The sequence below is a fragment of the Limnohabitans sp. Jir72 genome, assembly GCF_003063575.1.
Lineage (GTDB): Bacteria > Pseudomonadota > Gammaproteobacteria > Burkholderiales > Burkholderiaceae_C > Limnohabitans_A.
On record NZ_NESC01000013.1, the window covers coordinates 1 to 57,671 of the forward strand.

Annotated in this window: 49 protein-coding genes and 1 pseudogene (1 of these 50 running past the window's edge); 19 read left to right on the plus strand and 31 right to left on the minus strand. The window is 58.5% G+C overall.

Annotated elements, in window-relative coordinates; translation table 11 throughout:
* The 22 genes from B9Z52_RS18165 to B9Z52_RS15525 all read right to left on the minus strand — a co-directional run.
* On the minus strand, positions 1-215 hold a 215-nt coding region (locus B9Z52_RS18165), incomplete at its 3' end, for a hypothetical protein (protein ID WP_233251988.1).
* A gap of 306 nt (positions 216-521) precedes the next feature.
* Positions 522-680, minus strand: a complete 159-nt coding sequence (locus tag B9Z52_RS17910; RefSeq protein WP_158270573.1) for a hypothetical protein — start codon at positions 678-680, stop codon at positions 522-524.
* 148 nt (positions 681-828) lie between these two features.
* Entirely contained in the window at positions 829-1,788 is a 960-nt protein-coding gene (locus tag B9Z52_RS15430) for an NAD-dependent epimerase/dehydratase family protein (RefSeq protein ID WP_108414747.1), read from the minus strand.
* The gene (locus tag B9Z52_RS15435; RefSeq protein ID WP_108414748.1) at positions 1,785-2,747 is read right to left on the minus strand and encodes a glycosyltransferase family 2 protein; all 963 of its coding nucleotides are present in this window, start codon (positions 2,745-2,747) and stop codon (positions 1,785-1,787) included. Before B9Z52_RS15435 ends, B9Z52_RS15430 begins: the two co-directional genes overlap by 4 nt.
* Before the next feature lie 45 nt (positions 2,748-2,792).
* Positions 2,793-3,887, minus strand: coding sequence for an acyltransferase (locus B9Z52_RS15440; protein WP_108414749.1), 1,095 nt, complete (start codon positions 3,885-3,887; stop codon positions 2,793-2,795).
* 5 nt (positions 3,888-3,892) lie between these two features.
* Positions 3,893-4,951 (minus strand): acyltransferase family protein, encoded by a 1,059-nt coding sequence (locus tag B9Z52_RS15445; RefSeq protein ID WP_108414750.1) that lies wholly within the window; start codon positions 4,949-4,951, stop codon positions 3,893-3,895.
* 38 nt (positions 4,952-4,989) lie between these two features.
* A complete protein-coding gene (locus B9Z52_RS15450) occupies positions 4,990-6,144 on the minus strand; it encodes a glycosyltransferase family 4 protein (RefSeq protein WP_108414751.1) in 1,155 nt (384 codons plus the stop codon).
* Positions 6,144-6,956, minus strand: a complete 813-nt coding sequence (locus B9Z52_RS15455; protein ID WP_108414752.1) for a glycosyltransferase — start codon at positions 6,954-6,956, stop codon at positions 6,144-6,146. The genes B9Z52_RS15450 and B9Z52_RS15455 overlap by 1 nt, the downstream gene beginning before the upstream one ends.
* Complete coding sequence (locus B9Z52_RS15460; protein ID WP_146182872.1) at positions 6,953-8,185, minus strand: hypothetical protein; 1,233 nt, start codon at positions 8,183-8,185, stop codon at positions 6,953-6,955. Before B9Z52_RS15460 ends, B9Z52_RS15455 begins: the two co-directional genes overlap by 4 nt.
* 32 nt (positions 8,186-8,217) lie before the next feature.
* Positions 8,218-9,423: a glycosyltransferase family 4 protein gene (locus B9Z52_RS15465; RefSeq protein WP_108414754.1), complete on the minus strand. Its 1,206-nt coding sequence runs from the start codon at positions 9,421-9,423 to the stop codon at positions 8,218-8,220.
* A gap of 170 nt (positions 9,424-9,593) precedes the next feature.
* Positions 9,594-10,457: an alpha-1,2-fucosyltransferase gene (locus tag B9Z52_RS15470; protein ID WP_108414755.1), complete on the minus strand. Its 864-nt coding sequence runs from the start codon at positions 10,455-10,457 to the stop codon at positions 9,594-9,596.
* Positions 10,458-10,511: 54 nt separating this feature from the next.
* A complete protein-coding gene (locus tag B9Z52_RS15475) occupies positions 10,512-11,834 on the minus strand; it encodes an oligosaccharide flippase family protein (RefSeq protein ID WP_158270574.1) in 1,323 nt (440 codons plus the stop codon).
* Between the two features lie 180 nt (positions 11,835-12,014).
* Complete coding sequence (gene gmd, locus B9Z52_RS15480; RefSeq protein WP_108414757.1) at positions 12,015-13,145, minus strand: GDP-mannose 4,6-dehydratase; 1,131 nt, start codon at positions 13,143-13,145, stop codon at positions 12,015-12,017.
* A 67-nt stretch (positions 13,146-13,212) separates the two neighbouring features.
* Positions 13,213-14,181: a GDP-L-fucose synthase gene (locus B9Z52_RS15485; protein WP_108414758.1), complete on the minus strand. Its 969-nt coding sequence runs from the start codon at positions 14,179-14,181 to the stop codon at positions 13,213-13,215.
* Positions 14,178-15,635 carry a mannose-1-phosphate guanylyltransferase/mannose-6-phosphate isomerase gene (locus B9Z52_RS15490; RefSeq protein ID WP_108414759.1) on the minus strand — a complete coding sequence of 486 codons (1,458 nt, stop codon included), beginning with the start codon at positions 15,633-15,635 and terminating at the stop codon, positions 14,178-14,180. The genes B9Z52_RS15485 and B9Z52_RS15490 overlap by 4 nt, the downstream gene beginning before the upstream one ends.
* 24 nt (positions 15,636-15,659) lie before the next feature.
* Positions 15,660-16,805: a glycosyltransferase gene (locus B9Z52_RS15495; protein WP_108414760.1), complete on the minus strand. Its 1,146-nt coding sequence runs from the start codon at positions 16,803-16,805 to the stop codon at positions 15,660-15,662.
* 53 nt (positions 16,806-16,858) lie between these two features.
* On the minus strand, positions 16,859-18,031 hold the full coding sequence (locus B9Z52_RS15500; RefSeq protein WP_108414761.1) for a Wzz/FepE/Etk N-terminal domain-containing protein: 1,173 nt from the start codon (positions 18,029-18,031) through the stop codon (positions 16,859-16,861).
* Positions 18,032-18,145: 114 nt separating this feature from the next.
* Positions 18,146-19,567, minus strand: coding sequence for an RNA-binding domain-containing protein (locus B9Z52_RS15505; RefSeq protein ID WP_108414762.1), 1,422 nt, complete (start codon positions 19,565-19,567; stop codon positions 18,146-18,148).
* An 82-nt stretch (positions 19,568-19,649) separates the two neighbouring features.
* Positions 19,650-21,989, minus strand: coding sequence for an SLBB domain-containing protein (locus B9Z52_RS15510; RefSeq protein WP_233251989.1), 2,340 nt, complete (start codon positions 21,987-21,989; stop codon positions 19,650-19,652).
* Positions 21,990-22,550: 561 nt separating this feature from the next.
* Positions 22,551-23,762, minus strand: a complete 1,212-nt coding sequence (locus B9Z52_RS15515; RefSeq protein WP_233251990.1) for an HlyD family type I secretion periplasmic adaptor subunit — start codon at positions 23,760-23,762, stop codon at positions 22,551-22,553.
* Positions 23,759-25,975, minus strand: a complete 2,217-nt coding sequence (locus tag B9Z52_RS15520) for a type I secretion system permease/ATPase (RefSeq protein ID WP_199222118.1) — start codon at positions 25,973-25,975, stop codon at positions 23,759-23,761. The genes B9Z52_RS15515 and B9Z52_RS15520 overlap by 4 nt, the downstream gene beginning before the upstream one ends.
* A 13-nt stretch (positions 25,976-25,988) precedes the next feature.
* On the minus strand, positions 25,989-27,278 hold the full coding sequence (locus B9Z52_RS15525; RefSeq protein WP_108414764.1) for a TolC family protein: 1,290 nt from the start codon (positions 27,276-27,278) through the stop codon (positions 25,989-25,991).
* A gap of 262 nt (positions 27,279-27,540) precedes the next feature.
* Here B9Z52_RS15525 and icmF point away from each other — a divergent pair, with 262 nt between their 5' ends.
* Positions 27,541-30,831, plus strand: a complete 3,291-nt coding sequence (gene icmF, locus B9Z52_RS15530) for a fused isobutyryl-CoA mutase/GTPase IcmF (protein WP_108414765.1) — start codon at positions 27,541-27,543, stop codon at positions 30,829-30,831.
* A 154-nt stretch (positions 30,832-30,985) separates the two neighbouring features.
* On the plus strand, positions 30,986-31,972 hold the full coding sequence (locus B9Z52_RS15535; protein ID WP_108414766.1) for a tripartite tricarboxylate transporter substrate-binding protein: 987 nt from the start codon (positions 30,986-30,988) through the stop codon (positions 31,970-31,972).
* A gap of 25 nt (positions 31,973-31,997) precedes the next feature.
* On the opposite strand, the gene B9Z52_RS15540 is transcribed toward B9Z52_RS15535, so the two are convergent.
* Entirely contained in the window at positions 31,998-32,390 is a 393-nt protein-coding gene (locus tag B9Z52_RS15540; RefSeq protein WP_108414767.1) for a VOC family protein, read from the minus strand.
* A gap of 175 nt (positions 32,391-32,565) precedes the next feature.
* Here B9Z52_RS15540 and grxD point away from each other — a divergent pair, with 175 nt between their 5' ends.
* A complete protein-coding gene (grxD, locus tag B9Z52_RS15545; RefSeq protein WP_108414768.1) occupies positions 32,566-32,889 on the plus strand; it encodes a Grx4 family monothiol glutaredoxin in 324 nt (107 codons plus the stop codon).
* A 48-nt stretch (positions 32,890-32,937) separates the two neighbouring features.
* Here the strand turns inward: grxD and B9Z52_RS15550 are convergent, their stop codons facing one another.
* Together B9Z52_RS15550 and B9Z52_RS15555 are read right to left on the minus strand one after the other, a co-directional pair.
* Positions 32,938-33,576, minus strand: coding sequence for a lytic transglycosylase domain-containing protein (locus B9Z52_RS15550; RefSeq protein ID WP_108414812.1), 639 nt, complete (start codon positions 33,574-33,576; stop codon positions 32,938-32,940).
* A 23-nt stretch (positions 33,577-33,599) separates the two neighbouring features.
* Positions 33,600-35,345 carry a proline--tRNA ligase gene (locus B9Z52_RS15555; RefSeq protein ID WP_108414769.1) on the minus strand — a complete coding sequence of 582 codons (1,746 nt, stop codon included), beginning with the start codon at positions 35,343-35,345 and terminating at the stop codon, positions 33,600-33,602.
* 99 nt (positions 35,346-35,444) lie between these two features.
* Between B9Z52_RS15555 and B9Z52_RS15560 the strand changes: the two genes are divergently transcribed.
* Positions 35,445-36,062 (plus strand): RNA pyrophosphohydrolase, encoded by a 618-nt coding sequence (locus B9Z52_RS15560; RefSeq protein WP_108414770.1) that lies wholly within the window; start codon positions 35,445-35,447, stop codon positions 36,060-36,062.
* Between the two features lie 65 nt (positions 36,063-36,127).
* Here the strand turns inward: B9Z52_RS15560 and proB are convergent, their stop codons facing one another.
* From proB to rplU, 4 genes are all read right to left on the minus strand, one after another.
* Positions 36,128-37,264 (minus strand): glutamate 5-kinase, encoded by a 1,137-nt coding sequence (proB, locus tag B9Z52_RS15565; RefSeq protein ID WP_108414771.1) that lies wholly within the window; start codon positions 37,262-37,264, stop codon positions 36,128-36,130.
* 60 nt (positions 37,265-37,324) lie between these two features.
* Entirely contained in the window at positions 37,325-38,443 is a 1,119-nt protein-coding gene (gene cgtA / locus B9Z52_RS15570) for an Obg family GTPase CgtA (protein WP_108414772.1), read from the minus strand.
* 104 nt (positions 38,444-38,547) lie between these two features.
* Positions 38,548-38,808, minus strand: a complete 261-nt coding sequence (gene rpmA, locus B9Z52_RS15575; protein ID WP_019426391.1) for a 50S ribosomal protein L27 — start codon at positions 38,806-38,808, stop codon at positions 38,548-38,550.
* A gap of 12 nt (positions 38,809-38,820) precedes the next feature.
* The gene (gene rplU / locus B9Z52_RS15580) at positions 38,821-39,132 is read right to left on the minus strand and encodes a 50S ribosomal protein L21 (protein ID WP_108414773.1); all 312 of its coding nucleotides are present in this window, start codon (positions 39,130-39,132) and stop codon (positions 38,821-38,823) included.
* Positions 39,133-39,340: 208 nt separating this feature from the next.
* On the opposite strand from rplU, the gene B9Z52_RS15585 reads away from it, so the two are divergent.
* The 7 genes and pseudogenes from B9Z52_RS15585 to B9Z52_RS15615 all read left to right on the plus strand — a co-directional run bounded on the left by B9Z52_RS15585 (position 39,341) and on the right by B9Z52_RS15615 (position 45,318).
* On the plus strand, positions 39,341-40,324 hold the full coding sequence (locus B9Z52_RS15585) for a polyprenyl synthetase family protein (RefSeq protein WP_108414774.1): 984 nt from the start codon (positions 39,341-39,343) through the stop codon (positions 40,322-40,324).
* A 170-nt stretch (positions 40,325-40,494) separates the two neighbouring features.
* A pseudogene (locus tag B9Z52_RS15590) lies at positions 40,495-41,670 on the plus strand (GspE/PulE family protein); the annotation flags it as partial.
* Positions 41,667-42,872, plus strand: a complete 1,206-nt coding sequence (locus B9Z52_RS15595; protein ID WP_108414775.1) for a type II secretion system F family protein — start codon at positions 41,667-41,669, stop codon at positions 42,870-42,872. The pseudogene B9Z52_RS15590 and the gene B9Z52_RS15595, both read left to right, overlap by 4 nt.
* Position 42,873: 1 nt before the next feature.
* Entirely contained in the window at positions 42,874-43,707 is an 834-nt protein-coding gene (locus tag B9Z52_RS15600; RefSeq protein ID WP_108414776.1) for an A24 family peptidase, read from the plus strand.
* A gap of 3 nt (positions 43,708-43,710) precedes the next feature.
* Complete coding sequence (gene coaE, locus B9Z52_RS15605) at positions 43,711-44,328, plus strand: dephospho-CoA kinase (protein ID WP_108414777.1); 618 nt, start codon at positions 43,711-43,713, stop codon at positions 44,326-44,328.
* Between the two features lie 22 nt (positions 44,329-44,350).
* Positions 44,351-45,106 (plus strand): cell division protein ZapD, encoded by a 756-nt coding sequence (zapD, locus tag B9Z52_RS15610; protein WP_108414778.1) that lies wholly within the window; start codon positions 44,351-44,353, stop codon positions 45,104-45,106.
* Entirely contained in the window at positions 45,103-45,318 is a 216-nt protein-coding gene (locus tag B9Z52_RS15615) for a DNA gyrase inhibitor YacG (RefSeq protein ID WP_108414779.1), read from the plus strand. Before zapD ends, B9Z52_RS15615 begins: the two co-directional genes overlap by 4 nt.
* Before the next feature lie 83 nt (positions 45,319-45,401).
* Here the strand turns inward: B9Z52_RS15615 and B9Z52_RS15620 are convergent, their stop codons facing one another.
* The gene (locus B9Z52_RS15620) at positions 45,402-46,061 is read right to left on the minus strand and encodes a cytochrome c (RefSeq protein WP_108414780.1); all 660 of its coding nucleotides are present in this window, start codon (positions 46,059-46,061) and stop codon (positions 45,402-45,404) included.
* 107 nt (positions 46,062-46,168) lie between these two features.
* Here B9Z52_RS15620 and B9Z52_RS15625 point away from each other — a divergent pair, with 107 nt between their 5' ends.
* The 8 genes from B9Z52_RS15625 to B9Z52_RS15665 all read left to right on the plus strand — a co-directional run bounded on the left by B9Z52_RS15625 (position 46,169) and on the right by B9Z52_RS15665 (position 55,794).
* Positions 46,169-47,011: a MoxR family ATPase gene (locus B9Z52_RS15625; protein ID WP_108414781.1), complete on the plus strand. Its 843-nt coding sequence runs from the start codon at positions 46,169-46,171 to the stop codon at positions 47,009-47,011.
* A gap of 11 nt (positions 47,012-47,022) precedes the next feature.
* Complete coding sequence (locus B9Z52_RS15630) at positions 47,023-47,268, plus strand: hypothetical protein (RefSeq protein ID WP_108414782.1); 246 nt, start codon at positions 47,023-47,025, stop codon at positions 47,266-47,268.
* The gene (locus B9Z52_RS15635) at positions 47,265-47,888 is read left to right on the plus strand and encodes a GNAT family N-acetyltransferase (protein WP_108414783.1); all 624 of its coding nucleotides are present in this window, start codon (positions 47,265-47,267) and stop codon (positions 47,886-47,888) included. The genes B9Z52_RS15630 and B9Z52_RS15635 overlap by 4 nt, the downstream gene beginning before the upstream one ends.
* Before the next feature lie 15 nt (positions 47,889-47,903).
* The gene (locus tag B9Z52_RS15640) at positions 47,904-48,125 is read left to right on the plus strand and encodes an addiction module protein (protein WP_108414784.1); all 222 of its coding nucleotides are present in this window, start codon (positions 47,904-47,906) and stop codon (positions 48,123-48,125) included.
* A gap of 295 nt (positions 48,126-48,420) precedes the next feature.
* The gene (locus B9Z52_RS15650; protein ID WP_108414786.1) at positions 48,421-48,984 is read left to right on the plus strand and encodes a hypothetical protein; all 564 of its coding nucleotides are present in this window, start codon (positions 48,421-48,423) and stop codon (positions 48,982-48,984) included.
* Complete coding sequence (locus tag B9Z52_RS15655) at positions 48,978-50,162, plus strand: VWA domain-containing protein (RefSeq protein ID WP_108414787.1); 1,185 nt, start codon at positions 48,978-48,980, stop codon at positions 50,160-50,162. The genes B9Z52_RS15650 and B9Z52_RS15655 overlap by 7 nt, the downstream gene beginning before the upstream one ends.
* Positions 50,159-51,958, plus strand: coding sequence for an autotransporter assembly complex family protein (locus B9Z52_RS15660; protein WP_108414788.1), 1,800 nt, complete (start codon positions 50,159-50,161; stop codon positions 51,956-51,958). Before B9Z52_RS15655 ends, B9Z52_RS15660 begins: the two co-directional genes overlap by 4 nt.
* Complete coding sequence (locus B9Z52_RS15665; protein ID WP_108414789.1) at positions 51,958-55,794, plus strand: translocation/assembly module TamB domain-containing protein; 3,837 nt, start codon at positions 51,958-51,960, stop codon at positions 55,792-55,794. Before B9Z52_RS15660 ends, B9Z52_RS15665 begins: the two co-directional genes overlap by 1 nt.
* Here the strand turns inward: B9Z52_RS15665 and B9Z52_RS15670 are convergent, their stop codons facing one another.
* Positions 55,795-57,671 carry the 3' portion of a PAS domain-containing hybrid sensor histidine kinase/response regulator gene (locus tag B9Z52_RS15670; RefSeq protein ID WP_146182873.1) on the minus strand. Its footprint extends 109 nt past the window's final position, so 1,877 of the gene's 1,986 nt are visible here — the last part of the coding sequence; its start codon lies beyond the right edge, outside the window; the stop codon is at positions 55,795-55,797.

A 57,671-nucleotide genomic window follows, 5' to 3' on the forward strand; every position in this document is an offset into this window, starting at 1 on the left:
GCCAGATCGATGCCTACTGTTGTAACCTTCATGTCGGACGCTCCTGTCTGTTCAAGTGGTTGATTTGCATCTCCACTTTGGCACATTTCGATGCCGTGTAGGTGGGAGCGTCCATCCCATTGCTTACCAAAAACAAGCCAAAAGCTGATCCCCCGATCTTGCGGACACACCCCGTGCGCGATCGCTTGCAGACGCCCATGCAAAACATCGCCCACAGGGGTGGGCTCCTACAAAAACGCATCTCTGCGTAGGAGCGCACCACGTGCGCGATGTCTTGCAAGCCGAGATGACATTGGCGGTACTGACCTGCCCCCTCTGGCCGCACCAAAGAAAAAGCCGCCCAAAGGCGGCTCTGACAAAACAATTGAGGTCAGCCCCCAGAGCTAGATCACGTCCTCGTCGCTCTCGTTGAACGCATACTTGAGGTACAACAGCGCCACCGTCAGCCGGGTCGGGATACACGGACGGACGACGGTAAAGACGCCGCCGTCGACAACAAAAGAGATCGGGCCAAACAAGTCCTATTTTTCAATCTTCTTGCCGGCCTTGACCTGAAGAGCCCAGAGTTTTGCAGGGGAAGCTTCGATTTCTTGCCAGGGTAGTCGGTTGGCCAGAACCGCCAGCGGGTGGTGCAAGTCGATCATCTGATCCAGACGGTTTGGCAAAAAGTCATCTGTCATGGCGCCGCTTTCAAAAACTCCAAGAAAACAGCCGTCATTGAATTTCTATTTGAGAGTACTGACCATCCGTATTCATCTCAACTCACCTGCATTCATGAGGCTTGCAAGGGTTTTGCAGGGACGAAAATACATTAGCAAGTCCAGCCACTCATGCAGTGAAGGGCAAGGGCGCATTGCTGTTCAGATAATCCTTAGCCCACGCCCAGGTTTTCGCCAAGCCTTCATCAAAGTTCGTTGCAGGACGCCATTCCGATCGATATGTCAGTCGAGCGGAGCTCAACACGTTGGCTGCTACATCAAATGGCCTTGGTTGCTCAATCTGGACTATGAGCTTCCGGCCGTCAGCTGCCGCCAAGGCACCAATGTGATCTAACACCGTTCGATTGTCGAGACCAATACCGGTACCAATGTTGTAGATCTCGCCCGGCTCGCCAGCGTCCAGAGCAGCCGCAATTCCTGAAACCAAGTCGTCTATATAGATGTAGTCCCGAATCGTGCCTCGATCACCAAATATCTTAATTGACTTGCCGGCCAGGGCAGCAAACAAGGCTGTAGCCACGAAGCCCTGACCCTGTCCACCAATCTGGTCGGGCCCATAAGGATTGCCGGGCCGCACGGCGACGAATGGCAGCTCACGCAGGCGGCTGTACATCAAACCGTATTTTTCAATGGACAGTTTGGTAATGCCATAAGGAGATACTGGATTTGTAGGATGCGATTCGTCGATGGGCAGGTATCCCGGGTTGCCGTAAACAGTGCCGCCCGAGGACACGAACACCACCTTGCGCATCGGTCGCTCACTGGCCATCTTGATCAAAGCAACGTTGAAAGGCAAGTTGGCGAGAACGTCGAAGACCGGATCTTCGAAGGAAGTTTTTGGCACAGTCGAATAGGCAAGATCGATGATCTCGTCACACTCATCCATCAGGAATTGCAGCGCATTGAGGTCATTAGGGTCGAGCTGGACATAACGCACGTTGTCGGGTGGCGGGAAACGTGCTTTCGGGCTTCGCCCAGCAACGATGATCTGCCGTCCTTTCCTGGCTAAGAAGCGAACCAGATGCGATCCTACAAAACCGCCGCCGCCAACTACAAGACATGCTCTCATGCCAAGATCCTTTTGAGCTTGCGCGCCGTGTTTAGCAGGGCGCTGGGTAGATGTCTTTGCAGGCAGCGGGAACTCACGAATGATGCTAGGCGAGCATGCTCATCTGCGAATTCTTCGGTCCAGCTTGTCGGTTCGCCAGCTATGGCGACGGCGAGATCTTGCAGCATATCGAGGGCCTTTCTACACGACAACGAAGGGCCACCGTCGACCCCGTGATAAAGCATGCTCAATGCTTTGCATTGGTCTCCGGTATAAGCTGAACCTAGTGCGCGCGTCATGTTTTCGATGGATATCCGCAGCACATTGCGCTGGAATGGGCTCACACCTGTGCGCGACATGCTGCCGGCAACTTCGCGGTAAGCCGTCAAAACCTCCGCGATATTGCCAACTTCGAAATAGGCGGCCAAGTTTGACCACAGTGCGTAGTCCTCCGGCGGCTGCAAGGACTTGTCCTCGCAATAGCCGCCAACCTGTAACACGGCTGCCCTGCGCAGCATCATCGATGAGTGTACGAAAGGGTTGTCGAACATCAGATTCAGGCCCAAGGCCGCGTTTCCGAGCGCGTGTTTGTGATGCCGACCCGTGAAGACATCGTCTTCACGAATCTCCGCCCAGGTTCCAACAGCTGCGCAGCCAGGGTTCGCATCCATATAGAGAACCTGTCGAGCCAGCCTCTCCGGGTGCATCCAGTCATCTTGATCCTGGCGTGCAACAAGCGGTGCAACAGCGAGTTTGAGACCGATATTCAGCGTGGCCGCCAATCCGTGGTTGGCCTGGCGATGTGCCTTGATACGGGGATCGGAAAATCGAGTTATGAGATCCCAAGAATTATCCTTCGAGCCATCGTCAATCACGACCAGTTCGAAGTCCGTATAGCTTTGGTCAAGCACGCAGCTGATCGCCCCCTCCAGCCATGGTGCACCGTTGTAGACGGGGAGTACGACGCTTATGGTTGGCATATTGCTCTGTATTGGATGCTTTTCGTCCGCATGTTGATTGGGTTTTCAGGGGCGGACCCGGATTGGCAGACGACCATCACGCATCTTGTCCCTGATTTGTTCCACCCGCCGCTCTAGCAGCTTATTTAGGATCATCGCGAATCCGGTCGATAGCAGCAGGTTCAACATTGTCTGAATCAGGGCTCCGGGCTCCCAGTGCAACATGCGCAGGACAACGCCGACAAGAAGGATCATCAAGATGTGACCGATGTAGATGGGATAACTCAGGTCGCCGAGTCGCTTGTCAAACTCCGATCGCGATTGGTAAAGAAAAGCCAGCGGAACTAGCGCGACAAATAAGGCCATCAATGCAACAGTCTTGACGGCGTCGTGCAAGGGCAGAAACGAATACATGCAGATCAGTATCGCAAGAGTGCTGACAGCCAGCTTGTTCGCGCGCGCTTGCTGCGCAGGAGCTGCCAGCCGACGCTGCCATGTCGACAGCCCCCAACGGTTGGCAAGTGCACCTAAGAGAAAAAGCGACAGTTCAGCGGGAAAGAACCGGTAGGACCAGGGGTCTACCTCGCTCAGCCCCAGATAGAACAAAATGCCCCTAACCATGAGTGACAGCAGCAATGCGGCGATGAGGATTCGATCGCTTCTCAGGAGGAACGGAGCCAGCAGATAGAAGCTAAGTTCGACCCCCAAGGTCCAAGCTTGGGGAATGAGGAGCCCAGTGTACAGCGGTGGTTGCGACTGATTGAAGTTGACAGCGAATGAGAGGGCTCCGTCATGTATAGCACCGAACATCACCCAGTCCTGGCCGAAGATAGTGGTGTTGACTAACGCCATCAGCCCGCCTGCCCACGGACCGGCTTGTCGGTAGAACTCAAGGAAAGCCGAGTGCGTTAGCAGAGCTGGAACCAACGACAACAAGGCTACCACGACGTAGGTCGGATAGATTCGCAGTGCACGGTTGATGTAGAACCGCCCCGGTTGCTGGTAGTTTGTATTTGTACGGAGGACGTGAGCGATCAGGAAGCCCGAGATCACATAAAACAATTGAACTGCGTTGCGCCCACCGACCAATGCAACGCCATTGTTCCATGGCGAATGCGCGAAGACGACGCTAAATGCGAGTAGTGTTCGAATCAGACCCATACGGTTCAGCCCTCTCTCTGGGCCAGTCTACGGGATGCGGCGTGTCTGCTGCCAAACATCAGGCTTGCCAGGGTCGAGTTGAGCTTGATTGCCCACGTGCAGCAAAGCGCTCCGGCTAAACTGGTGATGAAGACCAGGGCTACGCGTGCCTGATCAGGCAACGGTGGTGAGGCCAGGATGGCCACCGCCGCCGCCAGGAAGTAGATATGCGTGGCATAGATCTCCAGGGAAATCCGGCCCAGCCGGCTGAGAGTCTGCAATCGGATCCTGTGCGCAAACGAGTTGAACAAGCTGAATGTGGCCAGGATGGCTAGAAAAGCTGTCAGGTAACTGAAGGCACGAAGCGCGATCATCGCTCCTACGCTTGGTAACGATGCGAGATACGGTGAAAGCGGACTGGAACCAGTCCTCACCCATAGCGGAAGCGCCGTTAAGAACAGCAGTCCGCACGCTAGGGCGAAGGTCGGGCGCAAACGCTCGGCGCCATTTGCTTTGCGAAAGGCGATGCCGACCAAAAAGAATGGAAGGTGCCAGCACAGTAACTTCAGTCCAAGCAGGTTCCAATCAGGTCTAACGATCGCTAATGCGCTGAGGATTAACCAAAGCCCCCAGGCTGTAGCCATTGCTGACTTTGGGGCAAAACTCCTGCTGATCAGCACGACCAAATTGATTAGATACAGCACCCAGAGGAACCATAGACCACCCGCATCGGGAGCGGAGAGCACACGGACCACGAAAGCTTGAGCTGTTACGGGCATTGGCCCAAGCGATACCCAGACAAACGTGACGGGTAGCCAACAGATAAAAGGCAAGAGCAGTGATCGTGACTTGAGACGTAGCTCCTCGTAGGCAGACCGTTTCGCGCCGGAATAGACAAAGCCGCTGATGAACATGAACAGCGGCATGTGGAACGAGTAGATCAACCGGTACAGGGGGGCATCATCCGGTGCAGCCAGCGTGTATTGCAGCGCGTGCCCGAGCACTACGATGGCGATCGCGAAGCCCCGCAGGGCATCAATGAAATCAAGACGGGGGGCAGCGCTCGGGTGGGGTAAAAGGTTCATTTGGGACAATTGTCTGGTGGCCGGGCCACCGGGGGATCTCAGAACAAGGACAGGTAACTTTGAGCGACGATGCCGTTCGAATATTCATCAAGAACCATCCTTCGGGCATTGATTCCCAATTGCTTGATTTCAGCAGAAGGCATCTGCAGCACTCTTGCCATGCAATCCGCGAGCGAATGTGTGCTTCTGGGGGCGAAGGTGAATCCGGTCCGATCGTTTCGCACGATCTCGCGGCAGCCTGGGACGTCGGACGCAATCATCGGACACTCCATTGCAGCTGCCTCCAGTAGGATTCTTGACAGCCCCTCCCGATAGCTGGGCAAAACAATGCAGTCCGCATCAGCAATCCAGGGGCGCACATCATTAGAAGGTCCATGGAAGAAAATTAATCCTTCGGCCGCCCATTCATCTAACTGCTGCCTGCGGATGGCGGACGGATTGTCCCAATCGGCGAAACCAACCACATGCATCTCGAATGCTAATCCCGAACGGAACAGGCTTCTCGTTGCTTCGATCAACTCCAGAAATCCCTTTTCCGCAAGTATCCTGCCGCAGTAGAGGAATCGGAACGGGCGCGTCGAGTTGCCGACGGCTGCAGGACGGGGCGCGAAATGCTGCACATCGATACCCTCCCCCGGAATAATCCTTGCCCTGTCGGCGTCGACGATGCCAGATTCAACGAAGAAGTCGAGGTCGCTCTCGTTCAGGAAGAATACTGTGCGAGCCCGCACGCAGGCGATCTTGTAAAGCGCAATCGCCACATTAGTCACCCATGACTTATTGATGAATACGCTTCCCATCCCCGTGATTGTGGGCACGTGGGTGATGTTGAGCAGCCTGCAGGCGATGCCGCAGTAGATGACGCTCTTGATCGTGAAGGAGAAGACGAATGCGGGGCGGAGTGCTTTGAGAACGGTATGGATCTCTCGTGCGCACTGCGCTTCGACCAGTGGGTTTGTGCCCTTGCTGTTGATCGGTATCTCAATAAATTTTGCCCCCAAGGCTTCGAGTCCTTCCGACTCGGGCGCTGGAGGGGCTAGAACAGTGACTGCGTGCCCATGTCTGAGCAGCGCCAGGATTAAGTCCTTTCGAAAGTTCAACATTCCCCAAGCGGTATTGCCGCAGAGGACGAGTTTGCGCTGGCCTGCATGGTTCTTTTCCCCGAAGGTTTCGTTTTGTGTGGAACCGTGCATTACGACGAGGTCTTTCTATTGAGCCGGTTACGCAGAGGCATAACGATGGCCTTGGTGCTGGCGATCAACCAACCGAGTGCGCCATACATCGACGGCGCGAGCAGCAGCTCGCGATGCCAGTGCGCCGCCGCCTCGGCATAGCCGAGACGCGAGCGGCTGACCTGGCCTTCATGCATGCGGTAGCGCAGGAGCGGTTCTCGGATGTTGGTGAGGCGTGCTCCAGAACGGATCGCCCGCATCCACAGGTCGAGGTCTTCTGACACATAGCCGCCGAGGTACCCGCGCATCTTCAGCAGGAAACTGCGGCTAAACGCCACCGTCGGATGCGCGATCGGGTTCGAGAAAAGCAACATCCGGCGGATACCTGCGGGGTCGCTGGGCGGAGTGAACTGGCCGATGACGTGGTTCTGCGCGTCGATCAACGTGGCCCACGAGCCGATGACGTCGTGCTCGCCGATTGCGATGACCTCCATCAGGCGTTCGAAGCGGTGCGGCTCGCACACGTCGTCCGCATCCATGCGAATGAACCAGTCACCGCGTGCCTGTTCAGTCAGGTAGTTCAGTGTGAAGGCTAACTGCGGCATTTGCGTGCGGAAGATCCGCACGCGTGGGTCTTGTGCAATTCCACATAGTTCTTCGTGAAATTCGTCACTGCAGGCATTTGCCCCGATCAGGAACTCAAAATTGGAGTACGTCTGTTTGAGAACACTATCGATGGCTTCTCGCAGGTGCGGATTTGTGCGATTGACGCAAAAGATCACGCTTATTGCTACCGTGCCGGACCGAGGGGTGCTGGCAGGATGGGAGGTCATGGCTGCAGAACGTAACTTGGGCTAGTGAAACTGTCCGGCTCTGCGAGCGGTGGCGCGCGATCAATCATCCTGTATCCTACTACGATGATCACGGTGAACATGAGGGCAACCCGCAGGCAGTTCTTGCGAATCCGTGTAGGGCTGCTGGAGAACACGGCCACGGCATAGGGAAACACGGGCATCAGGTAGCGCGGTTGAACGAACAGGGACACGCTGACCATGAACCAGGCCGAGACTGCCAAGGCAGCGCAAAGCAGCAATGGTGACCTTGCAGATTTGCTGGTGAGAAGGACCGCTATGCAGGCAGGAATGCAGACCAGCGAAATTAGTCCGGCGATCCAGTACGCCCAGCCTATCCAATAGGTGCCACCCGTCGTCTCGTAGATCGGAAATAGCGCCAAGGAAGTGAGGTTGTAGACTAGGCGCAGACCGAACATCGCTAGGCCACCGATCGGTGAAAAGGGATCGAGACCTAGTAAATCCGCCAATGCGCCAACCGCCAGGTTCCCCGTCTCCAACAACTGGAATCCTTCGTTGTTACGACTCAAGATGGGTACAAGATTCGCAAGGATACCGAACAGCGCAGCGACCAATGCACAGACAATGCAGGCGATCAATGCGTAGGATTTGGACCGGAATTGCAGGATCAGCAGCAGCAATGTGCTGCCCATGAGGAACGCCCCATAGCCATCCCGGAACATGAACACAGCGACACCGGTCAAGGCGGCGGCTAATGGCCAACTCGCTCGCCTTTCAGAAACGATCTTGAAATAAATCAAGGTCAGCAGCAACAGCGGTATCTCCTTATTCGGTCCGACCATGGCGAGCGCGAGATAAGGATTGCCGAGCACGCCCACGATGGACCACACTGGCAATTGAAACTTGTCGATGAACTGTTGGGTATAGATTTTGGTAGCCCATGCCATCAGCGCCGCGTTCACGAGAAAGCACAAACTCGGATGCACGAGCCATGTCCAGCCGAAGAGCAGGCTGAGGCCGAGAAATTGGTTGTCGTCCTGATCAAGTCCGCCTGTTAGAGACAGGTTGTCGAAAGTGCGGGTGATGTTGATGACATCCGGAATCGGAATGCCGTTGTCGAGGCTGCCGGCGAAATTAATCTGCTGATAAAGCCAAGCGACAAGGCTGAGGGCCATGAAGGCGGCGAACCACGCCAGGGGCAGCTGACGCGAGCGAGGCGCGGGCTGTCCGACTGAGGGCACGGGAGGCATGGGCGACGTCCCCTGATGCCGAGCGGTTGTTGTCATGCTAGTCCCAATACCTTGGCGTAGTCGTCGACAATTCGTGCCCAGGTAAAGCCGTCATGGAGCATCGCACGGCGAGCCGCCACTCCCTGCGCCCGCAGGGCCACCCGGTCGCTCAGCGCCGATTCAATGGCCTTAGCGAAGGACTTTGCGTCCGGGGTCCGGCCATCGGCAGCTGTGTCTTGCACAACGGTACCGCCGCCGGTCCAGGTAGCGATCTCTTTGCTGTTCCCGGCGTTTGATGCGATGAACGGGGTACCAGACGCTGCAGCCTCGAACAGCACGAGCGGCGAGTACTCGACATGCGATGCGAAGACAAAAAGATCGGCTGCCTTGAACAACTGGAGCAGTCGGATCCTGGGCAAATCAGTGAGCAACACCCGCTTGCCGGGATGTCGGTTGACACTGGCGGAAAGCGTGCTTAGCGGCCAGCGCCCGCTAAGTGCATGCTTGACGGCTCGCTTCAGCAGGGCTGCAGTGCCTCCGTGAGGCACGTTCCCGTTGAGTACCAAGGTTGTCGGGCGCTCGAGTCGGGCAGCCCTGAATGCTTCCAGCGTTTCCCAATGGCCCTTGGCCATGATCATGCTGCCAACGCTCAGCAGCAGGTCATCATCCGGCGCAATGCCCATCTCTGCGCGGATGCCTTGTTCGCCAGTGTCGAGGAACTCGCGCTCGTCGACTCCGTTGGGAATCAAGTGCAAGGCTGACAAGCCATGCTTTCGCGCAAACTCGATATCCTTATAGGTGTCCGAATAGAAGATCAGAGCGTCGAACTGCCGCAACCAGGACGGCATCTGATCGAAATAGTCTGAATAGCGGGCATCGCCAAGCCCGGAAAAGCCGCAGGGAATGAACACCTTTCGTGCAGAGAGCTGATCCACAACATCGACCGCAGCGTCGAATGTCCATTGCTGGGCAGCCTTGATGAGCACCGCATCAAAATGGCCGTCCTTCAGGAATTGCTGGTAATCTGCCACCGGGCCTGCTATTCCCTTGACGCGGTTGCCGGTGATGGCAAAGGACACCACCTGCACGCCGTTCATCACCGCGTTTGGCGGGCGCTGGGGATGCGTCCCTGTCGCAACGACTACGTCGAAGCCGCGTTGGGCAAGTCGTTCAGCTATTTGACGCATGACCTCCTGAACGCCCCCAACGCTGGGCGAATACTGTTCACAGCAAAGAAGAACGCGTTTGCGATGGGTCATTCAGGCCTCACGTAATCACCCCACGCGGTGACTTCGCAATCGCAGCCCCCTTCTGAAGGGATATGATCAATAACAGACGGTGCAACGTAATTCGCGGACATCCAGACCAAACTGGTGGGTTCAATGCGAACGCGCGATTTATCCTAGTGCTATTGCAGCCAGTACTCATGTCAAAGGCGCTTCCATTTAGGAGGCAATAGATCTGGCGTCGGGCGACTGACGGAGAACCATTTTTCCGGCGCTACCACTATCTGCTCGGGTGACGTCGACAACCATGCTCCCCACCAACTGAAACTGCTATTGGCAATCACGTGATGCTTGCAATAGCTCATCAAACGAAGGTCTTGAAAAGCGTCGGTAGATGAGTTGTGGGTAACGTAGTGGCTTGGATACTCAGTATGAAGATGTTCCCGCGTCCAGTCCGGATCATCAGAGAAAATGAACAGAGACGGCGAGCGGACTTGGCTGGCCACGTGTTTGATTGCGCGCTCGTAGTAGTCCAACGAGCACACTCCGTGATATGCGGATGCGCTGTTGGAGCTGACATAGTCGCCACGGCGCACATGCACACAGATCGCGTCGCAAGCTTGCATTGCCTGAAGCAGTTCGGTATCTTGAATCGATGGTGGCTGAATGGGCGTGAGTTCACCAAGCAAGATCTCACGGATCTCTCGGAAGTAACGCTCGCTCTGCCAAGCGCCAACCAAATAGCTGTCGTCAGCAGTTCGATTGAATGAATCGTTGTATGCAAAACCCCGTTCCCTGACAACTTGTATGGGCAGCAACGGTCCGAGGTAACGAGCCCAGCGAGTGCGAAGCAATTTCCAGCGGCGTTGCTCATCGGTATTAGCGATGCGCAATTTCACGTGGTAATTCGTCAGCTCGAGCGGGCGGACAGTCTCACCAGGACGAGGGTGCTTGAACCAGTAAGGGTCCAAGACCAGGTCTATATGGAGGCGATGTGCCAAGCTACGAGCGGCGGCGTACTGAAACAGTTGGTTACCTAGGCCACCTTGACCATAAAAAGCAATCATGTCGTAAATGTTGGAAAAGCCGCGACACGGGCGAGATGTGTTGTATTCATTGATTCACGCCTTTCCATTTTTAGTACCGAGCAACCTATCTTTAACCGACTTGCCCTGTGTCACCATCCAATACCAAGACAAGCCGAGCACAAGTTGAGTGAATGTCGTCGTCACCCAGATGGCGCCGCCGACCCACAGGCTTGTGATGTCGTGAAGGATGGCTACAGTTACGATACCTATGACCAGACAGGCGAGATTGATCTTTACGATAATGTGAGCAAATCCCTGGGCTAAGATAACTTGGTACAAACAGCTATAAATTGCGTTCAAGCACATAGCGATGAGAAGTAAGCGCAGCGGTGCGGTACCCAGTTGCACAAAGTGTTCATTTTGCAACCACAAGCGCAACACCCAATCTGCACCGATGCACATGGCGAGGGCAGGCAGGACGCAAACAACCGTGCTTCCCAGTATCAGCCGTCTGATCGTGGCAGGATTTGCATGGCCGTTTTGCTTGATGTCCTGAACGAGTACCGGGAAGTACGCTCGAGTTAGTGGCGCTTGCAGGGAAAGGAAGGCCAGGGCCAGATTGGCGACGACGACGTACACGCCAAAACTGTCCACCGGGACAGAACGACTCAGTACGATCCTGTCCATCTGGCTAACCGCCAGCCCGACCATGATTCCTATTGATAAGACGGCCGCCTCGCTGATGAAGGGCCTGACTGCGACGGCGGAGCCAGATGAACGCGCCATCAGACCCTTTCGCTGTGTGGCGACCGCGCTGGTTACCAGTTCTGCCAGCGCGACGATTCCGAATGCTGCGGCATAGGTTACAGGACTAGGGGCAAGCCAGAGCAATGCAGCCATCGCGGCCGCATGTTTCAGGGTGCCAAAAAGTGAGGCCCGTAAGTTGGCTTGGACTTGCAACTGCAGCCCCTGCCAGATACCGACATACAGACTGTTTGCAAACTGGAACAGCAGTTGAAAAGCTATGAGCCGGATGCACAACTCCAACTGAGCGGACTGCTCGGCCGGTACGTTGAACCAATAATAGGCTAATGCATAGGCACCCGCTTGCAAGGCGAAAAATCCGCTCAATGCCAAGCCGGCATATATCTTGTGGAAGACGGAGATGTACTTACGCAATAGCTCCAGGTCATTCGCCTCCCGGGCGATCCAGCGCGGCACAATCTGACCAAATCCGAGATCAATTAGGTTGAACAGAAGTTGCAGACTGCTGCACGCAGCGACAATACCCCAAGAACCCGCACCCAGTAGTTTCACGTAGATCGTAATGGAGAGGACCGAAAGAATATTTAGCCACACCATTGAGACAAAACTCGACAGGGTATTTTTGGCAACGACTGAATTCAGACGGCGCAAAAGCCCAGTGCTAACAACACTCATTTCGAGGCGCCCGCCCAAGCAGGAAACGAAGTTAAAAACTCCACTAATTCGCTTTTGGTAATTGTGAGCGAGTTGTACAGCGCGTATCCATCAAGGACATACAGAGGATGCATTAACTTAATATTTAATTCCTAAGTCGAGTTCCAATTAGAGGCATTATTCGACACTCACGTTCACGTTGTATCCGTTGGCCTTGAGCAGTGCGTGCTGTTTGGCTTGCGCCAAGTCAGCAGCCACCATCTCTGCGCACATTTGCTGTGCAGTGATCTCCGGCACCCAACCGAGTTTTTGTTTGGCTTTACTAGGGTCACCCAGCAGTGTTTCCACTTCTGTGGGCCGGAAGTAGCGGGGGTCTATACGAACGATGGGCTTATCGGTGGCACACAGCGGCACAGATTGGTGTGCGTTGTTCGCTATGACGGCATAAGCGACCTCGTTGACGCCCTCACCTTCCCAGCGCAGTTGCATGCCCAGCTCTGCAGCGGTCCAGTTGATGAATTGGCGCACGCTGTATTGCACGCCTGTAGCAATGACGAAGTCTTCAGCTTCGGTCTGTTGCAGCATCATCCACTGCATGCGCACGTAGTCTTTGGCGTGGCCCCAGTCGCGCAGGGCGTCGATGTTGCCCATGTACAAGCAGTCTTCCAGGCCTTGGCTGATGTTGGCCATGCCGCGGGTGATTTTGCGGGTGACGAAGGTTTCGCCACGGCGTGGGCTTTCATGGTTGAACAAGATGCCGTTGCAGGCATAGATGCCATAGGCTTCGCGGTAGTTGACCGTGATCCAGTAGGCGTACATCTTGGCCACGGCGTAGGGGCTGCGGGGGTAGAAGGGGGTGGTTTCCTTTTGGGGGATTTCTTGCACTTGTCCGTACAGCTCACTGGTGCTGGCTTGGTAAAAGCGGGTTTTCTTTTCCAAGCCCAGGATACGGATGGCTTCCAACAAGCGCAGGGTGCCCATGGCATCCACGTCTGCGGTGTATTCGGGAGACTCGAATGACACGGCCACGTGGCTTTGTGCGCCAAGGTTGTAGATTTCATCGGGTTGCGTTTCTTGCACGATGCGAATCAGGTTGCTGGTGTCGCTCAGGTCGCCGTAGTGCAGTTTGAAGTTAGCGTGCTCGATGTGCGGGTCTTGGTAGACGTGGTCAATGCGCTGGGTGTTGAAGGAGCTTGCGCGGCGCTTGATGCCGTGAACGATGTAACCTTTTTCAAGCAAGAATTCAGCGAGGTATGAGCCGTCTTGGCCTGTGATGCCGGTGATGAGGGCGACTTTTTGTTGGGTCATGTGATGCAGCTTTAACTTGCAGGTTTTGAAATTTTTTGAGTTTCATGTCGGGGCTGAAGCCATCGACCTACTTTGATGGGTAAGCCAAGAAATCTTGGTATGCGCGGGCCAGGCCTTCAAGCAAGTTGACTTGGGCCTGCCAGCCCAATTTGTTCAGGCGGCTGCTGTCCATCCACTTGCGTGGCGGGCCGTCTGGTTTGGTGGTATCAAATTCAATGTGGCCGGTGTAGCACACTGTTTGTGCAATGGCTTGTGCCACTTCTGCAATGGTCACATCCGATCCGCTGCCCACGTTGATGTGGCTTTGCATCGGGGTGGTGTGCTGGTCATAAATGGCCTTGGGCAGTTGCATGACGTACACGCTAGCTGCGGCCATATCATCTACATATAAAAACTCTCGGCGCGGCGTGCCTGTGCCCCAGATGGCCACACTGGGCGCCTTGGCCAATTTGGCTTCGTGAAAGCGGCGAATCAATGCAGGAATGACGTGGCTGTTTTCCGGGTGGTAGTTGTCACCTGGGCCATACAGGTTGGTGGGCATGACACTGCGGTAGTCCACGCCGTGACTTGAGCCGTATTGGCGGTTGTAGCTTTCGCATAGTTTGATGCCCGCAATTTTGGCAATGGCATAAGGTTCGTTGGTGGGTTCGAGCGTGCCGGTCAACAAGGCATCTTCGCGCATGGGTTGCGGGGCCATGCGGGGGTAGATGCAGCTGGAGCCAAGGAACAACAGTTTTTGCACACCATTGCGAAATGCGGCTTCGATCACGTTGGCCTGCATCATCAGGTTTTGATAGATGAAGTCAGCCGGATAAGTGTTGTTGGCATGAATGCCGCCCACCTTGGCTGCGGCCAGATAGACGTGATCTGGTTTTTCTTGGGCAAAAAAGGCTTGTACTGCGGCTTGGTTGGTCAGGTCAAGTTCAGCATGGGTACGGGTGACAATACGGGCATTAACCTGCTTCAACTGACGAATGATGGCACTGCCCACCATACCTCGGTGGCCCGCCACATAAATCTTAGATTCTTCAATCATGAATTGACTCGCCCATACGTATCTTCAAATCGGACGATGTCATCTTCCCCCAGATAACTTCCAGATTGAACTTCGATGATTTCGAGTGGAATACTGCCGGGGTTGGCCAAGCGGTGTACCTCCCCAAGTGGAATGTAGGTGGACTGATTTTCAGTCAAAGTCAGCACCTTGTCGCCATTGGTGATTTCAGCTGTGCCAGTCACTACGATCCAGTGCTCGGCACGGTGGTGGTGTTTTTGAAGGCTCAGGCTCGCCTTTGGCTTGACTTGAATGCGTTTGACCTTAAAACGACCGCCTTCGTCGATGCTGTCGTACCATCCCCAAGGGCGTTGTACTTTGCGATGCAATAAATGCTCTTCTCGGTTTTTACTGCCCAGTGAGGCCACAATCTGCTTTACATCTTGGCTACACGACTTGCTGGCCACCAGCACGGCATCTGCAGTTTCGATAACAACCAAGTCTCTGACACCGACCAGGCTAACCAGTCTACTGCTCGCGTGAACCAAGGTGTTATGGCTATCAGCGGACAACACATCACCCCTGTGTGCATTGCCTTGGGCGTCTTTGGGCAGCACGTTCCACACGGCGTCCCATGCGCCCAAGTCGCTCCAACCAGCACTGAGCGGCACCATCTGGATAGGGAATGCGCTGTTGGGGCAGTGCTCCATGACGGCGTAGTCCACCGACTCTGACGGGATCGCAGCAAACTCTGTTTTGCCTGGGCGCACAAACTGCGCATCTGTGCTACGTTGCGCCCACGCACCTTGGGTTGCCTGCAAAATGCTCGGGGCAAACTTGCCCAATGCAGCCAACCAGACGGATGCTTTGAGCACGAACATGCCAGCGTTCCAAAAATAGTTACCTTCGGCGACGTATTGCTGAGCGGTTTCAAGTTTTGGTTTTTCCACAAAAGCCTGAACTGTCAGCACCTTGGGAGTTGCAGCGTTGTTGCCTGACAAGTCTGTCTTGATGTAACCGTATCCTGTTTCGGGTTTGTCAGGGGTGACGCCCAGAATAACGATGCTGCCCTTGTCGGCCTGTGCAATAGCCTGTTGCACCGCCGCGGTAAACGCCGCTGTATCACCGACAGTTTGATCAGACGGCGTTACCACCATCACGGGATCTTGCCCGTGCTGCACGGCAGCCAGGGCTGCCAATGTCAATGCCGGGGCGGTATTACGGCCAACAGGCTCGAGCAGCGCTGTACCCAGCGCAATACCGATTTCGCGCAGTTGTTCTGCCGCTAAGAACCGATGGTCTTCACCGCTGACGATGACAGGATCAGCCACAGCGATGTATTCGTTGCCCAAGCCGGCAAGGCGCTGCGCGGCTTGCTGAAAGAGACTCTCTGCGCCCGTGAGGCACAAAAACTGTTTTGGAAAACCCGTTCGAGACAATGGCCACAAACGTGTGCCAGAGCCTCCGCACAGGATGACAGGTGTGACTTGGATCATAAAGACATTAAATGTTAAATTGAATCAAGCAATATGACTTGGTGCCTGGGTGGGCTTGACTAATAAAAATTCAATTGGCGAACACCAACGATGCCGCACCATACGGGCATAAATGCCGATATAGCCCAAACACAAACACACAAATGTCAGCGCAGACAAGCTCACAGAAGCGTGCACAATATTAGCCAGCACAATGGCACTGACGGTCATCAGGCCAATCAGTGCACCCGTGATGGAGTTACGTACACCGTTGCTATAACCTCCAAACCAACGGCGCACATAACGCTGCTTGACCAGGCTGTGAAAATGCAACCGGTCAGGGTGGCCGGGGTGCAGCTGTTTTATCTTTCGGCGATAGATGGAAAACAATACTTCCGTCACAGGATGCACGCACACAACCAGAGCTGCAAAGGAAGACACACTGGGATTGCGCTCGATAAGCAGGACTGCCACCCAGGCCAGCGCAAAGCCAGTGAAGTAAGAACCACCATCGCCCAAAAACAATTTTCCAAACGGCCAGTTGACCCAGAAAAAGCCCCAAACACATGCTGCAAGCAGCAATACAGAGCCGGCAAGCACGGTGTCACCTACTTGCCACGCTATCATGCTATAGCCAATGAAAGCCAAGGTCGACATCGTGCCGGCCAGCCCATTGAAACCGTCGATGATGTTGATGGCGTTGGCAACACCACCGACGGCAAATGCGGTGAAGATGACCGATACAAGGGTGTAGTGCAAGAGCCAGTCCACACCCCAAATGTCAACACGGCTGAGTGAGTAGTCGGTGAACCACCATGCCAACAGGCCAGAGGCCATGGTGGCCAGCAGCCGTTGCATGACGCCCACGCGTTTGGTGATGTCTTCGGCCAAACCAAATATGAAGGCGGGCATGCCAGCGATCATCAGGGGTTTAACCATGTCCTGTATCTCTGCCGGCGCTTTGGACCATGCCACAAGCAGGCCCAACACGATGGGCACGCCACCTATGCGCGGGGTGGGTGCAGTGTGAAACTTTTGCACGCCGTCGGTGAAGTCCATTGTCAGCGCGCCATGCCATCGCTTGGTGATAACCAGAAACACGCACAGCGCAAAGCTGGAGGCAAAACCCCAGATTGCAGCATAGAGTGCAGGCGATTGGAAAACGCCAGAGATGGCGTTGAGTAGAGTCATAGTTTTAGAGACTTTGTCGGGGCTGAGGCCGACGACCTACAAGCGCGTAGGATTTATTTGCCCAGGGCTTTGCGCCAGCTGGCTTGCAGGGTTGCGAGTTTTAGGGCAGTGCCGCTGTTGCTGCCTGCGTTGCGCAGGGCTTGGCGAATGAAGATGAAAAGCAAAAGTGCAAAGCCAGTGGCCAGGGTGGCAATGATGGCGATCAAAGCTTTCTTGGGTTTGGCCTTGCGCTCAGGTGGCTGGGCAGCGTCCAGCACCTGCACCACGGCGCCTTCACGCGCCTCATCGATCCTGGCCAACTCGTACTGCTTGGCAAAGAGTTCAAACAGGGTTTCGTGGTATTTGAATTCGCGATACTTGGTGACGTAGTCACCCTGCCCGGCGGCAGCGCCACCAGCTGGCGCGTCTTTTTCTTGTTTGGCCAGTTGAGCGCGCAGGTTGGCCAGCTCTGTCATGGCTTGTTTGAAGTCGGCGGCGGTCTCGGCCAAGTAGCCGCGCATGGCACCCACTTTGACTTCTTGCGCTGTGGCTTGGGCCTGCAAAGCAGCCACAGCGGCCACGGCCGATGCGGGGTTGGACTTGAGCACGCTGCCCGAGACGCCGGTGGCTTTGAGCTCGATCTCGGCCTGGGTGAGTTTGTCTTTGGCTTGGGTGAGTTGCTTTTCAAAGAACAGGCGGCGCTGCTGGGCTTCGGTCACGGCCAGTTTGCTGAGCAGTTTGCGCAATTCGTCCACATGTGCGTTGGCCAGGTCGGCAGCAAATTGGGGATCTTTGTCGTCGACTTCGACCGAGATGAGTCCGTCTTTGCCGCCCACACCGCGAACGTTGGAGGTCAGGGCAGTGCGGGTATCGACTTTGGTTTTGGTGTCGTAACGGTCTTGGAGTTTGAAGCGCTCAATCAGGGCGTCTTGCAGGGTGACGCTTTTCATGTAGGCCAAGAATTGGTCTGCGGGGTTCTTGAGGCCTGCAGCGGCACCGGCCAGTCCGCCCAAACCACCCAGGCTGGCGAGCATGCTGGCGGCAGCGCTTTGTTGTTGCTGGGGTGGCAAGAACTGGGTTTTGGCGGTGTAGGTGGGGGGGATGAGGAAGCTGATGCCCAGAGCCAAGATGCCGACGGCCAAAGGACCCAGGACGAGCAGGCGCAGGTTGTCAACGATGACTTGGAGCAGATCGAGGAGACTGATTTCGTCTTTTGGCTGGCCGTGTGGGTCGGGGGCGGTGGTCATGGTGGGTGTTGGGGTTTGCGGGGCATCGCGCACGGGGTGCGCTCCTACGGGAGTGGTGGCTATGGCCAGGGTTGGGGTGAGGCCATCGCGCACGGGGTGCGCTCCTACGGGGGGTTATGTTTTGGTGGTGGGGTGGTAGCCGCCGGTTTTGGGGGCGCCGCGGAATTCGATGTGGCCTTGGTCTTTGAGTTGTTTGAGCCAACGTTCGACGGTTCTGCGCGTCACAGAAAATGCGATGGACATCTCACCGGCACGTTGCCCGGGCTTGTCCTTGATGTACTGAAGCAAGGCGTTTACTCCGACATTTACTCCGACATTTACTCCGACATTTACTCCGACATTTACTCCCTCACTGACTCCCTCATCTATGCCAACGGGCGATGCTTCTGGGGATGGTTGCGGCTTGAGTGAGAACGTGGCCATGACGCCGCCGAACTTCTCGGCGATGTCGAACTGGACTTCGGGGTAGTCCTGCAGCGCTTTGCGGATGCGGATGAAGCCGCTGCCGTATTTTTCGATGGCGTTGACGAGGTAAAAACCTTCGGCCACCAGTTTGTTGCGCAGACTAGAGCGGTAGCTGTCGGCTTGGACTTCGGCCACGGTCAGGCCGCCATAAAAGGTGCCGGGGCTGAAGATGGTGATCTGGTCGTCAAAGATTTTGATTTGGATGTCGCTGGGGTCGGTGTAGCTGCGGTGCACCACTGCGTTGAGCAGCGCTTCGCGCAGGGCGGGCAGCGGGTATGCAAAGCGCTCTTTGCGCTGGATGCTGCCGTCAAACTCAAACGCCACACTGATGTGCGAGACGATAAATTTCATCGCTTGGTCGACCACCTCAAACAGGGTGTCGGTGAACTGGCGGTCGTCAATGATCAGGCTTGGGGTTTTGAAGCGGCCGATGTGGACGTTGTGCCGCAGGGGCTCTTGCGCAAACAGCAGCATGGCGGCCCAGGTGGGCTGGCCGTTTTTGAGGTAGTTGAGCTTTTCCAGTGCGGCGTGGGGGTTGGTTTCGTCCAGTTCAAAACGTCCGTGCTGGTTGACGAGGCGAATGAAGCGACGGATTTTTTCTGGTGAGAGTTGCTCTGTCCGGTGGCCTTGAGCCTCGTAGGCGTCCCACGAGAGTTGCAGGGCCTGCATGTAGAGGTCGGCGATTTCACCAGTGTTAAGCGCGTGGTTGGAGCTGGCGATGCGTTTGTAATAACGGCCGCGTGTGTTGACCGGCTTGATCGGGTATTCGGCAATGCTGATTTCGACGATGGTTTTGCCGTCAAGGCTGTGGGCCTGGATGTCGGGGATCAGCGTTGGACTGGTGGCGTCTTTGATTTTGCCCAACCATTCGTTGAGGCTTTCTTTGCCAAGCGTGGCACCTTGCACGACGCCACGGTCTGTCACGCCCACCAGCACGCGCCCGCCCTTGGCGTTGGCAAATGCCACCAGGGCTTCGATGCAGGCTTTGTCAAACGAGGTTTTGAATTCCTGCGTTTGGGTTTCGCCTGACCCGATCCAGTGCTGGAGGAGTTGCTCAGGGGCGGTGGTCATGGTGGGTGTTGGGGTTTGCTGGGCATCGCGCACGGGGTGCGCTCCTACGGGGGCGGTGGTGGTTGTCGCGCGCGGGGTTGGCTTAGTTGCGCAGGGTTCTGATGGCGGCGGCGCCGATGCCCAGGTTGGCAAAGATTTGGGTCCAGTCACGCAGGCCTCGGACCACGAAGTTGTAGGTGCTTTCGCGGTCCACTTTGGCCGGCACGATCAGGGTGTCGCCGGGCATGACTTTGTGGTTTTCGAAGTCTCGGAACCAGCCCGAACTTCGGCGGCTCAAGATGGAGCCGTCGGCTCGCAGTAAAAAGGCTTCGGTGACTTCGGCGTCTTCGGTCGGGCTTGCGGCCCTGATGATGTCGCCCACCAAGCGGCCGGGTTTGTAGATCAACACGTTTTCGTTGTTGACGCTGCCGGCCACGGCCACAAATGCGGGCTGGGTAGGCACCATGATGGCGTCACCGTCTTCCAAGGGCAGGTTGGGCAGCTCGTTCATGGCGGCCCGCAATTCGTTCGAATCGCTGACGGCACGTTGGCCGGTGGCGCTGGTTTTCTCGGGGTTGAGCTCAAGCGACACGCGGCCTTGGCTGCGCAGGGCTTTGAGTTTGTCGATCTGCGCGCGCTGTTGGGCTTGTTGCTGCTGCGTCAATGCGGCGGCTTGCGCAGCGCGCTCGCCAGTCAGGTTGGCGGCCAGGGTGGCGTTGGCGCTTTGGGCTTGAGACTCAAGGCGGCGGATGACTTGGTCCAGGTTTTGTTGTTGTTGTTTGCGCACCGATTCGCGGGTGAATTCGGTGCCATACAAATAGGCTTGCGGCGTGAGGCCGCCCACACGAGCAATGAGTTGTGGCAGTGTTTCGCCAGGCTGCACTTGGTGGATGCCCGGGGAGGCGACTTCGCCTTCGATGCGCACCAAACGGGTTTGGCGTTCTGCGGGCAGCTTGAGGTCGCTGCTGCTCATGATGGTGAGCACATCGCCAGCTTGCAGCTCGATGTTGTGTGCCGCGTCTTGTTGCAAGATGGCTTTGCCCAGGTTGAAGGGGATGAGATCGGTGCGCAGTTCGGCTTTGTTCAGGCGCTCGATGACGGCGTAGTCCCAGTTGATTTGGTCGACCTGGCCCTTGACGCGGCCTGCAACATCGGTGCCTGCGGTTTTGGCGTCTTTGTCCAGCGTCTGGACGAGCAGGTTTTTGCGCCTGTAGTAGTCGGGTGTGAGCAGGGCTTCGCGGTCAGGAATGAGGTCGCCCACGCGCATGCCGGCAAACCATTTGTGGCGCAGCGGTTGGGCCACGGTGCCTTGCAGCGTGACGGCATTGCCAAAGGCGGGGCTCATGGGCAAAAGCGTGATCACATCGCCGTCTTTGAGCGTGCGGCTCATGCCTTGTTCGGTCAGCTCAAAGGATTCGACTTGTCGTGTGCCTCGGGCTTCTTGGCCAATGCTTTCGATTTGGGCTTTGTCTTTGCTGGCCATGGCAGGCACGCCGCCGACCCAGGACAGGACGTCAAAGACATTGGTGCGTGATTTGATTTCGTAGATGGCGGCGTGGTCGGTGGCACCCGTCAGCGCAATGCGCGGACCAACCGGGGGGATCATGATGACGTCGCCAGGCTGCAGTTGTGCGTCTTCGGATTTGTCGCCCTTGACGATGAAGGTGTAGAGGTCGAGCTTGGTGATGGTTTTGCCGCCGCGCATGAGCTTGATGTTGCGCATGCTGCCGTTGGCGGTGGGGCCACCACTGGCAAAAACGGCGTTGACCAAGGTGCTGAGGCTGTTGAGGTTATAGGTGCCGGGTTGCTGCGCTTGGCCGACCACATAGACCGTGATGCCTCGCAGTTTGCCCAAGTTGGCGTTGACAGTGACGTTGGTAAAGACGGTGCTGACTTGCTTGCGCAAGGTGGCATCGAGGTCTTTGACTTGCACGCCATTGAGGTTGATGACGCCGACTTTGGGCAGGCTGATCTGGCCGTTGCGGTCCAGCGTTTGGCTGCCGGCGTAGTCCACCGCACCCCAGATTTGGATGCGCACTTCGTCGCCTGGGCCCAACACATATTCACCAGGTGCGGGGGCTGCAGCGTCGGCGGCATAGGCCAGCGGGTTTTCAAACAGCTGCGCCCCGAAGTTGGGCAACAGTTTGCCAGTGCTTTCTTGCACAAAACGCTGGAATTGGCTAGGCACAAGGGGCTTGCTGGCACGCACAGGCGCTGCCTGGTTGCGTTGCACGTCTGCGGCCCCCATGTCTGGGCGCGCAGGCATGACCGGGGCTTGCACCAAACCCAATGCAGGCGGGTTGGCAACCTGCCCCACGGCTACAGCGCCAGCGGCCGCAGGCGCTTGAAACTGCGCTTGGGCCTGCAGCTGAGTACAAGCCAACGTGGCCAGAGTCAGAACTTGAAACGCCTGACGCGCCGAGGGCGTGAAAGTCTTGAACATGGAGGGATATGGGTTGATGGGCAGAAAGCCGTGCAGGCTACCGCAGTGCCACAGGGTTTTTTTTAAAACCGGTAGGGCACTGAAATCAAGTACTGAATATGTACTTTGAAAATCTAATTTTACCAGTTGGCTACCGCAATCCCTCTCGTTTTAATAAATATTGTCTGTACTAAATGTATCAACAATATTTAAAATTAACAATTAAAGTGATTTATATGTTTTTATAATTTCAACAAATCAATCGGTAACTTCACGCAACACATAAAACATCAAATTAATTCCTGAATATTAAAAATTCGAAAATTAATATATTTTATTTTTAAAAATAAAATATGCTTATAAAATAAATCGATACTTATCAGAGGTTTTTTCAAAATTTCGGTGCCAACACGGCAGCTGCCTTGGCATTGGGTCAGCTTGGCGGTTCTGGTTTACTCGGCCCATGCGTCTGCAAACATGGGATTGAGTTGGCAGAACAGTTTTGATTTGCAGCTTGGCGGCAGCGGCTGTGGGCGGCTGGGTGTTCTTGCCCCGGCTTTGGGTGCTGGTTTAGCGCGGCTTTCAGCGCTCGCCCAGCGACTGGCTGAAGGTTTTGACGAGGGGCTTGGTGAGGTACTGGAACACGGTGCGTTGCCCGGTTTTGACTTCGATGGTGGCGGTCATGCCGGGCTGGATGGCCAGCTTTTCGTTGGGACGGCCACTGAACTGGCGGCCGGTGGTGCGCACTTGGGCACGGTAATAGGGTTGTTCGCCTTGGCGAAGGTCTTCGCTCAGGGTGTCAGCGCTGATGTAGGTGAGCTTGCCTGACAACTCGCCATAGACGGTGTAGTCGTAGGCGTCGATCTTGACGCGCACGTCTTGCCCGGGCTTGAGGAAGGCGATGTCGGCCGGCGAAACTTTGGCCTGGATGACGAGGTCGTCCTCCAGGGGCACGATTTGCATGACTTCTTCGCCAGGGCGGATCACGCCACCCAAGGTGGTGATGCGCACGTTTTTGACGACACCGTGCACCGGGGCGCGCTGCTCAGTCAGGGCAAGCTGGCTTTTGCGTTGGGCCAGGCTTTGCTGCACGCCAGCCAGTTCTTCTTGGGCTTTGCCCAGCTCGGCTTGGGCGTCCTGAAAGTATTTGTTGCGTTTGTTGGTGACTTGCGATTTGAGCTCGGCCACTTGGCGTTGCAGTCGCAAGATGTCGGTTTGGCTGACGTCTCCGGTTTTGAGCAGGGGCCGGGTCATGGCGAGCTCTTTTTGAACCAAAGCGATCATGCCGTCGATGGCCGAGATGTCCTCGCGGATGGCGGCTTGGCGTTTTTTAAAAAGCATGGTCTGGCTCTCTTTGAACTCGGGATAGTTCTTGAGCGCAGGTGGAAACTTGAGGTTGGTGCCCAGCACTTCGGCCTGCAGGCGTGCCACGGTGGCGGCCAGGCCTGCAGCTTTGGCGCGGGCTTCAAGGTAGCTGGTTTCAAACCTGACTTTTTCAAACTTGAGCAGAACTTGCCCGGCTTCGACGTTGTCGCCTTCTTTGACGAGCAGCTCGGAGATGGTGCCGCCTTCTTGCGATTGGATGATTTGCGTTTTGGAGCTGGCGATGACCGAGCCTGGGGCGCGGGTAATTTGGTCCAGGCGTGCCCACAATGACCAGCCCACCAAAATGAGCAAGGTGCCAAAGGTGATCCACACTGTCAGGCGCAAGCCCCCGAATTGCATGGGGGCGGCAGGGGCGAAGCGGGGGTTGATCGCGGTGCTGCGGTGTTTGAAGACCCAGAACAGGTTCATGCTTTGACCTCGACGAGGGCGGAAGGTGAGACTTCAGACACTGTGGGGGCTGCGGTGCCGCGCAAGCGGGCCAGCACCAGGTCGCGTGGGCCGTCGAGCACGATGCGGCCTTGGTCGACCACGATGATTCGGTTGACCCAGGCCAGCAAGGCAGGTTTGTGCGTCACGACAACGAGCAGTGACTCTGGCGCGAGTTCGTTGAACAGGTGGTGCATGACGCGGTTTTCGAGCTGCGCGTCCATGGAGGCGGTGGGCTCGTCCAGCAGCATGATGCGCGGTTGTTGCAGCAGCATGCGGGTCAGGCCCACCAGTTGGCGCTGCCCACCCGAGAGGCCTTTGCCGCCTTCAGAGATCTCCAACGCCATGCCTTTGGGGTGGCCCTGAATGACTTGGTCCAAACCGGTCATGGCGGCGGCGCGCAGGATTTGGCTGTCGCTGGGCGTGGGCATGCCCAGCGTGAGGTTTTCTCGCAGGCTACCTTGAAACAGGCGCACGTCTTGCGGCAGGTAGCCCAGGTGTTCGCGCACAAATTCGGGGGCCAAGTGGGTGACGTCGATGTTGTCCAGAAACACACTGCCCGTGCCGGGTTTGTACAGGCCCGACAGGATTTTGATGAGGGTGGATTTGCCCGAACCGATAGCGCCCAAAATGGCCACCCGTTCACCCGGCAGCATGGCCAGTGAGGGCACTTCCAGGATGGGGTGTTTTTCGGTGTAAGCGTATGCAACTTTGTCAAGGCGCAGCTGGCCCTGACAGTTTTGCGGCACAACCAGGCGGGTGGCAGGGTCGCGGTCGCTGGGCATGGCCATGATGCCGTCCAGGCCTTTGAGGGCGATTTGCGCATGCTTCCATTGCACGATCAGGCCCGGCAACTGCGCCAGCGGCGACAGTGCGCGCCCGCTGATGATGGTGCAGGCGATCAGTCCGCCCATGGTGAGCTCGCCCACGGTGATGGCATAGGCCCCGACGGTGACCATGCCCACGTAAGTGATTTGCTGCAAGACTTGCGTGATGTTGGTCGACAAGGTCGACAGGGCACGCATGTGCAGCTCGCCTTGGGCGATGCTGGCGGTCAGCTGGCGCCAGCGGTCAAGTTGCTTCCATTCGCCATTGGCAGCTTTGATGGATTCGATGCCGTCGATGGCCTCGATCAGCAAGCCGTTTTTTCGGTTGGATTCGGCCATGTGCTGGCCAGCGTATTTTTCGATGGGTTTGCGAAACAACAGGCCCACCAAAATGGCCAGCGGCACCATGACCAGCGGCACCAGTGCCACTTGCCATGAAATCAGGCCAATGACGATGACGAACAGCAGCGCAAACGGTGCGTCGGCCAAGATGAAGAGCGTGGACGAGGTGAGGAAGCTGCGCACCGATTCGAAGTGGCGGATTTGCGAGGCGAAGGTGCCCACGGTGCGGGGGCGTGCGTCCATGCGGATGTCGAGCGCTTTGCCAAAGAAGACGGCAGACAGTTCTTGGTCGATGGCTTTGCACGCACGCTCGACCATGTGGGCGCGCACTTGCTTGATGAGCAACTCCAGCGCAATGGCCAACAGAACGCCGACGGTGAGCACCATCAGTGTGGAGTAGCCCTTGCTGGGGACCACACGGTCGTAGACCTGCATGGAATACAGGGCCGCCAGCAAACCGATGAAGCTGACGATGAAGGTGGCAAAGACGGCGTCCATGAAGGCAGCACGGTAGCGGCTGAGCGCGAAGACGAACCACTCGCTGGCTGTGCGCGGACCTTCGGGCATGGCCTGCGTGTGTGCTCCGGTGTGTGGCTCGATGCCCTGAACGGAAGCAATTTTCAGCGCCAAGATGTGGCCTTGCGTGAGCGCTTGCAGGCTGATCTCGCCCACTTGACCTTGGTGGTCTTCGGTGGTGCAGCCCCCATGGCTGAGCTTGCCGCGCAGCATGAGTACGCGCGCGCCGTCCGCAGACACCCACAGCAACGGGAACTGGCCTTTGCCCAGTTGCGGTACGGACACTTCGCTGATCGCGGCCATGGCGAAATGCACGCTCCACAGTTCGGTGGCGCGGTGCTTTCGGCTGAGGCTGGAGAGGTCCACGCCGTCGGCATTTTTGTCCAACATGCCAAAGCGGTATGTGGGCACCGAGTGGCCTTGCAGGGCCGCCAGGCGCGAGAGCAATGCGGCAAGCTCGGGGTCTTGCTGGTAGCTTGGAGGGCGCTGTTTGTCGACGGGGCTTTGCAAGGGTGCAGACGTATCAGTCATTGAGCACCAGCAATTGTTGTGCGCTGATGTCGCCGGTCATGATCATCAGTCGGACTTTGGCCAGTTGGTGGCCGTATTGTGTGTCGGCTTGGTTGTACAGGGCCTGGGTTTTTTCGCGTTGCGCGTTGAGCACATCGAGCCAGTTTTTGCGACCCACTTGGTACTGGCGCACATACGACTCGACCACCTCGGTGGTGCCTTCCAGCAAAGCTTTGGCGGGTTCAATTTGAGCGGCCAAGGCATCGAGTTCGGACAAGGCCGCCTGGGCCTGCGACAGGAGGTTGCGCTCGAGTGTTTCCAGCTCTTGCTGTGCGGCGTCTTTGCGCGATGCAGCGGCCTGAATGCCCGAGCGTGCGCTCAAGCCTGCACCCGACTGGAATTGCAGGCTCAGATACGCACTGCTGCGGTCAGTGCCCGGGGTGACTTGTCCAGCCCAAGTGCGTTGAAAACCAGCCATCACGCTGGGGTACATCTGGGATTTGCTCACGTTGATCTGCGCGTCGGCACTGTCGATTTGTGACAAAAGTCGTTGTCTTTGGGACGAGTGGGTCACCACGCGCTCCAGCAACTGACCGTCTGTGGTGCGGGCCATCGGGATGTCGGCAGGGGCTTTGAGCGGACCCAGCAAAGGGCCCGCCCATTGCGCCAAGGTGCTCAGCGAGACGTCGAGTTGCTTCTTGATCTGGACGCGCTCGCTGACCGCTTGTTGCAGCCGGGCCTGGGCCAGCGTGGTGTCTGCAGGAGGGCTGATTTCGGCTTGCGCACGGCGCTGGATGAGGTTGAGCAAGCGCTCGTGCTCAACCACGTTGAGGGCAGCGCTTTTGTGTCGCTGCTCCAGTCGCAAGGTTTCATAAAAGGCGGTGGCCACTTGCGACAGCGCGTTGTATTGCGCCTCTTGGATGCCCGCTTGTGCCGTGCGTTGGTTCGATTCGGCCAACGCGATGCGCGAGCTCAGCTTGCCACCGGTCCACACGGGCTGCTCGACCTTGGCCAGGCTTTGTGCATAGCCGGTGTCAGAACGAACTTCTGAGCTGAGGGTAGGAAAGCGCCCCCATTGGGCGGCTTCGAGGTCAAACCCTGCGGCCTGTGCCTGGCTGCGGGCTTGCAAAACACTGGGGTGTTTGACGAGCGCGGCTTCGAACAGTTGTTTGAGACTGGCTTCGGCCGCCATGGCTGGCAAACCCAGCACCCCCACCCAGAGTGCCAAAGCCCATGCGGGCGAAATGATGGTGGGGATGTGGCGCAGTTTTTTGACGCGGGATTGAAGTGCAATGTGTGTCATGGATGGCAGTTCGCAATGTTGCCCGAACTTACCACTTAAATGAATATTTAATAATGCTTTTACATGAAATTACAGATTTAATAAAACTAATTTTTGGAAAATACAATGGCAAAAGATGATGAAACCAACAAGCAAACAAACGGGCAAAGCAGGACAAACCCCCTCTCGACAAATGAGGGCATGGCGCTATGATTGACGTTTACGTAAACGTAAGACCTTCCATCCCCGATTCTCACCCGCCCTACTCGGCCCGGAGACCAGCATGACCGACCTTTCCGCAGAATTCAAAGCTTTGGCCAATTACCGCCCCACCCACAAGGTGCGTTTTGTGACGGCGGCCAGCCTGTTTGACGGGCACGATGCGGCCATCAACATCATGCGCCGCATCTTGCAGAGCATGGGCGCCGAGGTGATTCACCTGGGCCACAACCGCTCGGTGGACGAGGTGGTGACCGCTGCCCTGCAAGAAGACGCGCAGGGCATCGCGATCAGCTCGTACCAGGGCGGTCACAACGAATACTTCAGCTACATGGTGGATTTGCTCAAGGCCCGTGGCGGCGAGCACATCCAGGTGTTTGGCGGCGGCGGCGGCGTGATTGTGCCGTCCGAGATCCGCGCCTTGGCCGACAAAGGCGTGCGCATCTTCAGCCCCGAAGACGGCCAAAAAATGGGCCTGGCTGGGATGATCGGCGAGATGGTCATGCGCTGCGACCAGGACGTGAGCCCGCTGGCCCCCAAAACCGTGGACGCCATTCAGGGCCACGGCGAGATGAACTGGCGCGCCCTGGCGCAGCTGATGACGGCTTTGGAAAACGACAAGGCCGATGCCAGCGTGGTGGCAGCTGTGCGCGAGCAAGCCGCGCAAAAGAAAGTGCCCGTGTTGGGCATCACCGGCACAGGCGGTGCGGGCAAGTCTTCGCTCACCGACGAGTTGATCCGGCGCCTGCGCCTGGACCAGGGCGACGCACTGCGCGTGGCCGTGATCTCCATCGACCCATCCCGCCGCAAGAGCGGTGGTGCGCTGCTGGGCGACCGCATCCGCATGAACGCCATTTCGCCTTGGTCACAAGGCCCCCGCGTGTTCATGCGCTCGCTGGCCACGCGTGACTTTGGCAGCGAAATTTCTGCAGCCCTGCCCGACGTGGTGGCGGCCTGCAAGGTGGCGGGCTTTGATGTGATCGTGGTGGAGACCTCCGGCATTGGCCAGGGCGACGCCGCCATCGTGCCGCATGTGGACGTGCCCATGTATGTGATGACGCCCGAGTTCGGCGCGGCCAGCCAGCTCGAAAAAATCGACATGCTGGACTTTGCCGAGTTCGTGGCCATCAACAAGTTTGACCGCAAAGGTGCCAGCGATGCACTGCGCGACGTGGCCAAGCAGGTGCAGCGCAACAAAGAAGCCTGGACTGTGCCCACCGAGCAGATGCCGGTGTTTGGCACCATGGCCGCCCGCTTCAACGACGACGGCGTGACAGCGCTGTACCAAGCGCTCAAAACCCGCTTGGCCGAGCTGGGCATGAAGACCACCGAAGGCCGTTTGCCGGTGGTCAGCGTGCGCTACAGCACCCACCAGAACCCGGTGGTGCCCTCAGCACGCACCCGCTATTTGGCCGAGATCAGCGACACCGTGCGCGGGTACAAAAAACGCGCCATCGACCAGTCGCGCCTGGCCCGCGAGATTCAACAACTGCGTGCTGCCGCCCGCATGCTGGAAGAAGGCAAACCCGGCCGCGCCAAGGCGGCCGAAGCCGCCAACGATCTGGCAGTGGCCCGCGAACAAACGCAAGACCCCACCGCCCGCAAACTGCTGGCCCAGTGGCCCGACATGCAAAAAGCCTACGCGGGCGACGAGTACGTGGTCAAAATCCGCGACAAAGAGATTCGCACGGCGCTCACCACCAAGTCGCTGTCTGGCACCACCATCCGCAAGGTGGCACTGCCCAAGTACGAAGACGACGGCGAAGTGCTCAAGTGGCTGATGCTGGACAACGTGCCCGGCAGCTACCCCTACACCGCAGGCACCTTTGCCTTCAAGCGCGAGGGCGAAGACCCGACCCGCATGTTCGCGGGCGAAGGCGACCCCTTCCGCACCAACCGCCGCTTCAAGCTGGTGTCTGAAGGCCTGCCCGCCAAGCGCCTGTCCACCGCTTTCGACTCGGTCACGCTGTACGGCAACGACCCCGACCTGCGTCCGGACATCTACGGCAAGATCGGCAACTCGGGCGTGAACGTGGCCACGCTCGACGACATGAAGGTGCTGTACTCGGGCTTTGACCTGTGCAACCCGACCACCAGCGTGTCCATGACCATCAACGGCCCCGCACCGTCCATCTTGGCCATGTTCATGAACACGGCCATCGACCAGAACATCGACAAGTTCAAAGCCGACAACGGCCGCGAGCCCACCGAGACCGAGGCCGCCAAGATCCGCGAATGGGTGCTGGCCAATGTGCGCGGCACGGTGCAGGCCGACATCCTGAAAGAAGACCAGGGCCAGAACACCTGCATCTTCTCAACCGAGTTCTCATTGAAGGTGATGGGCGACATCGCGCAATACTTTGTGCACCACGACGTGCGCAACTTCTACTCGGTGTCCATCTCGGGCTACCACATTGCCGAAGCCGGGGCCAACCCGATCAGCCAGCTGGCCTTCACGCTCTCCAACGGCTTCACCTTTGTGGAAGCGTACCTGGCGCGTGGCATGCACATCGACGACTTCGCGCCCAACTTGTCGTTCTTCTTCAGCAACGGCATGGACCCCGAATACACGGTGCTGGGCCGCGTGGCGCGTCGCATCTGGGCCGTGGCCATGAAAGAAAAATACGGCGCGAACGAGCGCAGCCAAAAGCTCAAGTACCACATCCAGACCTCGGGCCGATCGCTGCACGCCCAAGAGATCCAGTTCAACGACATCCGCACCACGCTGCAGGCGCTGATTGCGATCTACGACAACTGCAACAGCCTGCACACCAACGCGTTTGACGAAGCCATCACCACGCCCACCGAAGACTCTGTGCGCCGCGCCATGGCGATCCAGATGATCATCAACCGCGAGTGGGGCCTGGCCAAAAACGAGAACCCGAGCCAAGGCGCCTTCATCATCGAGGAACTGACCGAATTGCTGGAAGAAGCCGTGCTGGCCGAGTTTGAAAAGATCGCCGAACGTGGCGGTGTGCTGGGCGCGATGGAAACCGGCTACCAGCGCGGCAAGATTCAAGACGAATCAATGCATTACGAAATGCTCAAGCACACGGGCGAGCTGCCCATCATCGGCGTCAACACCTTCCGCAACCCCAAGGGCGACGAGGTGATGGAGACGCTGGAACTGGCCCGCTCGACCGAGGAAGAAAAGCAGTCGCAGCTCCAGCGCCTGAACGACTTCCACGCCCAACACGCCAACGAATCGCCCGCGATGCTCAAGCGCCTGCAACAAGCCGTGATCGACAACGGCAACGTGTTCGAGGTGCTGATGGACGCCGTGCGTGTTTGCTCGCTCGGTCAGATCACCAACGCCTTGTTTGAAGTGGGTGGGCAGTACCGACGCAACATGTGAGCGGCCCAGCAGCGGCACGGGTGCAGTGCGACAGCACGGGCCGCCACACAGGCGACAGCAAGCACGGGGCCATGGGTGTTCTTCCCATTGCGCCAGGCTCGCATTTGCCGCAGCATGCCTTTCAGTTTGTTCACGTCCACACTGAAAGGCCCTTATGCAACTCATGCCCAAACGCCTGATCCAAACCCTGCTGAGCGCCACGTGTTTGCTGGCCAGTGGTTTGGCTGCAGCCCAGACCTACCCTGCCAAACCCATCACGCTGGTGGTGCCCTTTGCAGCAGGTGGCCCCACCGACATCGTGGCCCGCACGCTGGCCGCCACCATGGGCAAATCTTTGGGCCAAACGGTGCTGGTGGAAAACAAGGTGGGTGCCGGAGGCACCTTGGCGGGCGCTTATGTGGCCAAGGCCAACCCCGATGGCTACACCCTGCTGATTCACCACAACGGCATGTCCACGGCCCCCGCGCTCTACCGCAAGATGGCTTTCAACCCATTGACCGACTTCGAGTACATCAGCCAAGTGGTGGATGTGCCCATGACGCTGCTGGGCCGCAAAGACCTGCCGGCCAAAACCCTGCCCGAGCTGAGCACCTACGTCAAAGCCAACGCCAAAAGCATCAATCTGGCCAATGCGGGTCTGGGCGCGGTGTCCCACCTTTGCGGCATGCTGTTTCAGCAGGCACAGGGCGTGGACCTGACCACGGTGCCGTTTTCGGGCACAGCACCCGCCATGAACGCGCTGCTGGGCGGCCAGGTCGATTTGTTGTGTGACCAGACCACCCAAACCACGCAACACATCAAGGCGGGCACGGTGCGCATGTACGGCGTGACCACCAAGCAGCGCATCCGCGCCTTGCCCGATGCCCTCACGCTCAACGAAAGCGGTCTGAAGGATTTCGAAGTCATCGTCTGGCATGGCGTGTACGCCCCCAAAGGTACGCCTTCGGCTGTGATCGACAAATTGAATGCGGCCGTGCGTGCCAGCCTGAAGGACCCCGCCTTTGCGGCCCGCATGGCCGATCTGGGTGCCGAGATCGTGCCCGAATCCAAACAATCGCCCGAGGGCCTGCGCAGCTGGCTACAGTCTGAAATCAACAAATGGGGGCCGGTGATCCGCTCAGCCGGGGTCTACGCCGACTGAGCCTCTGCCCAGCCGGGTATGGCGGTCAGGCCAGCTCGGAAATCTCGATCAGGTTCAGGTCGGGGTCGCGCACATAGACCGAACGGATCTTTTGCGTGGCCCCTGTGCGCATGACCGGACCGTCCACAATGGGCCAGTTCTGTGCGTTCAAACGGGCGATCACCTCGTCCAGCGGCACCGAGGCGATGAAGCACAAGTCCAGCGCGCCGGGCACGGGCAGGTGGGCTTTGGGCTCGAATTCCTTGCCGCGCACATGCAGGTTGATTTTCTGGTTACCAAACTTGAAAGCTTGGCGCATGACCGGTGGCGTGCCGCCCACAAAACGCTCCAGCCCCATGCCCAGCACACGGGTGTAGAAATCCACACAGGCGGCTTCATCGAAGGTGGTCAACACCAGGTGGTCGAGGTGGTCAATCATGGTCGTGCTTCGGTGGATCGGGTCTTTAGAGCCCGCATTTTGGCTGATTTTGGGGCCAGCGGCGTCTGCGCACCCAAGCACCTGCGCCCTGCTCTGACCCCTTACGGCATTGCAGGCTTTCAAACGGGGGGATAATTCACCCCATTCGACACCGATCCCATTTGGAGTAACAACCATGAGCGACACCCAACAACGCATCGACGAACTCGTCAAAGGCAACGCCATCACCCTGTTCATGAAGGGCAGCGCCAGCTTCCCCATGTGCGGCTTCTCTGGCCGTGCCATCCAACTCTTGAAGGCCTGCGGCGTTGACCCCAAGACCGTCAAAACAGTGAATGTGCTGGACGACGCTGAAATCCGCCAGGGCATCAAGGAGTACAGCAACTGGCCTACCATCCCCCAGCTCTACGTCAAAGGCGAATTCATCGGCGGCTCGGACATCATGATGGACATGTACGAATCGGGCGAACTGCAACAAGTGATCAACGGCCAGGCCTGATCCCTTGTCTGCCTCGCGCCAAGCCACCTCCGGGTGGCTTTTTTGTGCTCAGTCGACGCTGTGCCGCCAGACTTGCTGCGCCGCCAGCACCGCCTGAGGGTAATGCGCCTGCCCACGCGAGCCGTTGTAGCGGCCCAGCGCCATGAACAGATCGCCTTTTTCACGGTCCAGGTAATGCCGCAAGATCACACAGCCAAATCGCAAATTGGTCTGCATGTGAAACAGTCGTCCCTCATGACCGTCGCCAATGCTTCGGGCCCAAAACGGCATGACCTGCATGTAGCCCCGCGCCCCCGCAGAAGAGATGGCAAATTTGCGGAATGCGCTTTCCACCTGCACCAAGCCCAGCACCAAAGACAGGGGCAAGCCCGCACGGCGTGCTTCGTACCACAGGGTTTGCAGGAACTCTTGCCGCTCGACGGGGTGGTTTTTGTAACGCAGCAGGCGCTGGCTGCTGGCCGCCTGCCATTGGGCATAGGCCTGCTGATCCGCCTGTGTGCGCAACACCGGCTCGGGCGGTGCGGCGTCGGCCACGGCCGCGCTCAGCGCGGTGCGCACCGCGTGCGACAAAGGCTCTTCGAGTTGTGAGCCCGCTTGCGCTGGCCAAGGCCCAGCGGCCAAGCTCAGGCTTGCAAGCGTCGCCAAGCGGCCCAAGACTTGGCGACGGCGTTCAACTATAGGGGCCATGACCGAAGGCATGCCCCAGGCAGTCAAGCAGACAGACGGGCTTTGACGTGGGCCAAGATGTCGGCCACCGGCACTTTGCTCGATTCGGCATCACGGCGGTGCTGGTATTCCACCAAGCCGTCCTTGAGGCCCTTGTCGCCGATCGTGATGCGGTGCGGCACACCGATCAGCTCCCAGTCGGCAAACATGGCACCAGGGCGCTCGCCACGGTCGTCCAGGATCACGTCCACACCGGCTTCGAGCAGGCCGTTGTAAACGCGCTCGGCTTCTGCCTTGACGGCTTCGCTGCGGTCCATGCCGATGGGGCAAATCACTGCAGTGAAGGGTGCAATCGCGTCCGGCCAGATGATGCCGCGCTCGTCGTGGTTTTGCTCGATGGCCGCTGCAGGCAGGCGCGTGACGCCAATGCCGTAGCAGCCCATCTCCAGAAACTGCGGCTTGCCGTTTTCGTCCAAGAAGGTCGCGTTCATGGCCTTGGAGTATTTGGTGCCCAGGTAAAACACGTGGCCCACTTCGATGCCACGCTCGATCGCCAGCTCGCCTTGGCCGTCGGGCGATTTGTCGCCCGCCACCACATTGCGGATGTCGGCCACCAAGGCGGGTTCGAGCAGGTCTCGGCCCCAGTTCACGCCGGTGATGTGGAAGTCTTCTTCGTTGGCGCCGCAGATCCAGTCGGCCATCACGGCCACGTCGCGATCGGCCACCACATGCACGGGTTTTTTCAGATTCAGCGGGCCCAGGTAGCCGGGCTTGCAGCCGAAGTGCTCTTCGATTTCACTCAGCGTGGCAAAGCGGAAACCGCCTTCCATGCCAGGCAACTTGCCGACCTTGACTTCGTTCATGTCGTGGTCGCCGCGCAAGAGCAAGAGCCAGACTTGCGATTTCACGATCTCGCCCTGCTCGTCCAGGGTGTCGGTGGCCAGCACCAGCGACTTGACGGTGGTAGAAAGCGGCACATTCAGCAAAGCAGCCACGTCTTCGCAGGTGCTCTTGCCCGGCGTGGGCGTCTTGGTCAAAGTTTGTTTGGCCTCGCTGCGAGGCACGCTGGGGGCCAAGGCCTCGGCCTTTTCCATGTTGGCGGCGTAGCCGCTGGTGGGGCAGTACACGATGGCGTCTTCGCCCGTGGCGGCAATCACCTGGAATTCTTCGGACAGGTCGCCCCCGATGGCACCGCTGTCGGCGGCCACAGCGCGGTAGGTCAGGCCAAAGCGGTCAAAGATCTTGCGGTAGGCACCGGCCATCACCTGGTAGCTGGCCTTGGCGCTGGCCATGTCGCGGTCAAAGCTGTAGGCATCTTTCATGGTGAATTCACGGCCACGCATCAGGCCAAAGCGGGGGCGGCGCTCGTCACGGAATTTGGTCTGGATTTGGTAGAAGTTTTTGGGCAGCTGTTTGTAGCTGCGCACTTCCTGGCGCACCACATCGGTTACCACCTCTTCGCTGGTGGGCTGGATCACGAAGTCGCGGCCATGGCGGTCCTTGATGCGCAACAGCTCTGGGCCCATCTTGTCAAAGCGTCCCGTTTCTTGCCACAGCTCGGCCGGCTGCACCACGGGCATGGTCATCTCGATGGCGCCAGCGCGGTTCATCTCTTCGCGCACGATGGCCTCGACCTTGCGGATCACGCGCAAGCCCATGGGCATGTAGTTGTAGATGCCAGCGCCCAGCTTCTTGATCATGCCGGCGCGGGTCATCAGCTTGTGGCTGACCACTTCAGCGTCTGCCGGCGCTTCTTTGAGGGTGGAAATGAGAAATTGAGAAGCTTTCATCGCGGCACGCTTACTAAACAGAGGAATCAGGGAAACATCCAAGAGCCAGCGCCAATGCGGCGTGCATAATGGACACAATTTAAAAATTTGAGGTTGATTATGCTTGACCGTGAAGGCTTTAGGCCGAACGTCGGCATCATTCTGCTCAACCAGAAAAACCAGGTGTTCTGGGGCAAACGCATCCGCACCCACAGCTGGCAGTTTCCGCAAGGCGGCATTGACCGGGGCGAGAGTCCTGAGCAAGCCATGTTCCGTGAACTGCACGAAGAAGTGGGGCTCCATCCGGAGCATGTGCGCATCGTGGCCCGCACCCGTGACTGGTTGCGCTATGAAGTGCCAGACCGCTTCATCCGCAGGGATGCTCGCGGCTTTTACAAGGGCCAGAAACAGATCTGGTACCTGCTGCAGTTGGTCACGCACGACAACCACCTGAATCTGCGCGCTACCGATCACCCAGAGTTCGACGCCTGGCGTTGGAACGACTATTGGGTGCCTCTTGAAGCAGTCGTGGAGTTCAAGCGTGGCGTCTACGAAATGGCCTTGACAGAGCTGGCGCGTTTTTTGCCCAGACACGAGCGGCACAACCGTTATTTGCGCGGCGGCCCTCGTGGCCCGCGTGAAAACGGCGGTGACGATCACGGCCACGTGGAGATGCAGCAACCCCTGCACATGGAGCTGCCGCCGGGCGCAAGTTTTGACCCCAACCCTCAGGGCTGAACAACCTGTGCCTCAGGAAAAAGCCCGCAAATTGCGGGCTTTTTCTTGGGCTTGGATTGTTTGACTCAGCAGCTCAGGATCAGGTTATCGCGGTGCACCATCTCGGGCTCGGCGGTGTAACCGAGCAAGGCTTCGTAGCCATGCGATGGTTTGCGGCACAGCAAGCGCGCCTCGGCGCTGGCGTAGTTGGCCAAGCCCCGGGCAATTTCTGCGCCCTGCTCGTCTCGGATGGCGATCACATCGCCGCGCGAGAACTCACCCGCCACACCGGTCATGCCAATCGGCAAGAGGCTCTTGCCTTGGGTCAGCACCTTGTGAGCCGCACCGGCATCCACTGTGACCGAGCCGCGCAGTTGCAGGTGGTCGGCCATCCATTGTTTACGAGCTTGCTGCTTGGCCGTTTGTGCCACCAACAAGGTGCCCATGTTGTCGCCTTGGCAAAGGCGCAACAAGGCATCGGGCTCGCGGCCCCAAGCGATGACCGTGGAGGCGCCCGAGCCTGCAGCACGTTTGGCCGCCAGGATCTTGGTGATCATGCCGCCCTTGCCAATGCTCGAACCTGCGCCACCGGCCATGGTCTCGAGCAGTGGGTCCCCGGCACGGGCTTCGTGAACAAAAGTGGCTGAGCGGTCTTTACGGGGGTCTGCGGTGTACAAGCCCTTCTGGTCGGTCAGGATGATCAGCAAGTCGGCTTCGACCAGATTGGCCACCAAGGCCCCCAGGGTGTCGTTGTCACCAAACTTGATCTCGTCGTTGACAACCGTGTCGTTCTCGTTGATCACCGGCAAGACCCGGTGCTGCAGCAAGGTGAGCAAGGTCGAGCGGGCGTTGAGGTAACGCTCGCGGTCGGCCAGATCGGCGTGCGTGAGCAAGACCTGAGCGCTGCCCATGCCGTTTTCACGCAGCTTGGTTTCGTACATCTGAGCCAAGCCCATCTGGCCCACGGCGGCCGCAGCCTGCAAAGCCGGCACCTCGCTGGGGCGGGTGGTCCAGCCCAGGCGCTTCATGCCTTCGGCAATCGCACCGCTAGAGACCATCACCACCTCTTTGCCTTGCGCACTGAGCAAAGCCATCTGACGGCACCACTCGCCGATGGCCGCTTCGTCGAGGCCTCGGCCTTCGTTGGTCACCAGACTGGAGCCCACTTTGACAACGATGCGCCGGGCATCGCGCAGCAGGGTGGATACGGCAGGAGTGGTCATGCTCAAGAAGGGTCTTTGGCTTGGGGACAGCCGATTTCAGCGGCTGAAATCCAGGCCCTGTTATTCGGAAGGCAGTGGCTTGAAACGGGGATCTTCGGCATCGGGCTCTTTCGGCTTGTCCTGCTCCTTGAAGCGCGGATCAATGTCCACCGGTCCTTGCTCGATGATTTGCTGGGCACGGATGTGCTTGTAAATCTCTTTGATCAGGGGTTCGCAACCTTCGCGGGTCAGGGCCGAAATTTCGAACACCGGGCCTTTGTAGCGCATGCGCTTGATGAAATCCTTGACGCGGGCTTCGCGCTCTTCAGCAGGCACCATGTCCAGCTTGTTGAGCACCAGCCAGCGCGGCTTGTTGTACAGCTTGGCATCGTACTTTTTGAGCTCGGCCACGATGGCCTTGGCTTGCTGCACCGGATCGACGTTCTCGTCAAACGGGGCAAAATCAACCACATGCAGCAGCAAACGGGTGCGTTGCAAGTGGCGCAGGAACAAGTGACCCAGGCCTGCGCCTTCGGAGGCACCTTCGATCAAACCTGGCACATCGGCCACCACAAAACTCTGCTCGGGGGCCACACGGACCACACCTAAATTGGGGTGCAAGGTGGTGAAAGGGTAATCGGCAATCTTGGGGCGGGCATTGGACACCGCAGCGATGAAGGTGGATTTACCCGCATTGGGCATACCCAACAGGCCCACATCGGCCAGCACTTTCAATTCGAGCTTGAGCTCTTTCTTTTCGCCGAGCCAGCCCGGTGTTTTTTGGCGTGGCGCACGGTTGATCGCGCTTTTGAAGCGCATGTTGCCAAAGCCACCGTCACCGCCTTTGGCGATCATGATGGTTTCACCAGGCACCAGCAATTCATAAAGCACTTCACCGGTTTCAGCGTCGGTGATGATGGTGCCGACCGGCATTTTGAGGATGATGTCGTCACCGGCCGCACCGAACATGTCGGAGCCCATGCCGTGCTGGCCTCGCTTGGCCTCATGGCGGCGTGAATAGCGGTAATCGACCAAGGTGTTGAGGTTCACGTCGACAAAGGCAAACACGTGCCCGCCACGACCACCATCGCCCCCGTTGGGGCCACCGAATTCCTTGTACTTTTCATGGCGGAACGAGACGCAGCCGTTCCCGCCGTCACCTGCGGAGATGTCAATATAGGCTTCGTCAACGAACTTCATGAGATTTCCAGTGTAGCTTGGGGTTCGTCATCGCAAAACAAGACGAACCAAAATGCGAAAAGCCCCGGCTTGCGGGGCTCCTCTTCGCAATGGGCGAGACTGGCTTAAACAGCCGGGGTCACGTTCACCATGTGCTTGCTCAGTTCGCCTTTGGTCGAGAACGACACGTGGCCGTCCACCAGGGCAAACAAAGTGTGGTCCTTGCCGATGCCGACATTGCTGCCCGCATGGAACTTGGTGCCGCGTTGACGAACGATGATCGAGCCAGCGCTGATCAGTTCACCACCGAAAGCCTTGACACCCAGCATCTTTGGCTTGGAATCACGACCGTTGCGCGTAGAGCCGCCGCCTTTTTTCTGTGCCATGACCTATTCTCCTCAGGCAGTGATCGCGCCGATTTGCAGTTCAGTGAACTGCTGGCGGTGACCCTGACGTTTCTGATAGTGCTTACGACGGCGCATCTTGAAGATGTGCACTTTGTCGTGCTTGCCATGCGCCAAAACTGTGGCTTTGACTGTGGCGCCGGACACCAGGGGCGTGCCGATCTTCAGTTCGGCGCCGGTACCGACGGCCAGAACTTGATCAATCACGATTTCCTGGCCAACGTCCGCAGCAATCTGTTCTACTTTAATTTTTTCGCCAGCGACAACACGATACTGTTTGCCACCGGTTTTTATGACCGCGTACATAAATGACCTCTTTTGAATGGAAGTTTCCAAGGGCTAATCCCCAAGGAACCTAAGATTTTAGCACGGCTTGACACCCAATTGCAAATCGGCCAATCCTCCCGGACTGGGGCCTGCGCTGAGGGCCACGGCCTGTCCCTATAATCAGGGCCAGTTTCAATCCATTCTCCTGACCCGGACGACTTGTCCGGGCCCTTGCCGGATTTTCCACTTGTCTGCCTCCGAACACAGCACCGCTGCCGTCCTTGCCCTGGTTGCCCCCGACATGGCGCAGGTGGACCGCGTCATCGCCGAGCGCCTGGACTCGGGCGTGCCCTTGGTCGGCGAGGTGGCTAAATACATCATCTCGGCGGGCGGCAAGCGCTTGCGGCCCGTGCTGCTGCTGCTGACCTGTGGCGCATTGGGCTACACCGGCACCCAGCGTCACAACTTGGCCGCCGTGGTTGAATTCATACACACCGCCACCTTGCTGCACGACGATGTGGTGGACGAGTCCACCCTGCGCCGTGGTCGCCCGACTGCCAACGAAAGCTTTGGCAATCCAGCCAGCGTGCTGGTGGGTGACTTTTTGTATTCCCGCGCGTTCCAGATGATGGTGGACGCAGACAACATGCGCGTGATGCAGACCTTGGCCGATGCGACCAATGTGATCGCTGAAGGTGAAGTTCTGCAGTTGATGAACATGCACGATGCCTCGCTGGACGAAGAAGGCTATTTGCGCGTCATCCGGTCGAAAACAGCCAAACTGTTCGAAGCCAGCGCCCGTCTGGGTGCCATTTTGGCGGGCAGCCCTGCCGCCATTGAGGCCGCTTGCGCCAACTACGGCCAGGCCTTGGGCACCGCTTTCCAGGTCATTGACGATGTGCTCGACTACGACGGCAATGCCGCCGAAATGGGCAAGAACCTGGGCGACGACCTGCGCGAAGGCAAAGCGACTTTGCCATTGATCTTGGCCATGCAAAAAGGCACACCAGCACAAAGCCAAACCGTGCGCGAAGCCATCGAAACCGGCAGCGTAGACCGCCTGAACGAGATCGTGGCCATCGTGCGCGAGACTGGCGCACTGGAGGCCACACGCCATGCGGCCGCAGCCGAGGCCCAGCGCGCCATCGATGCCGCCATGCAACTGCCTGACAACGCGCACCGGCAGGCCATGGTGGTGCTGGCATCACAACTGCTGACCCGCCGGACCTGAGCAGCCAGCGCTCGTCCCTTGCAGCCGCTGCATTCAGCGGCTTTTTTGTGTCTGCGCCACACGGGATTTACAAAACGGCCCGCCCGGCCCATCATTCACCCACAGAGGTATTCAATACCCGGGGAGGAGACATGGCAGACATGAACGCCCGCATGGGCAATGGCCAAAGCGAAGACGCGCCCGTGGTCCAGTACGTGCAGCAGCTGCTGGAGCAGGCCGTGGCCCTGCAGGCTTCAGACCTGCACTTTGAGCCCTACGAACACCACTACCGCGTGCGCATGCGGGTGGACGGCGAGTTGCGCGAAATGGCCGCGCCACCCATGGCCCTGAAAGACCGGCTGGCTTCGCGTGTGAAAGTGCTGTCCCGCCTGGACATCGCCGAAAAACGCTTACCCCAGGACGGGCGCATGAAACTGCAGCTGCCCAACGGTCGCGCCATCGACCTGCGCGTGAGCACCCTGCCCACCTTGTTTGGTGAAAAGCTGGTGATCCGGGTGCTGGATTCAGCCCAAGTCCAGCTGGACTTGCCGCAACTGGGTTATGAGACCGGTGATTTGAAGCGCTTGGAGGAAGCGATCCGCCAACCGCACGGCATGGTGCTGGTCACCGGCCCCACTGGCTCGGGCAAGACCCAATCGCTGTATGCCTGCCTGAATCTGCTCAATACGGCAGAGGTCAACATCGCCACTGTAGAGGACCCTTGCGAGATCCAGCTGCAAGGCATCAACCAGGTCAATGTGCAAGACAAGCCGGGGCTGACGTTTGCGGTGGCCTTGCGGGCCTTCTTGCGGCAAGACCCGGACATCCTGATGGTCGGTGAAATCCGCGATTTGGAAACGGCCAACATCGCCGTGCAGGCCGCCCAGACCGGGCACCTGGTGCTGTCCACCCTGCACACCAACGATGCACCCAGCACCTTGGTGCGGCTGCGCAACATGGGCACCGCCACCTACAACATCGCCGCCAGTGTGACCCTGATCACCGCACAGCGGCTGGTGCGCCGTTTGTGCCCGCATTGCAAACACGCCATCACATTGCCTGCCGAAATTTTGGTGCAAGCGGGCTTGTCGGCAGATGCCATCACAAGCGACACGGTCACCATCTTTGCGCCCGCAGCATGCGCACATTGCCACAAAGGGTTTTCGGGACGTACCGGGATTTTCCAGGTGATGCCCGTCACCCCTGCCATGCAAACGCTCGTGCTCAACGAAGCGAGCAGCCAGGAATTGGCCTGGCAAGCACACCGCGAAGGTGTCGCCAGCTTACGGGAAGCGGGTTTGCGAAAAGTGATGCAAGGCATCACGTCGCTGGAAGAAGTTCTGGCGGTGACTCGGGAGGGCACATGACAGCACGCAAAACCAGTCCCTCTTTTGCGTGGCAAGGACGCAATGCACAAGGACAAACGGAAAAAGGGCGAATCAACGCCGTGAACGCTGAATTGGCCCGAGCCCAATTGCGCAGACAAGGCATCAAAGTCGCAACCCTGCAACGCCTGTGGTGGAACCCGGAACCGAGGATTCGCACCCGCGATGTGACACAAATGACTCGGCAACTGTCTGCCTTGCTGCATGCAGGCATCCCCTTGCTGCAAGCATTGCACATGGTGTCGAACAGCCAACCAACAGCGGCACTCACAGCGGTCATTCGGGCCATACAAAAAGATGTGGAAGCCGGCCAAGCTTTGCATGTCGCCCTGGCCAAACATCCGAAACATTTTTCAGGTTTGTACATCAGCATGGTGCAAGCTGGTGAGTCTGCGGGTATTTTGGACACGCTGATGGACCGCTTGGCCAACACCCTGGAAAAGAATGAAGCCCTGCGCTCTCGCGTTCGCTCTGCACTGATGTACCCCAGCGCCGTGATGTTCATCGCCACAGGTGTTCTGACCATGATTCTCGTGTTTGTGGTGCCCGCCTTTCAGGATGTGTTCAAAGCATTTGGCGCAGACCTGCCTTGGCCGACGCAAGTGGTGGTGGCCATGAGCGAGGGCCTTAGCCAGGCGGGACCACTTGCACTTTTCATGGTGTGCGCAGGTGGATGGTTTTGGCCCAAGCTGAGCGCCCAGGAATCACGCGCCAGGCTCTGGCTGAATCGCCATTTGCTCAACATGCCATTGCTGGGGCGCTTGATCCAAAGTGCGGTGGTGGCCCGCTGGGCACAAACCTTGTCCGCATTGTTGGCCGCCGGTGTTCCTCTGACCGAGGCTTTGGGCCCCGTGGCCCAAGCATGCGATCATCTGGTCTTTGAACGCACGACATTGGAATTGCAACGGCAAGTGGGCCAAGGCAGCAGTTTGAGTGAAGCGATGGCACAAACTGCACGCTTTCCGCCCATGATCGTGCAGTTGTGCCACACAGGAGAAGAGACCGGTTCCATGGACACATTATTGGCACGGGCGGGCAAGCTGATGGAAACCGAGTTGGACGACCAAGTCAACGGCCTGTCGAGCTTGCTGGAGCCTTTGATCATCGTGGTGCTGGGTGGTTTAATTGGTGGGATTTTGGTCGCCATGTATTTGCCCATTTTCCGGATGGGTCAGGTTTTTTGATATGCACATAGACGTGTTCAACGGGGTATCGGCCGGCCTGATCGGCTTGGCCATTGGCAGTTTTCTGAATGTGGTCATTCACCGCTTGCCACGCATGCTCGAAGCACAATGGGCCGCAGACACCCAAGCCCACAACGAGGCCGAGCCCCACCCAAAAACCGCCCCTTACAACCTGGCGTTTCCCAGCTCGCACTGCCCGCATTGCGGCTACAAACTGCGCTGGACCGACAACATCCCCGTTCTGAGCTATCTGTGGCTGCGTGGCCAATGCCGCCAATGCCACAGCCCGATCGGCTGGCGTTATATCGCCATTGAGTTGCTGACCAGTGCTTTGTTCGCATGGGCCGTGATGACATACGGCATGGGTGTGCAAGCCATGGCTTGGGCAGGTTTTGCATCGGCTTTGCTGGCTCTGGCCGCTATTGATGCAGACACCACATTGCTGCCTGACGCCATCACACAGCCGCTGACATGGAGCGGCCTGATCGCTGCCAGCATGCAATGGAGCGACCAATCCCTGAACCAAGCTTTATGGGGCGCTACAGCAGGCTACCTCGTGTTGTGGCTGGTGTATTGGCTCTTCAAGTTGTTCACTGGCAAAGATGGCATGGGTCAAGGTGATTTCAAGCTGTTGGCGGCACTGGGTGCATGGCTGGGTTGGCCATCCTTGATGTCTTTGGTGCTGGTGGCATCGCTCACAGGCATTGTCGGAGGGCTGATCTTGCGCTGGCGCGGCCAACTGGGCCAAGGCGGATACATGCCGTTTGGCCCCTTTCTCGCCTTGGCTGGCTTGTGGGTCATGCTCTTGGGGCCCCTTCCTTCACTCCATCTTTGACACATGAATTCACAACGCATTTGGCGCATCGGCCTGACCGGTGGTATCGGCAGTGGCAAAAGCACAGTTGCAGGCATGCTGGCTGCGCGCGGTGCAGCCGTGATCGATGCCGATGCCATCTCGCGCAGCGTGACGGCCACAGGCGGCAGAGCCATTGAGGCCATCACCGCCGCATTTGGCCCCCACATGCTTGACAGCGATGGCGCCATGAACCGCCAGGCCATGCGAGAGCGCATCTTTCAAGACCCTCAAGCCAAACGCCAACTCGAAGCGATCATCCACCCGCTGGTCGGTCAGCTCACCGCCGAGCAAGCACAACACGCCCTGGACACTGGCCACCGCTGTCTGGTGTTTGATGTGCCCTTGCTGGTCGAATCCGGCGAGCGCTGGCGCCGCCAGGTCGATCGCGTGCTGGTGGTCGACTGCGACACCGAGACGCAGCGCCAGCGTGTCATGGTGCGCAATGGCCTGTCGGCAGCAGAAATCGACCGGATCATTGCCCAGCAAGCCAGCCGGGCCCAGCGCCTGGCCTGCGCCGATGCCGTGATCGTTAACCAAAGCATCAACTTGCTCGAATTAGAGGCGCAAATCTCTCAAGTGGCCGCTGACTTCGGGCTATGATTGCGGCACTGGAAAACGCCGCGTGATACTGTACGAATACCCCTTCAACGAACGCATCCGCACCTATTTGCGCTTGCAGCAATTGTTCAACCGCTTTGGCCAATTGATGGCCCGCACCGAAGCGGTGGACCACCACTTTGCGCTGACCACCTTGTTTGAAATCATCGAGGTGGCCTCGCGCTCCGAACTCAAGTCGGATGTGCTGAAGGACCTGGAACGCCAAAAACAACTGTACAACGGCTACCGTGGGAACCCGGCCATTTCCGAAAAAGCTTTGGACGGATTGATCGCCCAGCTTGACGAGCACTTTGAAGCGCTCAACGAAGTCAGTGGCAAGATCGGCATGGGCCTGAGCGACAACGATTTCCTGATGTCTTTGCGCAGCCGTGTGGTCATCCCCGGTGGCACCTGCGAATTCGACCTGCCCGCGTACCACGCCTGGCAACACCACGACGCCAGCAGCCGCAGCGCTGACTTGCGCCTGTGGAGTGCACCGTTTGTACCCTTGGCCCAAACCATCCAGCTGCTGCTCAAAATGCTGCGCGAATCGGGGGCCAGCCAAAAGGTCATGTCCACGGCTGGTCAGTTGCAACAGAACCTGCCGCAAGGGCGCACCTTCCAGTTGCTGCGACTGAAAATCGATCCCGCATTGGGCATCACCCCCGAGATCAGCTGCAACCGCCTGTTGGTGGTGATTCGCATGATGCAGCAGCAAAGCGATGGGCGCTTGGTTGCCACCGCCGAAGATGTGCCGTTCGAGATGTCTTTGTGCGCATGAGCGACGCCCAGCCATCCGAACCGATCAAGCCCCGCCAAGTCCGCTGCCCTGGCTGCGCAGGCCTGAGCCTTTACAGCAGCGCCAACCCTTACCGTCCGTTTTGCAGCGCCCGCTGCAAAGGTGTCGATTTGGGTGCGTGGGCCAGCGAAGAATTCCGTGTACCCGAAGACACTCCACCGGATGACGATTTCGGCGACCCCAGACTGCAATGAGCCCCTGATGCCTGCATTTTCTGCAAGCCCCAACGCAAAAAGCCCGCTTGCGCGGGCTTTTTGCTGTCTACCGATACAGAGGATCAGCGGAATTTGGACTGAGGAATGGTCTTCAAGTCGCCATCCAAGGAACCCACATAAGCCGACAAGGCTTTGAGTTCAGCATTGGAGAACTGCTTGGCCACGCCACCCATCACACCGTTGCTGCGGCCCCAGGTGGACAGATTTTCCACTTTGTAGGACTTCAAGGCGACGAACAGGAAGTCTTTGTGCTGACCCGCGATCTTGGGGTAGCTGGGGTCCACAGGCTTGGAGAAGTTGTCGCCGTGGCAAGACACGCAAGCGCCTTTTTGCAGCAAAGCGGCCACTTTGGCGTCCGGTGCGGCTGGGACCTTGGTCACAGGCTCGGTCTTGCCGTGTTGCTCGTAATAAGCCGCCACATCGGCGATGTCCTGATCGCTCAGGCTGGCGGCAATACCGCGCATGGTGGGGTGCTTGCGGTCGCCTTTTTTGTAGGCATTCAGGGCAGAGGCAATGTACTTGGCGTTCTGACCAGAGATCATCGGCACACGATACACCTCGGGGAAGCTGGCCTGGTAGCCTTTGATACCGTGGCAGCCGATGCACATGGCGATCTTTTGCTCAGCGGCTTTGGCATCGCCCTTCACTTCTTGAGCTTGGGCGGAGATGGCGGTCACAGAGGCGACAGCCAGGGCAAACATCGAGGACAACAGCTTGTTCATTTTGCTCAGACAATCCAAATGATTGATAAAAATCAAATGCGGATTATATCGGGCTGGCCCTCATAATCCTGACAAGCTTTTTTCCTGTTGTTCACGAGACCCTCATCATGAAATTTCAAGGTACCGAAAAATACGTCGCCACCCAAGACCTGATGCTCGCCGTCAACGCCGCCATCACCCTCAAACGCCCCCTGCTGGTCAAAGGCGAACCAGGCACGGGCAAGACCATGCTGGCCGAGGAAGTGTCCGAAGCGCTGAACTTGCCGCTGTTGCAGTGGCACATCAAGTCGACCACCAAGGCCCAGCAAGGCTTGTACGAATACGACGCCGTGAGCCGCCTGCGCGACAGCCAACTGGGTGAGGCCAAGGTCAAGGACATCGAGAACTACATCATCAAAGGGGTGCTCTGGCAAGCCTTCACTTCCGAGACACCAGTGGCCATCCTGATCGACGAGATCGACAAGGCCGACATCGAGTTCCCGAACGACTTGCTGCGCGAGATCGACCGCATGGAGTTTTATTGCTACGAGACGCGCCAGCTGATCAAGGCCAAGACCCGCCCGCTGGTGTTCATCACCTCCAACAACGAAAAAGAGCTGCCCGACGCATTCTTGCGCCGCTGCTTTTTCCACTACATCAAGTTCCCCGAAGCGGAAACCATGAAGCAGATCGTGGACGTGCACTTCCCCACGCTCAAAAAAGACCTGCTGGCCCTGGCACTCAAGACGTTTTACGACGTGCGCAACCTGCCGGGCCTGAAGAAAAAGCCCTCCACCAGTGAGCTGCTGGACTGGCTCAAGCTGTTGGTGGCCGAAGACATCCCACTCGAAGCCTTGCAAAGCGCCGACCAAAAAGTGGCTGTGCCGCCGCTGGTGGGTGCCCTGCTCAAAAACGAGCAAGACGTCACTTTGTTTGAAAAGCTGGTCTTCATGAACCAGCGCAACCGCTGAAGCCACACGGCATGTCGGCTCGCCAACTCTTGCTCGAAGGCATTTCAGACGCCATCGGCTTTGTCGGAGGCGCTTTGGCCGGTTACTGGCTGGGCCAGCTCCTGGGCTGGAACCTGTTCAGCGCAGGCTACAGCGGCACCAGCATCGGCGCGATCTTGCTGGTCGGTCTGGGCGGCGGCGGTGGTCTGCAGCTGGCCCGCCACTGGCGTGCCAAACAAAATGGCCGCACCCAGCCAAACGATTCGGAGTCCCGATGAGCCTGTTTGCCGCACCCGTCACCCTGAGTGGCCAGCATGTGAAGCTCGTGCCACTGGCACCCGCGCACCACGACAACCTGGTCCAGGCGGTGCAAGACGGCCAATTGTGGAACCACTGGTACACCGCCATCCCCCACCCCGAGGCCATGGCCACTGAAATCACACGCCGCTTGGACCTGCAGGCCAAAGGCAGCATGTGCGCCTTTGCCGTGATCGACCCGGCAACAGACCAAGCGGTGGGCATGACCACCTACATGAACATCGACGCGGCCAACCGCCGCGTCGAAATCGGCTCGACCTGGTACCGCCAAAGCGTGCAGCGCACGCTCATGAACACACAAGCCAAGCGCCTTTTGCTGGCCCATGCGTTTGAGCAACTGAACTGCATCGCAGTGGAGTTCCGCACGCATTTTTTTAACCAGCAAAGCCGCCGCGCCATTGAGCGCCTGGGTGCCAAGCTCGACGGCGTGCTGCGCAGCCACCAGATCAACCCGCACCCTCTGGCTGCTGGCACACTGCGCGACACATGTGTGTACAGCATCATTGCCAGTGAGTGGCCCACGGTGAAAGCTCACCTGGACCACCAACTTCGCCGCCAACGCGAGATCATCCCAGACTGATTGCAGGAGACGCCCATGACCACTCTCATTGAGCAAATTCACCAACTCAGTACGTCTGAAAAAATCCAATTGGTTCAGCAAGTCTGGGATGACATTGCACAAGCCCCACAAAGCGTGCCTCCTGTTCCTGAGTTGGTTCAACAGGAAGTCCTGCGTCGCTCGGCATGGAGCCATGCAAATCCTCAAGTTTCTTCCAGCTTGCAAGACATTGCGCAGCGTCTCGGCGTCAAGCTGTGAGCTATAACGTCCGCTTTGCGCCAGATGCCGAGCTGGACTTGGTGGAGGCTTACGCGTGGTACGAAGATCAGTCTACGGGGTTGGGGACGGAACTTTTACGACAAATCAGCATCCAGGAGGCACGACTGAGGCGCAATCCTTTAGTGCATGCCGTGGCCTACGCTCACATTCGTCGGGTGTTCTTGGGCCGCTTTCCCTATGCACTGCATTTTGAAATCTTGGGTGATACGGTCCTTGTTTTGGCCTGTATCCATCAATACCGATCACCTCGCATTTGGCCTCAAGTGCAATAGCCATGGATAAAGAAGACATTCCTTTTTCGAAAAGCCAACAACAATGGCTGATGTGGGTCCCACTTTCGATCGCAGCAGTGGTCTTGGGTGTTGACTACAGGCAGTTCGTTAAGCCCTCGTGGGCAATGGATTTTTGGCAACTCGTTAACCCTCAATTGAGTGAAGACGCCAGCAAGTGGGGCACCTTTGGTGACTACTTTGGTGGCTTGCTCCATCCTGTAATCTCTGCCTGCACCTTATTTGTGGCAGTTGGTGTTTGGAAATTTCAAGAAAAAGAGGTTTCGCCACACCACAACCCCAATAAGCAAGCCAAATTTGGCGCAAGTACTGCTGAATTGATTACAGGTAGAGCCGCCTTGCAAGATTGGCGAATCGCACTGGAGCAACAGACAAACAACGGCAAAGGCTGGTGTGATCTACTTGACTCAGAAAAAATCGCCACAGAATATGGCTTGCTTCAAGGCCTGCATCCAGACCGAAAAGTAAAGTTCGAAAAGTTGCTGAGCGAAAATCGCAACTTGTTTTCCACCCCCCCAGACGTGGAGAAAGAAACCACCTCATGCTGATCGATTTTTTCTACACCCTTCGCGCCGCCAAAGTGCCTGTCTCGGTGCGCGAGTTCCTTACCCTGCTCGAAGCCCTGCAAGCCAACGTGGTGGGGCCCACATCGGACGCCTGCAGCATCGACGACTTCTACCACCTGAGCCGCACCGTGCTGGTCAAGGACGAAAAGCACTTCGACAAGTTCGACAAGGCTTTCGGTGCCTACTTCAAGGGCGTGGAGATGCTGACCGATTTCACCAAGGAAATTCCGCTCGACTGGCTGGAGCAGATCCTCAAAAAAGAACTCACCCCCGAGCAAAAAGCGGCCATCGAGAAGATGGGTTGGGACGAGTTGATGGAGACGCTCAAAAAGCGCCTCGACGAGCAAAAAGAGCGCCACGAAGGCGGCAACAAGTGGATCGGCACGGGCGGCACCTCGCCGTTTGGCAATGGCGGCCAAAACCCGCAAGGCATCCGCATTGGCGGCAAAGGGGGCAACCGCAATGCCGTCAAGGTTTGGGACCAACGCGCCTACAAGGACTACGACGACCAGCAAGAGCTGGGCACCCGCAACATCAAGGTGGCACTGCGCCGTCTGCGCCGCTTTGCCCGCGAAGGCTCCATCGAAGAGTTGGACCTGGACGGCACCATTCGCAAAACGGCGGCCAATGCCGGGTATCTGGACATCCAGATGCGCCCAGAACGCCACAACAACGTCAAAGTGCTGCTGCTCATGGACGTGGGCGGCACCATGGACGACCACATCGCCCGCGTTGAAGAAATGTTCTCCGCCGTCAAGGCCGAATTCAAGCACCTGGACTTCTATTACTTCCACAACTGCGTGTACGACTTCATGTGGAAGAACAACAAGCGCCGATTTGCCGAAAAATTTGCCACCTGGGACATCCTGCGCAAGTACAACAAGGACTACAAGCTGATCTTCATCGGGGACGCGACCATGAGCCCCTATGAGATTTTGCAAAAAGGCGGCAGCGTCGAATACAACAACGAAGAAGCGGGTGCCGAATGGTTGCAGCGCCTGACGCACACCTTCCCCAAATTCGCCTGGATCAACCCCGAGCCACAAGGCGTGTGGCAATACCGTCAAAGCATTTCAATCATTCAGCAACTCATGAGCCAACGGATGTTTCCCCTGACCCTCAAGGGCTTGGAAGATGCCATGCGTTTGCTGAGCAAGTGAATCTGCGCACTTGTATTCAGACTCTGCTGCTGGTCTGCAGCCTCTGGTGCAAACTGGCTTTGGCCGATGCCCCCGCCGTCGAAACACCCCGAGAGCCCTTGGCCTTTGAGTTGACCGTCCAGGCCAATGAAAAAGACACCGCTGCATGGATGACGCAGCACCTGGAATTGCAGCGTTACAAAAACCTGTCTGATCTCGATGACCAAGAAATGGCCAAACTGCTGCGCGATGCCGATGTGCAAGCGCATGAACTGCTGGCCACGCAAGGCTACTTCAACCCCCAACTGCAGTGGCAGCTGGACACCACCCCCACGCCTACACACCTGCGCCACGTGAAGCTGGGCATCGTTGTGGGCCCTGCAGCCCGCATCACCGACATCCAGATCAATTGGCAAGGCGACATTGCCCAGCGCGCCGAGGCCGAGCAACAGCGAGCGCAAGTGGTCACCGACTGGGCTTTGCCGTCTGGACAGGATTTCAGCCAGAGCCAGTGGAGCCTGGCCAAATCCAAAGCGCTCAGGCAAGTGCAAGCCGAGCGTTACCCGCACGCACAGATTGCGCAAAGTCAGGCCGATGTAGACGCACAAAGCAACCAGGTGCGCCTGTCACTCACCATCGATTCGGGCTCTCAAGTCACGATCGGGCCCGTGCTCATCACAGGCACGGAACGCTACAGCGCCGAACAAGCCGAGCGCCTGGCGCATTTGAAAACGGGCGCTGTCTACAAACAAAGCGATCTCTTGATGGCCCAGCAACGCCTGGTGGCCAGCGGTTTTTACGATGCGGTGTTCGTCTCGCTCGACCCCGATGGGCCCGTGGACGCCACCCCGGTCAAGGTGGAGTTGAGAGAAACACTGCGCCAGAAATGGGTCATGGGCCTGGGTGTGCGCAGCGACAGCGGACCACGCCTGACGGCCGAGTACACCCAAAACCGCCTGCCCGGGCTGGGCTGGCGCGGCGTGACGAAATTGTCGGTCGACAAAAAACTGCAGTCTTGGAGCCTGGACCTGCTGGCACCACCCGATGAAGACCTGTGGCGCTGGAACGGCGCTGCCCAACTGGAACACCAGCAATTGGTGGGCTACGAAGTGAGCAGCCAACGTTGGCGCTATGGCCGCACCCAGCGCGAAGAAAGAACCGACCGCTCCTATTACGCGCAGTACGACGCCTCGAGCAGCACAGGCTCGCTGGTCGGTCAACGCGAATCGGTCAGCGCCAACTACGCCTGGACTTGGCGCCGTTACGACAGCCTGCCCTTCCCCACCCAAGGCATTGGCGGCAGCCTGGAGCTGGGCTCGGGCGTGAGTCTGGGCACGCAGCATGAAGTGTTCACCCGCTGGCTGGCGCGTGCCTTGTGGCTGCAACCCCTGGGCAGCGCATCAGGGCGTCTGGCCGTGCGCGCAGAGGCGGGCAGCGTGATCAGCCGAGACACCTCAGGCCTGCCCACCACGCAGCTGTTTTTGGCCGGTGGCGACAACAGCGTGCGCGGCTATGCCCCGTCCAGCATCGGCATCACGCAAAGCAATGGCGCCGTCGCCCCTGGCCGCTACTTGGCCACGGGCAGTGTGGAATGGCAGCGCCCCATCCGCTGGAACCAACAAGGCACCGATTGGGAAAGCGCGGTGTTTGTGGACGCCGGTGCGGTGTCCGATGACATGCACCAGCTCAAAGCGCTGGTGGGTTATGGCGTGGGTGCCCGCTGGCGCAGCCCCATCGGCCCGCTGCGGGTGGACCTGGCTTACGGCCAGGCGGTGCAGAAATTGCGTTTGCATCTGAGCGTGGGCTTTGTCTTTTGATGAGCCACAACACCGCCAACACCGCCAACGACCAGCAGCCCAAGCCGCGCAGCAAACTGCGCCGGCTGGGCCTGCGCCTGGGTCTGCTCCTGGGTCTGATCTTGAGCGGTGCAGTTCTGGTTCTGAGCGCGCTGTGGTGGTGGGCGGGCACGCCAGGCTCTTTGGCCAGCACGCTGAATCTGGCCGCCCGACTGATGCCCACCAGCCAGCGCCTGAGCACCGATCTGGTCAACGGGAGCTTGCGCCACGGTGGGCAAGTGGGCCAATGGCATTGGCAACAAGGCGCATTGCAAGTGCATGGTGAGCAAACCGCCTTCACGCTGGACTGGCCACGCCTTTGGCAAGGCCATTTGCCACTGGCGCAATTGCATCTGGGGCATCTGAAGATCGATGACCAGAACCCGGCGAGCGAACCCACCCCACCCACCACCTTGTATTGGCCGCTGCACATCGATCTACCTTGGCAAATCGACCGGCTCGAATGGGCGGGGCCTCCGGCCTTCGAGGCCTTGGGCCTGCAAGGTCACTACCGTTACGACGGCAGCGAGCACCGTCTGGAGGTGCAGCCGTTTGAGGTGGCGCAAGGCCGCTACAGTGTGCAGGCCCGACTGCAAGCGGCAGCGCCCATGGCCCTGCACGCCAGCTTGCAAGGCCAGGTCCACACCATGGGTCCTGCGGGCAGCAAGCCCTTGACGCTCACCGCCCAAGCCACGGCCGAAGGCACCCTGTCGGGCCTGTCAGCCGCTTTGGCGGTCAAAGCGCAACTGCAACCGAGCAGCGCCACAGCTTCTGGCACAGGCATGCAGCTGCAAGTGCAGGCGCAAATCCACCCCTGGCAAGCCCAGGCCATCACGCAAGCCCAGGCCGACTGGCAGCAATTGGATCTGGCCGCACTCTGGCCCGGCGCACCCCAAACCCGTCTGGAGGGCCAAGCCTCGGTCACGCCCGAGGGCTCGGGTTGGATGATCCAGGGCCAGCTGAACAACCAAAACCCCGGCCCCTGGGACCGGCATGCCCTGCCCCTGAGCCACTTGAGCGCCCAACTGCACCGCCCAAGCCATGGCCTGTGGCAGATCAAGCAACTGCAGGCCAAGGTGGCAGGCGGTCAAGTGCAAGGCGAAGGACAGCAAACCCCAGCTGGCTGGACAGGCCAGGTCAACATCGCAGGGGTCCAGCCCGAGCTGCTGCACACCGCCATGGCCGCAGGTGCACTGAACGGACAGATCAAGGCACAGGCCACCGACGCACGCACCGTGGCCATTCAAGTCGACCTCCAAGGCGCAAGCACCTTGGGCAAAAACGCCACCGGCCTTCGCTGGGACAAACTGCACCTGCAAGGCCAATGGCAAGCCGCCCTTTGGAAGATCGAGTCCCTGGAGGTTCAGGCGGCGGACGCCAAGCTGCAAGCGCAGTTCAGCTTCGCGCCCCAACAGCAATCTGCGCAAGGGCAAGTCGAATGGCAATGGCCCGGCATGAAAGCCCAAGCCCAGGGCGTGCTGGCCCCCAAGCAAGGTCAAGGCCATCTGCAAGTCGCCATGAGCGATGCCGCGCTCAGCATGGCCTGGCTCAAGCGCTGGCCCGGTTGGGCCGAACGGCTGCAAGGCTGGCAAGCCTCGGGGCCTGCGCAATTGAATGCGCAGTGGCAAGGCGGCTACCGTCAGGCCGATGCGCCCATTCAAATGCGCGTGACACTGCCCAGCTTGAGCACATCAGCCAAGGGGCCAAACGCCTGGCAGCTGCAGCACAGCCAGGTCACATTACAAGGCAGCTTGCAGGCATTGCAAGCGAGCATCGAGGCACGCTGGCTGAGCGGAACGCAAACCGTTCAAATGCAATCTCAAGCCAGCGCCAGCAGCACCGCGCTGTTGGACGGGCCATGGCAAGGCAAGATCCAGAGCGCATCGGTGCAGGTGTCATCGCCTGAACGCAGCGCGTCCTGGAAAGCCCTGCTGCAAGAAGCTGTGGCCTGGCAATGGACGCCTTCCGCCATCCACGATGTGGCGCAGTGGCAGGCTGGTCGCATTGCGGTGGAAGGCCCATCCCCCGGACAAGCCATGCTGCGTTGGGAAGCCGGGCAATGGCAGTCACGCACCTTGGCGACCAAAGGGGCAGTTGCAGCACGCCACACCTCCACCACAGCGCTGAATGCCCAGATCGATGATCTGCCCTTGAGCTGGTTACCCCTCGGCTTGGGCTCAGAAATCCAAAGCGATGTGATGCTCAAAGGCCAGATCCGGCTGGAACAAGCCGAGGCTTTGCACGTCCGTGCAGGGCTCGAACGCAGCCGAGGCGACTTGCGCATTGGCGCTGAGAACGCCCCCGGACAGCGCATCAATTCCGGTCTGCGGGACGCACGCGTGGGACTGGTGATTGACAACGAAGACGTCCAAGTCCAACTCAATTGGGACAGCGAACAAATGGGCCAACTGCAGGCGCAAGCCCAAACCCACCTGAGCCACGACACCCAAGGTTGGCATTGGCCCTCGCAAGCCCCGGTATCGGGCCAACTGAAGGCCAAGCTGCCCCGCGTGGGCGCATGGTCCTTGCTGGCACCACCGGGCTGGCGCGTGCAAGGCACACTGGACACCCAACTCGAACTCTCGGGCACCCGCCAAGACCCGCAGTGGCAAGGCCATGTGCAGGCCAACAACCTGGCCGTGCGTTCGGCCGTGCAGGGCATCGAGTTCAGCCAAGGCCAATTGCGCGCACGGGTACACGGCCAGCAAGTGGACCTGGAGCAATTGAGCTTGCGCGGCGCAGGCACCCAAGGTGGCGAACTCCAGACCCAAGGTCAGCTGATCTGGCTCCCCCCCGCAGCAGGCATGGCCAACACATCGCCCCTGGGCCAGGTGGACATGGTGCTCAACCTGCAAGCCAAGGCCCTGCGGGTGAGCAACCGTGCCGACCGGCGACTGGCCATCTCCGGTCAAGTCAAAGCCCAAATGCACCAAGGCCAACTGCAGTTGCGCGGACAAATCCAGGCCGATCAAGGCCTGTTCATCCTGGCCGAAGACAGCACCCCCACCTTGGGGCAAGACGTGGTGGTCACCCACCCACGATCGACCAAAGCGCCGCTCAAAACAGAGGCCTCCGCGCAAGGCGTGTCCATGATCGGCACGCCCGATGTGCAAGTCACACTGGACCTGGGGCCGGACTTTCAGATCCAAGGCCATGGCTTGACCACGCGTTTGGCAGGCAAATTGAATGTGCTCAGCAACACCAGCACCAAAGGCATTCCACGATTGACCGGCGAAGTCAGCACCGAAGGCGGTCGCTACAAAGCCTATGGGCAAAACCTGAACATCGAAACCGGTTTGTTGCGCTTCAACGGGCCCTCCGACAACCCCTTGCTGGAGATTCTGGCCATCCGTCCCAACCTCTCGCAACGCGTGGGGGTGCAAATCAGCGGCAGCGCCATCACCCCCAAGGTGCGCCTGTACTCCGACCCCGAGTTGCCCGATGCCGACAAACTGGCCTGGCTGGTGCTGGGACGGTCTGGCGCCAACGGCGGTGCCGAGTCGGCCGTCTTGCAGCAAGCGGCCCTGGCCTTGTTCAGTGGCAATGGCAAAACATTGAGCGGTGAAATGGCCGGTGCCCTGGGCTTGGACGAGATTTCGCTGGCCAACGGCAGCCGCAGCGACACGACCGCCACAGGCGCAGCTGTCACGCTGGGCAAGCGCCTGTCCAAAGACTTTTACCTGGTCTACGAAACCAGCCTCAAAGGCACTTTCGGCAGCTTCTATGTGTTCTACGACCTCTCGCGCCGCCTGACCTTGCGGGCTCAAGCGGGACAGGACAATGCACTCGACTTGATCTACACCGTGCGCAGGGATTGATCAGCGCTGGGCCCGCTGCGATGGCGCATTGCGCTGCAAGACCTCGATCAGGTCCTTGTATTCAAAGGGTTTCATCAGATAGTCGTTCATGCCCGCTTCCAGGCAAAGGTCGCGGTCCTCATTGAAGCCCCCCGCCGTCAAAGCCACGATGGGCACATCGTGGAACGCAGGATTTTGACGAATGCGCCGTGCGGCCTCCAAGCCCCCCATGACGGGCATCTGGATGTCCATCAACACCAGATCGCAGCGGACTTCGCCGAGCATCTGGATCGCCACCAGGCCATTTTCGGCCACCGCCACCTGAGCCCCGGCCAGCTCGAGCAACTGCTGGAGGATGCCGCGCATGGACAGGTTGTCCTCGGCCAGCAAAACACGCAGGCCCTGCACCTGATCAGCGGCCTGCAAGCCTTGTGCATCCCGTTTTTGGTCGTCGCCTGCATGGCTCAAAGGCAATCGCACCGTGAACCAAAAGGTTGAGCCCACGCCCACTTGCGATTCGACCCCCACATCGCCACCCATCTGCTGAGCCAACCGTTTGCAAATGGACAACCCCAAACCTGTTCCGCCTTGGGCACGGGTGTATGCATCGTCACCCTGCACAAAACCTTCGAAGACCTTGGCCTGAAGCTGCGGTGCCAGACCCATGCCAGTGTCTTGCACTTCAAAACGCAGATGCGCATGCTCTGCTGCGCTGAACGCATGCCGCACAGACACCCGCACATGCCCTCGCTCGGTGAACTTGATGGCATTGCCCACCAGATTCAAAAGCACCTGCGCCAGGCGTTGGGCGTCGCCCAAGCGATGGGGATGCACCTCGGGGGCCCACTCGACCAAGTAGTGCAGCCCCTTGCTGGCACAGGCCTGCCCCACCAGATCACTGACTTGCTGCAACACATCACGCAAATCAAACGGCAGATGAGCCAACTCCAGTTTGCCGTGCTCCAGCTTTGACAAGTCCAAAATGTCATTGATGATGCCCAGCAACAAGCGGCCAGCACTTTTGCTTTTGTTGAGCAAAACACGCTGCTGATCGTCCAAAGGCGTGGCCAAGACCAAATCCGTCAAAGACAACATGGCGCTCATCGGGGTGCGGATTTCATGGCTGATGTGCGCCAAAAATTCTGTCTTGGCTGCATTGGCTTTTTCTGCCCGCTCTCGCGCCTGATGCAAACTGTCTTCGTACAGTCGGCGTTGGCTGATGTCGCGGCTCACGCCCAAGATTTCAACCAGGCTGCCATTGGCCCCCATCACCGGAAAAGCCAACACCTCGGTCCAAAAGCGGCTGCCATCCTTGCGCCAATACTCCAGCTCGTTGCGAAACTCTGGCGGTGGCAGCCCCTGCTGCAATGCGGCCGCCACATCCACAAAATACTGAAGCGAAACCGCTTGCGAATCCGGCGTCAGGGTTTCATCGATGGTGTGCTTCATCGCCTCTTCAGGCGTGTAACCGCGCAACTGCTCAATCGCCGGACTCACATACGTGATCTCCCCGAGCGGGCTCATGGTCCACACCACGTCCCGCGCACTGTCGGTCAACAGGCGCAAGCGCTGTTCACTGACACGCAATTTTTCCTCGGCCAAAAGCTGCTCCGAAACGTCTTTGGCCATCAGCACACACACGGTCTTGCCATGTGGATCGGGCAAGGTGGCCATGACCGAAATTTCGGCAAACACCTGAACACCATCGCTGCGCAGCAGCTGATGGATCCGTGAACCTTTTTCAAGCGGCTGTTGTGTCAAAAATTCAGCGGCCTGCGTCTCGCCTGGGCGCAAGACCGAACGGGCCAGTGTCGACCATGGTGCTTGGCGCAAAGATGCGGGCGAACAGCCCATCAGTTGGGCAAAGTGACCATTGACCGATCGGACCGTCCCCGTTG

Excerpts from the sequence above, each read along its gene's own strand:
- B9Z52_RS17910 (WP_158270573.1), bottom strand. The coding sequence starts at position 680 with ATGACAGATGACTTTTTGCCAAACCGTCTGGATCAGATGATCGACTTG.
- B9Z52_RS15510 (WP_233251989.1), bottom strand. The coding sequence starts at position 21,989 with ATGTTCAAGACTTTCACGCCCTCGGCGCGTCAGGCGTTTCAAGTTCTG.
- B9Z52_RS15465 (WP_108414754.1), bottom strand. The coding sequence starts at position 9,423 with ATGACCCATCGCAAACGCGTTCTTCTTTGCTGTGAACAGTATTCGCCC.
- B9Z52_RS15445 (WP_108414750.1), bottom strand. The coding sequence starts at position 4,951 with ATGAACCTTTTACCCCACCCGAGCGCTGCCCCCCGTCTTGATTTCATT.
- B9Z52_RS15550 (WP_108414812.1), bottom strand. The coding sequence starts at position 33,576 with ATGGCCCCTATAGTTGAACGCCGTCGCCAAGTCTTGGGCCGCTTGGCG.
- rpmA (WP_019426391.1), bottom strand. The coding sequence starts at position 38,808 with ATGGCACAGAAAAAAGGCGGCGGCTCTACGCGCAACGGTCGTGATTCC.
- cgtA (WP_108414772.1), bottom strand. The coding sequence starts at position 38,443 with ATGAAGTTCGTTGACGAAGCCTATATTGACATCTCCGCAGGTGACGGC.
- B9Z52_RS15470 (WP_108414755.1), bottom strand. The coding sequence starts at position 10,457 with ATGATTGCTTTTTATGGTCAAGGTGGCCTAGGTAACCAACTGTTTCAG.
- icmF (WP_108414765.1), top strand. The coding sequence starts at position 27,541 with ATGACCGACCTTTCCGCAGAATTCAAAGCTTTGGCCAATTACCGCCCC.
- B9Z52_RS15650 (WP_108414786.1), top strand. The coding sequence starts at position 48,421 with ATGGATAAAGAAGACATTCCTTTTTCGAAAAGCCAACAACAATGGCTG.
- B9Z52_RS15665 (WP_108414789.1), top strand. The coding sequence starts at position 51,958 with ATGAGCCACAACACCGCCAACACCGCCAACGACCAGCAGCCCAAGCCG.
- B9Z52_RS15535 (WP_108414766.1), top strand. The coding sequence starts at position 30,986 with ATGCAACTCATGCCCAAACGCCTGATCCAAACCCTGCTGAGCGCCACG.
- B9Z52_RS15460 (WP_146182872.1), bottom strand. The coding sequence starts at position 8,185 with ATGCCTCCCGTGCCCTCAGTCGGACAGCCCGCGCCTCGCTCGCGTCAG.
- gmd (WP_108414757.1), bottom strand. The coding sequence starts at position 13,145 with ATGACCCAACAAAAAGTCGCCCTCATCACCGGCATCACAGGCCAAGAC.
- coaE (WP_108414777.1), top strand. The coding sequence starts at position 43,711 with ATGAATTCACAACGCATTTGGCGCATCGGCCTGACCGGTGGTATCGGC.
- B9Z52_RS15555 (WP_108414769.1), bottom strand. The coding sequence starts at position 35,345 with ATGAAAGCTTCTCAATTTCTCATTTCCACCCTCAAAGAAGCGCCGGCA.
- B9Z52_RS15440 (WP_108414749.1), bottom strand. The coding sequence starts at position 3,887 with ATGGGTCTGATTCGAACACTACTCGCATTTAGCGTCGTCTTCGCGCAT.
- B9Z52_RS15635 (WP_108414783.1), top strand. The coding sequence starts at position 47,265 with ATGAGCCTGTTTGCCGCACCCGTCACCCTGAGTGGCCAGCATGTGAAG.
- B9Z52_RS15615 (WP_108414779.1), top strand. The coding sequence starts at position 45,103 with ATGAGCGACGCCCAGCCATCCGAACCGATCAAGCCCCGCCAAGTCCGC.
- B9Z52_RS15435 (WP_108414748.1), bottom strand. The coding sequence starts at position 2,747 with ATGCCAACCATAAGCGTCGTACTCCCCGTCTACAACGGTGCACCATGG.
- proB (WP_108414771.1), bottom strand. The coding sequence starts at position 37,264 with ATGACCACTCCTGCCGTATCCACCCTGCTGCGCGATGCCCGGCGCATC.
- B9Z52_RS15625 (WP_108414781.1), top strand. The coding sequence starts at position 46,169 with ATGAAATTTCAAGGTACCGAAAAATACGTCGCCACCCAAGACCTGATG.
- B9Z52_RS15450 (WP_108414751.1), bottom strand. The coding sequence starts at position 6,144 with ATGCACGGTTCCACACAAAACGAAACCTTCGGGGAAAAGAACCATGCA.
- B9Z52_RS15540 (WP_108414767.1), bottom strand. The coding sequence starts at position 32,390 with ATGATTGACCACCTCGACCACCTGGTGTTGACCACCTTCGATGAAGCC.
- grxD (WP_108414768.1), top strand. The coding sequence starts at position 32,566 with ATGAGCGACACCCAACAACGCATCGACGAACTCGTCAAAGGCAACGCC.
- B9Z52_RS15485 (WP_108414758.1), bottom strand. The coding sequence starts at position 14,181 with ATGATTGAAGAATCTAAGATTTATGTGGCGGGCCACCGAGGTATGGTG.
- B9Z52_RS15505 (WP_108414762.1), bottom strand. The coding sequence starts at position 19,567 with ATGACCACCGCCCCTGAGCAACTCCTCCAGCACTGGATCGGGTCAGGC.
- B9Z52_RS15490 (WP_108414759.1), bottom strand. The coding sequence starts at position 15,635 with ATGATCCAAGTCACACCTGTCATCCTGTGCGGAGGCTCTGGCACACGT.
- B9Z52_RS15455 (WP_108414752.1), bottom strand. The coding sequence starts at position 6,956 with ATGACCTCCCATCCTGCCAGCACCCCTCGGTCCGGCACGGTAGCAATA.
- B9Z52_RS15595 (WP_108414775.1), top strand. The coding sequence starts at position 41,667 with ATGACAGCACGCAAAACCAGTCCCTCTTTTGCGTGGCAAGGACGCAAT.
- B9Z52_RS15500 (WP_108414761.1), bottom strand. The coding sequence starts at position 18,031 with ATGACCACCGCCCCCGACCCACACGGCCAGCCAAAAGACGAAATCAGT.
- B9Z52_RS15525 (WP_108414764.1), bottom strand. The coding sequence starts at position 27,278 with ATGACACACATTGCACTTCAATCCCGCGTCAAAAAACTGCGCCACATC.
- B9Z52_RS15600 (WP_108414776.1), top strand. The coding sequence starts at position 42,874 with ATGCACATAGACGTGTTCAACGGGGTATCGGCCGGCCTGATCGGCTTG.
- B9Z52_RS15430 (WP_108414747.1), bottom strand. The coding sequence starts at position 1,788 with ATGAGAGCATGTCTTGTAGTTGGCGGCGGCGGTTTTGTAGGATCGCAT.
- B9Z52_RS15630 (WP_108414782.1), top strand. The coding sequence starts at position 47,023 with ATGTCGGCTCGCCAACTCTTGCTCGAAGGCATTTCAGACGCCATCGGC.
- B9Z52_RS15495 (WP_108414760.1), bottom strand. The coding sequence starts at position 16,805 with ATGACTCTACTCAACGCCATCTCTGGCGTTTTCCAATCGCCTGCACTC.
- B9Z52_RS15640 (WP_108414784.1), top strand. The coding sequence starts at position 47,904 with ATGACCACTCTCATTGAGCAAATTCACCAACTCAGTACGTCTGAAAAA.
- B9Z52_RS15620 (WP_108414780.1), bottom strand. The coding sequence starts at position 46,061 with ATGAACAAGCTGTTGTCCTCGATGTTTGCCCTGGCTGTCGCCTCTGTG.
- rplU (WP_108414773.1), bottom strand. The coding sequence starts at position 39,132 with ATGTACGCGGTCATAAAAACCGGTGGCAAACAGTATCGTGTTGTCGCT.
- B9Z52_RS15560 (WP_108414770.1), top strand. The coding sequence starts at position 35,445 with ATGCTTGACCGTGAAGGCTTTAGGCCGAACGTCGGCATCATTCTGCTC.
- B9Z52_RS15515 (WP_233251990.1), bottom strand. The coding sequence starts at position 23,762 with ATGAACCTGTTCTGGGTCTTCAAACACCGCAGCACCGCGATCAACCCC.
- B9Z52_RS15655 (WP_108414787.1), top strand. The coding sequence starts at position 48,978 with ATGCTGATCGATTTTTTCTACACCCTTCGCGCCGCCAAAGTGCCTGTC.